Genomic DNA, 57,671 nt, shown 5'->3' on the forward strand with positions numbered 1-57,671 from the left:
CATACATGGCAGCTTTATCGATACAGTGCTTTTTGTCTAAATGCTCTCTACCCAGGAATATATTTTCTGCTATATTCATATTTTCCAGAAGATTAAATTCCTGAAACACCATACTGATCCCTAACTGCTGTGCCTGCAAAGGCGTCTTGATGTCTATCTCTTCCAATTGTCCTGCAGCATTGGCGATCATAGTCTTCCCTTCTGTCTTTGTATATACTCCGGTAAGAATCTTCATCAGGGTTGACTTTCCTGCCCCGTTTTCCCCCATCAGAGCATGTACTTCGCCTTCTCTGAGATCCAGCTGTACATTATTAAGTGCCTTGATACCTGCAAATGATTTTGTTATATTTTCCATCTTTACTATTGTTTTTCCCACAGCTTCACCTCATAATTTTTGCGATTATTTTAGATACTGAGCTTCTCTGTCTATGTATTCCTGGATATTGTCTTTTGTCATGTATTCACATTCCAGTTTAATTTCTTTATCTACTGTTTCGCCGTTGATCCACTTTACTGCATTTTTTACGGATTCATATCCCATCTGATATGGATCCTGGGCAACGCCAATCGCCAGCGTTTCGTCTTTGATTCCATTCATAACATCTTCCGTAGCATCAACTCCGGTAAGGATAATATCCTTTAATCCGGAAGCCTTAACAGCGCTTGCTATTCCCAATGCGGAGTTCTCATTTATTCCCGGAAATGCCTGTATATCGGGATGTGCCTGGAGAATAGTTTCTGCTGATTCCAAAGATTTTGTTCGCTCAATGGCACCGTTCTGGGTTGCTACCATCTCAATCTGGGTTTTTGCCTTAATATAGTCGGTAAATCCTTTTTCACGGTCTTTTAATGAAGAAACAGAAGGGTCAACTAACAATGCAATTTTTCCCTTACCACCCAGTTGTTCATCTATATACTGAGCCAGCATTTCACCGATTTTCACATTATCAGAAGCAATAAAGGAAGTTGCTTCCGCCCCGTCTACTGTGATGTCCATCGTAAATATGCCTATGTTTTTATCCAGTGCAGCCTGACAAGCTGGTGCCACTGCTGCAGAATCATATGGGTTTAATAAAATTGCTTTTACACCGCTTTGTACCAGGTTTTCTATCTGTGTTGTCTGTTTTTCTACACTGCTGTCTGCTGACTGTACAACTAGTTCCACACCCAATTCTTTTGCCGCATCTTCCGCACCTTTTTGCATTGCCTTAAAAAATGGATGTACGTTCTGCCCAAATGAAATACCAAGTGCAATATCTGATTTTGCCTTGGACTCAGATTCCTTCACTTCCGTGACTCCTGCGGCAGAGGAAGAAGCGGTACCCGCATCATTTGATCCACAGCCTGCGAAACTAACTGCCAATGCAGCACAGCATAAAACTGATAATATTTTCTTCTTCATATGAATCCTCCTTATATATAATCAGGCTGCCTGCCCGATTTTTTACCTTATTTTATTTTTGCCGTATAATGATGCTTGAATTAATACTATACCTATATTATAATGAAGATGTTTTTATGTTTATGTGAAGCCCTTCCTGGGATTGATCCCAAATGAAATCCCGGGAAGAGCTAAGCCCAGCAATCTTTTATTCATGGTATTATCTATCGTTTTACTATCACTTTATTATAGATTTATCTCACAAACTCTGCTCCGCCTTTAATATTTCTTGGAGCCAAGGCGATCTTACCAAGAATTGCATATTGTGATGCATGTCCTGCTGCCGGAATATTTCCAGGTACACAATGAATCGTGGAATATGCGATTGTTGCAAATTTTACTGCTTCTTTGTATTCCGGAGGAATTCCAATCTCTGCAGAAGTAGTCAATCTGATATTTTGAGGAATTCTTGCCTGAATTTCTTTCATAATCGCCGGATTCCTCACACCTCCGCCGCTTGCATAAAGAGTATTTGTCTTTGCAACAATATCAGCCGGAATGTTATCCGTCATTGATTTTGCTACCGCCGCACCGGTAAAGGCACATGCAGTTGCAATAATATCTTCTTTGGGCAGATATTTGAACTTTTCTATAACACTATCTATGTACTCAGCACTATAGTCCGCAATCCATCCGGATCTTGGTACCGGCCTGTCAAAAAACGGATGCTTCATAAAATGATCCAGTAAATCTGCATTGACATTCCCACGCTCCGCAATCATACCATCTTTATCATATTCCAGGCCAAAAAGCTTTTTGCACATATAATTAGAAATTACATTCCCCGGACCTGTATCAAATCCAAACATTTGGCGTCTGTCCTTACTTGCCAGATGAAGATTTGCAATACCTCCGATATTTAATGTCATGGAAGGATTTTCTTTTTTTCTAAACATAATAAAATCCAGATACGGCATAAGAGGTGCTGCACTGCCGCCCCAGGTATGATCTGCCGGACGAAAATGCGTAACGGTATCAATATCTGTAAGATTTGCAATCACGGAACTTTCACCCATCTGGAAGCCTGCAGGATATGCTTTCGACAGCCACCTGCCCGGCCAGTCTGCTTTCTGTTCTACCGTCATCTCAGCGATTGCTTTGTGATCCGGCTGTTCCTGGTAAATAGTCTGGGTATCCAGTCCAAGAACCTTGATATCTCTGGAGTTAATATTATTTTCTTTCATAAATTGAACCGCTTTTTCTGCAAAGACTGCGCCGCAGATATAATTTAATCGGTTCAGTCCCACCATATCCACTTTGTTTTCAAAGGAAGCTGTAACGATTTCCTTAACCTCTTCGGGCCAGTCGTATGAGCCTCCCGCAATAAATCTCGGTGCCTTTGGAAACCCATCTGCATCCATTTCAGTTTCAGCCAGAACAACGTCAATACCATCAAATGATGAACCACTGTTCATTCCCATAATTAAATCCATTTGTTTACCTCCATTTTTGTTTTATTTATAGTAACCTTACCGGTTTGCTATCGTTTTTTACAGGACCTTCGGATATTCAAATGTCCTTTTAATACAATCTTCATTCCATCTTCTTCTCTTTCGGGATGTTCCACCTGAGTAAATACTCTCTCAGCCGCAATTCTTCCCATCTTCTCAACCTGCTGTTCAACTGTAGTAATATCCATCAGCTGTATCATATCTTCTTCATCCCATGTAATAATGGACCTTTCACTCAGCCAGTTTTCAGAACGAAGTTTCAGTTCCCTGAATATAGCAGTTGTCAGTGATCCGTTTAAAATAAGAATGGCTGTAATATCTTCGTTTTTATTCAGATACTCATCAATTTCTTTCTCTACAGCTTCTTCCTCCCAGTCGAAGGTTTCTATGTACCTTTCATCTAAATCAATTCCTTTATCCCGAAAGGCTTTGCGGTAGCCTTCCACACGATCCCTGACAGTAGTGATCATGGGACGCCCTGCCCCAAAGACACCAATCTTACGATGACCCAAATCCAATAAGTAGGATGTAGCCTCACAAGCCACATCTTTGTTTGCAGTTTCAATCAAATCACGGTTTAAGCCTTCGATTTTCCGGTCAACACAAACAACCGGAATCGGACCATTATACAAAACCCGCTTGTCTTTGGGAATTGCCTTAATATTGTCAAATATGGATGCCAGAATAATGCCGTCTACCTGCTTTGTACGAAGCATTTCCATGTGCTGTAATTCTAATTCCGGTTTCTCATGGGTATTGCAGATCAATGTATTGTAACCATTTTTTCTTGCTACCCGTTCTATGGAATATACCATTTCTCCAAAAAAACTATTTTTAATACTTCCGATTACAATGCCGATAGTCTTCATACTCCGGCCTCTCATACCCTGCGCAATGGCATTAGGCGAATAATTTAATTCCCTGACTGCATTCATTACTTTATCTCTGGTCTTCTCTGAAACAGATCCATAATTGCCGATTACTCTGCCCACAGTTGCAACCGATACACCGGCTAATATCGCCACATCTTTGATTGTCTTTTCCTTATTTTCTCCATTATCCCCCATATGTCCAACCTCACTAATGAATTTTTTTGAGAACGTTCTCTTTAATTACATTATACATCTATTTTCTAATATGTCAATTATATAAATTATTTTCACCAATTATAACAGATTTATGCTTTATATTTTATGCATAATGTATAATAGGTATTTTTCATATTTAACTATTTATGTTATAAAATGTTAACGTTCTCCTTTTTATACACCATCAGTATCATCTTTTATGACAATAAAAAAGCGGTCACAATTCCGATTTCTCGAAACTGCATCGCTTTTTGTTACTGCTATTCAATACACACTTTATTTCTTTGCAGCATACCGTTACCTGATTTCTTGAGGGTATACTATTATCTGATTTCGTCACATCATTTCATTACTACATTCCGTAACTGTATTTCACTCATACATTTCTGGTTATCCGCACTTTACGTATTTTTCCTTTAATTGGTTTTTCCTGTAATGCTTCCAGAACGGCTTTACCTTTTCCATTTAAGATTTCTACATATGTTAAGCTGTCCCTTACATCAATAATTCCTATATCCTCTGCCGTCATTCCCTGAATATTGCAGACTGCTCCCACGACATCCACTGCACGCATTTTAGACTTCTTCCCGCCGCCTACCGATAATCTCGTTATAGATTTATTTAGAGCTGCACCTTTTTTTGGTTTCAGTACCGCCTTTTTCTTTAGATATGCCCAGAATCTTTTCTCATCCTCTGAATTGATTTCCGGCAGCTCTTCTATAGGCAATCTGTCACCGGTATATGCCTCCACCATTTGTTTCATTTTCTGATCAGATTCACTGACCAGACTAATAGCAGTTCCTTCTTTTCCGTTTCTTCCGGTTCTTCCCACCCGATGTACGTAAGTCTCCCTTCCCGTTGGAAAATCATAGTTGATCACATGGGTAATGTTCTCAAAATCAACTCCTCTTGCCGCTACATCAGTAGCAATCAGATAATGAAAACGCCCTTCCCGAAATCCATCGATCATCCTGAGCCTTTCTCTCTGTTCCAGTTCCCCATGAATCATACCACATGGTATCCTATCCCTTCCAAGCTTATGGCAGAGTACATTTACCATCTCCCGGGTTCCACAGAAAATCATGCAGTCCACGGGGTTTTCCTTAATCAGTATCCGAAGCAGTGCCTGGTATTTTTCTTCCTGATCCACTTCATATACGGTCTGCCGGATGCCTGCAACGGTTTCCGTTTCTGATTCCAGTATTATGGATACCGCTTCATTCATATATCCTTCAATTAGCTGCTTTACACCTTCATCTAAAGTTGCTGAAAACAGAAGAATCTGTCTGTCTCCCGGAAGCAGTGAGATAATTTCCTTTACCTCCTCCAAAAATCCCATATCCAACATGAGATCCGCCTCATCAATAACCAGATATTTAATCTGATTCAGCTTTAATGTTTCTCTGCGAACGTGATCCATAACGCGCCCGGGTGTTCCCGCTACAATGTGAGATTTCTGTTTTAAAGTCTGTATCTGTTTGTCAATGGGAAATCCTCCAAAGACTGCCGGAACCTTCAGACGTTTTTTCCTGCCGATATGAAAGATCTCCATCCCCACCTGCACCGCCAGTTCCCTGGTTGGTTCCAAGACTAAAGCCTGGGGTGAATTTTCCTCCCAGATTACTTTCTCACATAAGGGTATTGCAAATGCTGCCGTTTTCCCGGTTCCTGTCTGTGATTTCGCTACAATATCTCTTCCCCTCAAAGCTGTAGGAATGACTTCTTTTTGTATTTCCGTTGGTTTCAGGTAGCCTAGTCCTGTCAAAGCCTCCAGGATTTCTCCGGATAAATTATATTCTTTAAATAGATTGTTTTCTGTTTTCATAGTTTGGATTTATTCCTATTCTTTCTGTTATCTGTTTTCTGTTTTTATTGTAACATCTTTTACATGAAAAATATATGCAAAACGTTTAATTTGTCACTGCCAGATCAGCAATCCCTCTACGTTATTCTTGACACCCCCAAATACCAATGATATACTTGCCCTAAAAAGAATCAGGGGGGCGGATGACTTATGCTTAATCCTATCGTTATTACTGCATAGCAAAGGCTGATGCAGTGTAGAAAATTACATAAAGTATTATTTAATAGCCTTTGCTATTCCTATTTCATTATTAAATAAATTAGGAGTGCATAATGAGCTATATAAAAGCTACACATATTTTACCACCGGAATTAGTGGAACAAATCCAGGAATATATAGACGGTGAATATATTTATATTCCAAGAATGTCAGGCAATAAAAAAGCCTGGGGTGAAAGAACATATATCCGGGAAGAATTGGAATCAAGAAACCGGCAAATTTATCAGGATTTTCTATCCGGAATTAATAAAGATGATCTGGCGAAGAAATATTTTCTTTCATTGAAAAGTATCCAGAGAATCATCCGGCAGTGCCTGAAAAATGATTCACAAAATAACTGATAGCAGTTCGTAACATGGCGATGGGATATTTTACCCATCGCCATCATATTTGTTTAGCTCAACCTGTCTGCACAGATTATATAATGCAGATATACTCCGCACACCGATTAGCCGATATAAGCCCTATCTTGTCCCAATATCTTATTGTAGTCGGGGTTATCCCCGTAGCCTTACTTATATCATCAATGGAAAACATCCGTGATGCATCATCATTCTTTTTCTGTAAAAATCTCTGTTTAATCTGGGTACAGATGACATTATCCTTTTGAAGCACTGTCAACGCCTTATTTATGAGTCACTGCCCGCTTAGTATCCGATGGGAGCCAGTCGAATACTAAGCGGGCAGTGAGCTGCGAAATGCATCAGGATTTCGGAGCGAATGCCCGCGTGCCGCCAAAAAGTGCTCCGGGAAGGTTAGAAAATACCAGTTCTGCGGTAAGCCTTCCAAACCAATGTCCTGGTCCGCCCCCTTCTCTTTCCGTACACTACCTACATCTACAAAGCGTCATTCCTCAGCTAAACCCAAATACAAGATGAAATTGTTAGCTGTAGTACCAGGTTCTAACACAAATATAAGGTTTGCTCCATAAATCAAGTACTTTCCGCCATAAATCTTCCTTTATTGCTTTCATGTTGTATAATATAGGTATGAAGATTGAACTGACAGGAGGAATTTATGCAAAGTATTAAAATAGAAAACGCGAATGAAGGTAATTTAAAAAATGTTTCCTTAGAAATACCCAAGAACCAGCTTGTGGTATTTACAGGAGTTTCCGGTTCCGGGAAATCAACAATACTCATTGATGTTCTTTTTAATGAATGTCAGAGGCAATACCTGGAGGCTATGTCTCTTCAAGGTATTCATAAACCTAAGGTGGACCGCATACGGGGAGTTTCTCCCGCCATTGTAATTTCCCAGACAGACGCTAACAAAAATCCCCGTTCAACAGTAGGAACCATTTCCGATATTTACACCGACCTGCGAATGGTATATGAAAAACTTGGGGGCAGGGCCTGTCCCTATTGCGGGAAAATAATTAAGGCATCCGACTGCAAAGAAGAAACCGAAAAAGCAGGGAATGATTTTTTTGTTTATATGTATTGCTGCGAATGCGGCAAACGCATGGATAAGATTACCCGCACGAATTTTTCTTTCAATACCAAAGAGGGAGCCTGTCCCACTTGTGAAGGTCTGGGAAAAATCCATACGATACTAAAAGAACAGGCAGTGAATGAAGAACTGTCCCTGGAAGAAGGCGCGGTAAATTACTGGGAGAAAAAATACGGGGAATATCAGACCGCTGTATTATACGCTGCATTTAAACATTACGGCATCCCAGTTCCTGTAAACACCCCTGTACAGCATTTTAGTGAGCTGCAAAAATCTATTTTGTATGATGGCATTGAAAGCGAAAGAATGAAAAGTACTTTTCCTAATCTGGCTCCTCCTAAAACTGTGGCACTGGGTAAATTTGAAGGTGTCTTGCCTATATTATGGCGCAGGTTTACCGAAAAAAACGGAGATATGAAACAGTTTACTCCATATTTTGAGACCATAGAATGCCCCGACTGCAAAGGCGAGCGGCTCGCTGAATCAGGCAGAACCGTTACCGTAAACGGTACACGCCTGCCACAGCTTTCAAACTTTTCTTTAGAGGAACTGAATCAATGGATTCTGGAACTTAGTGCCTCACTTACAAAACAGCATGAAAATTACGTTAAAGCGTATCTTCTGGATATCCGGACTAAGCTTAACCGATTTATCAACGTGGGACTTGGCTATCTCTCTCTTGACCGCCAGACCGTGACTCTGTCAGGGGGCGAATTACAGAGGTTGAGGCTAGCGGCAATTCTGGATTCGGATTTGTCAGGTGTGATCTATATTTTAGATGAGCCAACGGTAGGTCTGCACCCAAAAGATACCGCAGGACTGATAAAAATACTTAAAAAATTACGTGATCTGGACAATACTGTACTTGTAATTGAGCATGATGTGGATACCATGGCAAGTGCAGATTATATCGTAGATATTGGTCCCGGCTCCGGAAAATATGGCGGTAAGGTTATAGCCGCCGGATCATTTGACAAAATAAAAAGCCGGGAAACTTCACTAACCGGCAGTTATCTGCAAAATCCACCGCCTGGTAAAACAACTTTTAGAAAAGCTGACAGAGATATCGTCCATATCGGAAATGCGGATAAATTTAATTTAAAAAAGATCAATGTAGATATTCCAGCGGGATGCCTGACTGCTATAACAGGTCCTTCCGGTTCCGGAAAATCAACTTTAATATTTGAAGTGCTTGCCAAAGGGAATCATCATGGACAGAACAATTATGTTTCTGGACTTGAACAATTTGATAAACTGGTTGAAATTGACCAGACGGCAGTCACAAAGATGAAGCGTTCCAACGTTGCAACATATTCCGAGGTTTATTCCGAAATCAGAACTGTATTTTCCAAGACTGATACAGCAAAAAAAGCAGGATTTACCGCAAAGCATTTCTCTTTCAACACACCTGGCGGCAGATGTGAGAATTGCCAGGGACTGGGATATGTAGACAGCAACATGCTGTTTTTTTCCAATGTTGAAGTTGTCTGCCCTGTCTGCAATGGAAATCAGTTCCATTATGATGTGCTGCAAGTAAAGTATGAAGGACTTTCCATTAAAGATGTACTGAATCTCTCTGTGGAAGAAGCCTCCCATTTCTTTGCAGGGCATCCCAAAATCAGAAAGATCCTGAGTCTTCTTATGGATGTGGGACTTGGATATCTGGAACTTGGACAAACTCTGACCACCTTATCCGGCGGGGAAGGACAACGTCTTAAGCTTGCGAAAGAACTGATCGGAAGCAGCTCTGGAAAGCGGAATCTTTATTTGCTGGATGAACCTACAACCGGTTTGCATCCTAAAGATGTGGAACATTTTCTTGTTCTTCTGAATCGTATGGTGGATGCCGGGAATACTGTGGTAGTCATTGAACATAATACTCAGATTATCAGAAACAGCGATTGGGTCATAGACCTAGGACCGGAGGGCGGTATAAAGGGCGGCCAGATTATCTTTGCGGGAACACCAATAGAAATGAAGGAGACAAGCAATAGTGTAACGGCAAAATATTTGTAATATAGCCCTGCATAGATCTCAGGAGTGCATTTACGGGATCTGTGCAGAGCTTTAGAGCGAACAATTTCTTGAATTTGGGTTTTGCTGATTAAGGGACGCTTTGCGGCATATTTCCCCCGAATTCAGGTTACGTAGCCCGCTACGCGCCCTTCATCCGGGACAAATCTCCCACAAACTGTGACGCACAGCTGCCAGAAAGCAATTTCAAAACACGCTCTAGGGTTATATTTTTTCCTCAAGATATTCCTCAAATGTGAGATCATGCTTTTTGATATAAGCCGCTGCTTCTTTTCCTACATAACGATAATGCCAGGATTCATAATCGATCCCGGTAATATCTGTTTTTCCTTTCGGGTATCGAAGAATAAAGCCGTATTGATCACAATTCTCCTGAAGCCATTGTGTTTCAGGCGTATTCTCCTGGCTGTCGTCCAACAGCTGGTTGCTAAGTGCCACGATATCCACCGCCAAACCTGTTTCATGCTCGCTGTAACCTGCCGGCATTACGGTTCTGGTAGCCTGCTCATAGGCTTCCTCATCAGGCATACCTTTATCCGTCAGCTTTCTTATATCTGCATCCAGGATTTCCTGTTGGCGCTCAGAACTGCGGTAGGCAGAAGCAATGCAGAACCTGAGCCCTTCTTTCGTACCATCAGCCAGCATGTCCTGCAGATCCTGAATTATCATTTCCGCTACAACTTTATCACTGTTTTCCAATGTCTTCATCTTGACATTGTAGTCCTCGCTCAAAGGATGTTCTTTGTTTACCAGAACGAGGAGATCTGACTGTTCACGGTTTATCTGATCTGCTTTCTTTTTATCCTGTTTCTGGCTTTCAGCTGACAAATTGTCCTGCTTCTTATTTTGCTTTGTGACATTCTGTTTTTCTTGTTTATCTGCTGTCTGTTCCTGACTCTCCTGCAACTGAGTCTCCTGTAACTGACTCAACTGTAACTGACTCAACTGTAACTGACTCAATTGCAGCTGACTCAATTGCAGCTGACTCTCCTTCAGCTGATCTGTCATTCTTGAGCCAGACGTACTCACCCCTGACTTCTTTACACTTACAGATGTCAGAATCTGAGCCGTATCTTTTTCCGGAATGCGGTCGATTTTTTTACAGCCGCCAACTCCGGTCATAACAGCCAGGGACAGGACAGATACCCCTAATATTTTTTTTATCTTCCGTTTTCCCGGTAAATGGTTGAACGGCTTGTTCTTTTGTTCTCTCATAATAAATCTTATCTCCTGTCAGTTCTAACAGGCTTTTATGCCTCTTAGAAGATACCTCTATTCGTAGCTGCACAATTCAATCAGGTTACCATCGGGATCTCTGAGATAAAGTGATTTCATTTCTCCTAAAACACCATGGCGCAACACTATTCCTAACTCAATATCCAGCCCCTGCTCCAGCAGCCTATCCTTGCACACCTCAATTGGATCACACAGTTCAAAACATAAATCCGCACTTCCGGTTGCCACATTCTGCGCCTTGGGTTCCAATTCAAACCCTTTCCTATGTACATTGATCTTAAAATCGCCGGAAAATAGTTCCCAGCGTCCATTTGCTTCCCGGCAGTCAAATCCAAGTGCCCTGTAAAATGCAGTACAGGCATTAGTATCTGCGGTAGTAATAACGATATGGTCAATTTTTTTTATCATATTTATACCATTGCATATTGCAGGCCTGCCTGCAATACTGCCACAATAAAACAAGTTGAAAGCATCACACCGTGGCATCCTTTCTATTTCATATTTTTCTTTCAACCTTTATCTCCTGTTGTTCTGAATGTAAAAATTATCACATCCAAATTCATTGTACCAATACTACAAGTGATTTCATGTATTTTGCTTCCAATATTATTAATACTTCTATTTCATATAATACAGATAGATAGCTCCAGGTTTTACGGATTACATTTTTGCTTATTAATAGTATACCGCATTTATTTTTATCAAACAACAAGAAAATAAAATCAGTACCCCCGTACTCCCAATATATGCAAAAATCTTATCTCTTCGTAGATATAACTATCCAAGGGTCTTAAGTATGCATCAAATGTGTGTGCAGCCACATAAATATTCTGATCTGTTACTTTTACAATTACAGGGCTGTGGTAAAAGAACCCGCCGGAAGTTCCCAGCTGCAAGATATCTCCGGGTACTGCATCCTCTGCCTTAACCTCCGCTGCATACGGTCCTACCCCTTTATTCTTGGTAAGGAAATTATACAGGTATTGCACCCCTGTCCAGGAAGCAGTACGGTTAGTGCTGCTGTAATAATACCATCCATAAACTTTTGTTGGATTCATAACCTGGCTTCCTGCATAGATACATTGGGACGCAAAGTTTGTACAATCACCACCCAGATTCTCGAAATCAAGGTATGCCGGGTTTCGCCCAAATGCCCATTTTTTTGCATAATCTAATACTTTATTTCTTTGATATTCCAACTGTCTCATCTTTGACTCCATTTATATCGCAAGCAGACTTGCCATATCGGCCGGCTTTTTTATATTTTATGCCCGCTGCTTTAAATGGTGACTTCGATTTATATATGACCATTTATTTGACTTGGCGGCGGGCTTTTTTCATGTTGAACGGTCCTTGGTTTGGCAGGCCGTAAAAATCCGTATCAAAAAGCACATGCTTTCTGATACGGACTTTACTATTTACACTGGAATTTAGATTTGATAACCCTTAGCACCAGATAGTTTTCCATAAACTTTCTGATTATTAACTAATCGGTAGCTTCTTACTTTGAAATAATATTTTTTATTCTTTTTCAGCCCTTTCTTCGTATAAGAAACAGTCTTTCCTTTTGAAATGGTTTTAATTTTCTTATATCCACTTCCTTTTTTATTGGACATCCATACTTCATAGCCGCTTACCTTGCTCTGTTTTTTCCATGTAATGGTTACTTTTAATGATTTACCTGTCAATTTTGTAATTACAGCTGTATTTGGCTTAGTTGCTGTCTTCAGAACTGCTCCGTTCGCATATACTTTTTTACCGGCTATCATTTTATATGCCTGTACTTTGAATTTATAAATGTATCCCGGAGATAATTTTGAACCGGTTTTACCTTTCAGGCGGCTTACTTTATAAGTGTTTTTGGTTCCTTTTACGTCAGCTATTGATACATATTTTTTCTTGCTGCTGTCATAGCGCAGGATAGCATAACCGTCTGCTTTCGATGATTTGTTCCACTTCAATTCGATACTGTTTGTCGTGCGGGTCTTTACTTTCAGAGACGTTACCTTTGCAGGTTTCACAGTAACGGTACACTGTGCCGATTGACTGCTTCCGTCCTGTGCCGTTACTTTTATCACAGCTTTTCCTGCTGATTTCGCAGTTACTTTTCCTGTGTTTCCATCTACTGCTGCAATGGCGGAATCACTGGAAGTATAAGCAACCTTTTTGTTTGACGCATTATCCGGATAGATAGCTGTGGACAGCTGAACTGTTTTCCCGATATCCAGCGTTTTCGCACTGAAATTTAAGGTGACTTTACTTACTGCAACTGCTTTTTCATTTACGTTTACGGAAAAAGATGCTGTCATTCCCTGGAAAGACACGGTGACTGCCTGGGTTCCTGCCTTCGTTTTATCGTATCCGCTTACGGTATAACCCGTAATCTTACTGGTTGTGCCATCTGCATAGGAAGCACTCACCTCAAGCCCGGTTAAATCCAGATCTTCTCCTGCTGTATAAGTGGATTTTACCGGATTTTTAGTAATGGTAAGCGCCTTTATTTCTTTCTGGGTAAATCCAATGGTAACGGGGCCTTCCAATCCGGTGTCTACCAGCGTGTCGTAATGCCGGTTATATTTCCTTGGTGTCACAGTAATCTGAATATCATTTTTACCTGTCTTTAATAAATTAGAGATATCCAGCGTATATGGAGTATAAAGCACATTTCCGGCTTCTTTGCCATTGACTGTTACTTTTGCCGCAGTATATACATTTCCAAGATCCAGTACTGCTTTCTGTCCATTTAGATCACCATTTAATGTATAAGTTGCCTGATATACACCGTCAGCGGAAACTTTCTGCAGTTCACCGCCCTGAAATTCCTGGTCGTTCCATTTTCCAAGAACCTCTCCAGTATAAGTCACCGTTCTGGTATTTCCACTATCCCCACCAATATTATCAGCTGTTACCGTAAGTTTTTCTACGGAAACTTCCTCTGTTTTATCCGCTGGGGCAACATCTAAGGTGTCCGGAGCTCCTTTGCTGATAACAGTTTCTTCAAATCCTGCGCCTGCCGGTTCACACAGCAGTGCAATTGCCATACTTCTTGTAGATGACAGCGTATCGGTGCCTGCTTTCATCGTCATTGTTATGGTGTGATCCCCATTAGCCCGGGCTTCATATATTTTTCCATTATTCAGATCCATCCAGTAATAATTCTGATAATCGCCATTGATCTGAAGAGTAACTTCATTCTGGCTTTCAGCAATATTTCTGATATATACCAGTTCTCCGCCATCTTCTAAGGTACGTCTGTTGAATCTGAGGCTGGTATTCTCAGCATAGGATACCTTAGGAGCGGATACATTTGCAAGAACAGATGCCAGTTCCTCCACAGAATTTGCCAGAACACCCGTCTGGTTCTCCAGCAAGGCTGCCGCGGCATCCGCTACCTTCTGGTCCTCTGTCTCATAATTGCCATCAGCATATCCCGGCTGCGCATTTGGAAGAGTTCCATAGAAAATAATATTTGCTCCCGCTTCTGCCATCTGTGCCAGTTTCATCATGGTATCAACAGGCAGTTTCGATGTCTCCACTATGATTGCATCGTAAGTCATGTTGCCGCCATTTACCTGAATCTTTCCATCTGAATACTGTGTATCTGCTGTAACGATGCTGTCATCATTAATAGCATCCCAGGTATATCCGTTGTAGTTCATTGCCTTTACCGCATCCGTCTCTGATAAACTGCCGTTAAATGGCATATACAGGGCGACGTCTTTGCTGGCTTTTCCCTGCTGCATCAGATAATTGGCACGGGATGCATAAGCATTCATCTCGGTAAAATAAGGTGACAGAGTATTACTCTGGGTAACGTTGATTCCGGTAGTCGGCATTGGTGACCACCCCTCTTCTCCGTACTGTTCAGAGCCGGCACCATAGCGGTAATTAAAACCATGATAGAAAAAGTTATTCACGCCGCTGGTTGCCATGATGTCGTATCCTGCTTTTACCTGTTCCAGGGTATTCTTAAATGGTGTGCATCCAAGTGTATACTGCTCACAGGTAACCAGATTTCTGCCGTACAGATGTGCACCGGAGGCTACTCTGATCAGAGAGAATTCATTTGCCTGCTCTGCTTCCGGTATATCCACATATTTAGCAGCACCTATGGTGTCAATTGGCGGATTGTATGCTTCCTGACGGTATAATAGCCCATAGCTGTTTGCGGAAGATTCAAAAGCGGCAAGGCCTTCCTGGAATTTTTGATTTACCAGTGTATTATAGTCATATGTAATCCTGCTTTTTACATTAGCATCCAGGGAATACGTTAAAAAGCTGTCTTTTGTCCCAAGACCCATATAAAATGGAGCCGCACTGTACTGTTTATACACCGTTGGCAGATACTTTGTAAAATCGTAACCCAGACCATTTGCTATGCTGTCTTTTGCAAGCGCATACAGATCTTTCGTATAATACATATCAGAATAAAATTCGTAGCTGTCATTGAATACGGCTCTGATATTCTGATGGCCCTGAAGGATCTGATTTAAATTTGCTTCCCCCAGCCAATCATTGATATAGTCCGTAACTTTAGCGCTGTCCATATGGTCAACCACAAACCAGTCATTAGCACAGTCGATGGCCTTTCCGCCGGACGGAAGGTAATACAGCGCAATCACTTCATAATCTTTTTCCTTATCTATTTTGTCCAGAATATCCTGGCTGAGTACCACTTGTCCGTCCTGAATCATTTCATCCCGGGCATCTATAAAGTAGCTGTTGTCCATATTCAGTTCCAGCTGATTACTATAGGTTTTGGTAATAATATCCCCATTCGCATCTTTGGTTTGGAATTCATTATAGGCAGGTGTGGGACCCATAAAGGAAGATCCGGGAACAAACTCCATACCCTGATTTCCGGTCAGTTCACCAATCAGCACACCCTGAAGTTCTACCATACTTTCATCCAAAGTTCCCTTTGGATTATTCTCAGTATAGAACAGACTTTGTTCCAACTCCGGCAGGGTAATTGCTTCTGCGGCTTTATTTTCCGATAGTGTTTCTTCTCCCGCAAGACTATTTCCGCTGATTGTAACCCTTCCAAGCGCCATGTTCCCCATAGAATCTGCAAGTGTTACATTCTGGCTATTGGCATTCCATCCGGAACCCATATTAAGATCAACCACTATACCTATTTCTTCTGCCATTGTTATTGCCTTGTCAAGCAATTCGTAAAACTCAGGTGTATAGATGGACTTTATCCGGTCCTCATCACCGTTTACTGCTTCGATTTTGCCAAAGGGATTGATTTCAACATAACCGAATCCATTTGCAGCCAGATAGTCTATCTCTGTCTGGAGCTCCGTTTCATCCACGGCACCTCCCGGCCACCACCAGCGGACTCCCGGTCTGTAATCCATTCCCGGCTGCATAAATTCCTCACTGCTGATTGCACTTGCAGCAGCAGCCTGAACATTTAGTACTTCTACTCCCGGTACCGACCACAATCCTGCGGTCATGGATACCGCCAGTAAAGCGGCTATTACTTTTTTTCTTTTTCTCATCTTAGGCCCTCCTGATTCTTCTTTTGTTTCCCCATTTTAACACTTTCCATTTTTCTTTTATTGTATATATCTCTCTTAATCGTTGTATTTTTATGACTTTTTGCTCTTTACTCTTCCATATTCCATAAATTTGTTGTACAATAATACTCATATAAGGAAAATATGATCTTAAAAGTTTATGATGAATCGTCATTTCAACCAAAAAGAAAGGTTTCGTCGTAAATATTATGGAAAATCCTGTTTTAGACATCATGCAAGCTATTGAAGTGAAATTAATGGAATTTAACCCATTGGAAATTGTGTGCCGGGATATGTACCGGATGGAACACGGGTTAGATCATTGCTCTCCATCGGAGCAAAGACGCCGCGCGGAAAAATATCGTGAGTTTTTCTCTGCTGCTTCCAGACCGGCTGATGAAATATCCCATGTACTAACGGAGGACATGTTTCATATGGAATCCAATATTGTGGTAATAAAGCACTGCCGGTTCCTTCCCCCCCGTCCTCACATCCATTCCTTCTTTGAATTATTTTATATTGCCAGGGGAGAATGTATCCACACCTGCCGCTCACATGATTACCATTTAAAGAAAGGAGATTTTTGTTTTTGGGAATTTAATTCACCTCACGAGATACGTTCCTACTCTGATGATTTTATCGGAATCAATATTTTGATCCGACAGAATTCATTTGACTCTATTTTTTTTGAACTGTTATCGGAACAGAGTATTTTATCTAATTATTTTAAGAGTATTCTGTATGGAAATACCGATCATCCGATGATTATTTTCAGAACCGGTGAGAATATTATGATCCGGTATTATATGTATCTGATCTACGATGAGTTCCTTGAGAAGAAACAGTACCATCAGAATATGATCAGCAATTATCTGAATACCGTTTTAATTAATCTTCTCCGGCATCATATCTCTGATGTTATTACTTCACAGAAACCATCCTGTGACCAGCGGCTGCTGGGCATTCTGGAATACATACAGAAGAATTATAATACGGTTACTTTTTCTGATGTATGCCGGCATTTTAATTATTCTTCTTCTTATCTGAGCCGTTTAATCAAAAAATCATTTGGGCTGTCATTCTCTCAGATCATTCAGCATAAGCGTATGGAGAAAGCGCGCTGGCTCTTAAAAGAAACGGATATGACAGTCTCTGAAATAGCTGCGGAAATTAACTGCTCTGATGCCAGCCATTTTTGCCGCATCTTCGCAAGAGAATATCATATGCCGCCTGTGAAATTCAGGGAAATGCAGTCTGAACCGCTGCCGTAATCCAATCACGGGATATAGGAAAGGTTCTTGCTCTGAAAATATAATATGGGGAAAACAAAAGGGGCTGTCCTGAAAACGTAACTCCTGACAGTTCCATAACAAACATTACAATAAAGCCTACCGATTCTGGTGGGCTTTATTGTAATGTTTGTTATGGAACTGTCAGGAGTTACGTTTTCAGGACAGCCCCTTATAAAAAATCAGAAATTAAACATTTATCTTTACACCCCCCTTTTTCTTGACATGGGAGCATCCTGTATATCTTCTACGTTTTCTGGTTGATATAGTAATAGATTCCATGGGCACATTATTTATTACACTATCATCTCTTTTTAAAGTGCTGCCTTTATCAGGTCAGCCTTATCTACCATTTCCCAAGGGAATAATATATCTTCACGTCCAAAATGACCATAAGCTGCTGTAGCTTTATAGAACGGCTGGCGTAAATTCAACATATCAATAATTCCTGCCGGTCTAAGGTCAAAATTATTTCTAATTACATCAACAAGTTCTTCTTCCGAAACCCTTCCTGTCCCAAAAGAATCCACCCGAATTGATATTGGATTCGCAACACCTATTGCATAAGCCAACTGTATTTCACATTTATCTGCTGCACCAGATGCAACAATATTTTTTGCAATATATCTCGCTGCATACGCAGCAGACCTATCTACTTTCGTACAATCTTTTCCCGAAAAAGCTCCGCCACCATGTCTTGCATATCCACCATATGTATCAACAATTATTTTGCGACCTGTCAAGCCACTATCTCCATGTGGGCCACCAATAACAAATCGTCCAGTGGGATTAACAAGAATCTTTGTTTTCTCATCTAGCATTTCTCTAAACTCACTTATAACATACTTTTTTAGATCACTGCTCAACTGGCTCTGTGTAATTTCCGGACTATGTTGCGTGGAAATTACAATTGTATCAACTCTTTTTGCAAATCCAGCAGAATCATACTCCATAGTAACCTGGGTTTTTCCATCCGGTCTAAGATATGATAATGTGCCATCTTTTCTAACCTGCGATAATTTATATGCCAGTTTATGCGCTAGTGCTATAGGATATGGCATATATCCCTTAGTTTCATTTGTAGCATAGCCAAACATCATCCCTTGGTCACCAGCACCTAACGACTCGATCAGTTGCTTGTTTGATTCTTCTTTTTCTTCTAACGACAAATCTACTCCCAATGCTATATCCTTAGATTGTTCATCAATAGAAGTAATTATCCCACAAGTTTCTGCATCAAATCCAAACTTTCCTCTGGTATATCCAATTTCTTTTACTGTATTTCGCACTATTTTTTGAATGTCTATATCCGCATTGGTAGTGATTTCACCCATAACTAAAATCAACCCAGTAGTTATACTTGTCTCACATGCGACACGACTTAAAGGATCCTGTCGTATATGCTCATCTAAAATTGCATCCGATATTTGATCGCATATCTTATCAGGATGTCCTTCCGTAACTGATTCCGATGTAAATAACTTTTTATCCATATTTCTTCCTCCTAGTATATTGTGGTAGTGTCAAATATGACACTCCTTTATCTAATAAAAACCTTATATATTTAAAAGGTTTCATTATTTTTTTTAGGTAACGCGCACATATGTTTCCTGAACTAAAAAGTTTATGTATTTTGAAAGTAATAAAAATATATTTAGTGGTATTGTAGTAACAACCAAAACAGGAATTCCAGTTAAAATAGTCATGGTACGCAACCGCAACAAAAAAAGCGAATGTCTGTATCTGATCAACACCAACTGTAGCTTTAGCGAAACAGAATTCGTGTGTATTCATAGAAATCGCTGGTCAATTTGCGTAAAAGCAATGTAGCCGATTGGATCAATTCTCAAGTCACATTTATGCGGGCTTTATTGGGATATATCTGGGAGTGAGAAAGTTGAGTAATTAATAATTTTATTTACTATCTTTATTGATGAATTATTTATATCTGTATTCATAGTATTTATTAAAATATCTGGATTTAAAGGCTCTTCATAATCATCTGATATTCCAGTAAATTTATTTATTCGGCCTTCAGTGGCTTTCTTGTAAAGTCCCTTCGGATCTCTGGCAATACAAGTTTCTATGTCAGCCTTTATGTAAATTTCTAAAAAGCTATCCTTTCCAATTCTTTCTCTTGCAAATTCTCTCATTTTTTGAAAGGGAGATATTAACGAAACGAGAGTAATTACACCAGCATCCTTAAATAAAAAAGCTGTTTCTACAACTCTTCGAATATTTTCATTTCTATCGCGCTCAGAAAAACTTAGATCTGAACATAAATTCTGTCTGATATTATCCCCATCCAATCTATATGACAGTCGTCCAAGCAAGTTCAACTGTTTTTCAACTTCAATAGCTATAGTTGATTTACCAGCTCCTGAAATACCTGTAAACCAAACTACTAAACCCTTTTGATGTAAAAGTTTACATCTCTCCTCATAGCTAACCTTTCCCTGACTCCACGTTAAATTATTATTAATCATAACTATTTCCTTTACATCCCCATCTATATTGTACTCTTGACTCTATCTTTCCAAAAATAAGACTATCTATAGTTATTCCAATCGCAATTATTATTAGCATGATAGCAATTACTTGACTCATATCAAATACTTCTCTACCCATCATAAGAAGTTGTCCTAAACCGATAGATGCAGATAACATTTCACCTGCCATTAATGCTCTCCAGGCAAAAGACCAGCCTTGTTTCATACCTGAAATTATATTTGGAAATGCAGCCGGTAAAATTATACTTTTATATAAGGTAAAGTCTCTTGCACCCATAGTCCTTGCAACCTTGACATATATAGGATTAATATTTTTAATTCCTGATATCACTGCTATTGCAATCGAAAAAGTAGAGCCTATAATTACTACGAAGATAATGGCGCTTTCATTCAGACCATACCAAAGTATTGCAAAAGGAATCCAGCATACATTAGGTAGCGTTTGTAAACCTAATAATAATGGACCTAAATTATTCTCAAGGTATTTGAGCCTTACAACAATCAATCCTAATATTAACCCAATAACTAATGATATAAAATATCCAATCAAAACCCTTCTTAGGCTAATAAGTATGGCAATACCAAGTGTATTATTATCATTAAATAATCTTATTATTGTCAAAAACACACTGCTAGGAGACGAAAAAGTATATGACTTCCATAGGTGAAGATATTCAACACCTATTCTATACATTACTTCCCAAAACACCACTAATACAAGGTAAAATAAAAACTTTTTTATTGTCTTTCTTATTAGATAGCTCTTCTTCGTTACCATTATAATTCCCTCTTTATTGCATTAATAATTTCTGATTGCCTTGAATCGATAATTCTTGGTCTTTCCATCTTTATATAAAATTCTTTTTTTATACCAGACGGTATCGGACTCATAACAATTATTCTATCCGCCAGCAGAACAGCCTCTTCTATACTGTGCGTAATAAAAACAATAGTCTTTTTTGTATCATTCCATATTTTTAATAATTCATAATGCAATATATCTCTTGTCTGAATATCAAGTGCTGCAAAAGGCTCGTCCATTAACAGTATTTCAGATTCTAAAGATAATGCCCGTGCTAATGCAACTCTTTGCTTCATACCACCAGACAACTGATGGATATAATAATTTTGAAATTCAATTAGATGTACCATCTCCAAATAGTAAATAGCTTTTTTTCTTCGCTCCGATTTAGGTATACCTACAAATTTCATCCCAAGTTCTATATTATCAATTACCTTTAGCCAGGGAAAAAGTGCAGTATCTTGAAAAATAACCGCACGATCTGGACCTGGATAATTTATTTCTTTTAAATTACATTCAACTTTACCTTTTGTCACCTTGTCTAACCCTGCAATTATATTTACTAAAGTTGATTTTCCACATCCGGATAGGCCAACTACGCAAATAAATTCCCCAGATCTTACTTCTAGGTTAATATCACGAAGAACTTCAATAACTCCGCTTTCACTTTTATAAGTTTTATTAACGTTTTTAAGTGATAAATTCAATTAGAACACCTCGCATTTAAGAAGAACCACTACTTTATCTCACTCTGACCACTTTGTTTTAGGACATCATTTAAAATATTAGTATTCAAAAGCATTTCAATATCGGGTTCTTTTTCGATAAAGCCCACTTCTTTTGCTATTTTAATAAAATCAGAAATAGATACCTTTTCAGGATCATTTGTAATAACAAGCCGCTCAAATGAAACATCAAGTATATCATCCGGTATAGAATTATTTGTCAGTTTTTTGATTTGATCATTCAAAATCTTTTTTACTGTATCATTATTCTCATTTATGTATTCAGTTAATTGCACATGAGTTTCGATAAACATTTTTACAAGATCTGGGTGCTTCTCGATAAATTCTGTCCGCGCTATAACAAGGGCAGATGAATATCTACCCTTGTTATATACTTTATCATAATCAAGTATAACATTTGCATCTATCTCATTAATCAACCTGCTTCCCCAAGGTTCTGGAACCAAAGCTGCATCAATGTCTCCCTTATCAAGTAACATCTTAATATCGGGATTTTCTACCTGAATTATTTGTACACTTCCACCCTTTGTCGTATCTTTTAATCCATTTTCATTTAATATATGTCTCAAAACTAAATCTTGGGTATTGCCGAACTGAGGTGAAGCAATCTTTTTTCCATCCAATTCCTTAATATCTTTTATATGTAAGTCTTTCCTCGACACTAGTATTGCGCCAGCATCAGTTGCACCAGCTATAATCTGAAACTCTCCGCCAGATTTAACATACCCATTGATAGCAGGTATAGGGCCAATATACCCTATATCCACTTCCCCCGCAAATAAAGCTTCCATCTCCGCCGGACCAGCATTAAATGTCTTCCATTCAATTTGAATTTTTTCCCCAAATGCATCTTGAAATTGTCCTTCAGCCATCCCAACTAAAGCTTGGGAATGGGTTAAATTTGGAAAGCAGGCAATCCTTACTTTTAATTGTCTATCGTCAGAATTAGAACAACTTTCAAGGGTAAAGCCAAATACTATGAATAATATGAGAATTAAAATCCTTTTCTTCTCAAACAAATACATACCACCTAATCCTTCCCGTTATCACTACTAATGACACTGCTCTTAATAAGATAATCTTCAATTATATTAAGAGCATATTCACCTTCGCAATCTTCACTAATCTGCAAATCATATTCTATATCTGTAGTAATATTATTACCAATCCACAAAACTTTGATTTTCTTTGGATCTACAATTGTTTTTATTTCTTTCAAATCATCATTTGACATTTCGACTACAGTTACAATCAAAATATTTCCAGCATCTAACATTATATTGCTGATTTCTGCCAACCTTCTAAGATGTTCTTCCTTGTAATATATGCTAAGTAAATAAACTATTCTTCCTTGATTGAATAATTTTTTCTCCAAAATACTTGAAATATACTTTTTACCTCCATTACTCAAACCTGTAATCATAATAAGCGTGGGGTTTTGTTGATATTTTAACGCTCTTTCTGCTTCGCTTATTGCACTGTTCTCCCACTTATTATTCCCAGTAATAGTCTTCTCACTAATCCAATTCTGTTTATCTTCTGATATTCCATAGATTGTCCCGCCACCTGAAATTTCATAATGATCAATAATTACGAATCTGCTCAAATAAAAATTATAAGATAACAAGTCAAATGCGATGGGTTTTTCAAGTTCTAACAAACATTCTGCAACATCATTTGTTCCAATAAAATCTGAATTGCTACTTTGAAGTGTCGAAGCATCCAGAATGCTAATGATTTTTACAATCCTTATCCTTACCTTAGATGTTCCAAGTTTTAATATATATGTTTTACCCATTACCATAGCTAATTTACTTAACCAGAATAACTTAACTTTAATGAGAGTTGCTATCTGTGGCTTAAGCTGATCAGATACCGTAGCAATTTCACCTCGTTTAACATAAATTTGTTCGGTCAGTGTAAATCCTGTTGAGTATCCCGCACATACACTAATTTTTGTATCTTCATTAAAAGCTTCAATAGACTTGATTCTACCCTTCTTACCAGAAGGGAAAAATACTACTTCATCACCAACATTAAGCGTCCCGGTTTCAACTGTTCCGCCAATAATTCTTCTAGTATCACCACCTGCTGTAAATTTATATACACCTTGTACAGGCATCCTAAAAGGTTTATTCGCAGGCAGCTTTTCTACTTGAAATTTCTCAAGGACTTCAAGCACCGTGTCCCCTTCATACCATGTCATGTTTTTTGACTTTTGTACAATATTCTCGCCCTTATACCCACTTATTGGGATATACATAGAAGTTTCTAATCCAATCTTACTTAAAAAAACTTTGAAATTTTCAGTTATTTCATTAAATATCTGTTCACTATAACCAATTAAATCCATCTTATTAACTAATATACATAATTGTTTAATGCCAAGCATACTTAAGAGATATCCATGCCTTTTTGAGTTTTCCTGGATGCCTTCATAGGCATCGATCACCAATAACGCTGCTTCAGCTCTCGCTGCTCCTGTAACCATGTTTTTTAGAAATTCAATATGTCCTGGAGCGTCTATAATAATATAATTTCTTTTTTTGTTCTAAAAAAACACCTCGCCGAATCAATAGTGATACCCTGCTCCTGCTCATCTTTAAGAGCGTCAAGTAAAAAGGCATATTCAAAAGGCTTTGAATTCCTTTTACATTTCTCGCGAATTTGCTCTAGTTTACCTATTGGCAACGAATTTGTATCGGTTAGCAATCTACCAATAACAGTACTTTTGCCATGATCAACATGACCAACAACCACAATATTCATATCTTCAGTATATATTTGTTCTATGTCCATTTTCAGTCACCTGACCCCCTATACTAAAGTTCCTTAGTAAATCTCACATATATCCTAGTCTTCTTAGAGTCTCAAGCCCACCACCATCTTCCTTGTCCTGTTCTCTCCCTGAACGTTCCGCTATATTAGAAAATTTCCCGGTCTTTAATTCTTCAATTATTTCATCTAAATTTCTTGCATCGGAACTTACCGGAGAAGTACATGGATAACAGCCTAATGAACGATATCTCTTTTTTTCGCCTTGGTTAAAATACAGAGAAACTACTGGTATGTTTTCTTTTTTTATATATTCCCAAATATCTAATTCCGTCCAGTCAAGAAGCGGATGTATCCTAACATGTGTTCCTGGTTCAAAATCAGTTTTATACTGACTCCAAAATTCGGGAGGCTGACTTTCTATTTCCCAATCACTATTTTTGTCTCTCGGCGAAAAATATCTTTCTTTCGAACGGCTGCCTTCCTCATCTGACCTGACGCCAACGATAACTCCGGTATATGGATCAGTATTTTGATCTAATATGTATTTACCATCTTTATGATCCATCCTATATCTTGGCCACATTCCACTTAATGTGTTTACTAAGGCTTCTGTCTTTAAATTTTTGCAGCATTGTATACGTGTAACGCTTCCATCAGGATATGTGTTTTTTGCCGCAATAGCTTCTTTATTTTCTCCATAAATCATATCTAATTTCCATTCTTTGGCCAGATCATCTCTATACCTGATCATTTCTGGAATTTTATAATGTGTATCAATATGAACCAGGGGAAATGGAACATGTCCAAAAAAAGCTTTTCTTGATAGCCATAGAAGAACTGTGCTATCTTTCCCGATAGACCATAACATACAAAGATTTTTAAACTCACTATATGCTTCCCTTATAATATGAATACTTTTGCTTTCTAATTTATCTAAATGGTCCAAAAATATTACGCTCCAATCCATTTTATTATCGTCTATATAAAATGCCTGTCAAACAGCCAATGCCACCTCCCGCTTTCAAATATTCAGAAATATCACATTCAACCACTTCACAGCCGTTAGTTTGAAAGCACTCTTTTAATTTATGAGCTCCTGTGGGCATTAAAATCTTTTTATTTCCTAAATTTACAAAGTTCATACCACGGCTATTATTAATTTCTTCTTCGTTTGTTAATCTAACCACTTTATATCCATGATCCAATAATATATTTTCCAAATTTTCCGGTGCTTTATTATCATTTAAAACGATCACATCCTCAGTCAGAAAATTCATCACCCCCAGCAGATGCTGAACGCCTTTCTTTAGCTGGATCTTAATCGTTTTTACCCCAAGGTCTGACAAAAAATTTTCAATCTGTCTCCCTCCCTTATCATTGGTACGGAATCCCGTTCCTAAGATGACTGTCTCTGAATTCAACCACAATGCATCAGCACCTTCAAAAACACCATCACCTTTGATTGACATAACTATGGGTATACCAATTTCAGATAATGTCCGGGCAACAAGTCGCTCTTCTCCAGCTCTTTGCTGTGAAGCAGGCCTGCATAAAATAACACCCTCGGGCGTTGCCCAAAGCAGGTCACGTAAAAATAGTAGATTGGGATAAGGATTGTCTCTTTTACAAATCAGGGTATGAACCTTAACCTCATTGCTTTCATATACCTTCTTTAGCTGATAAGCTTGTTCTACCAGCCGCTCTCCATCCAACACTTCCAGCATTAAATTGGACGCGGGACAAATATTTAAATACGTATCTTTATGAGGTATGGTAAGTAATACTTCCTTTAAGGCGGCTGTTTCAGACACACTATATGTTGGATACCAGAATTTACCTTCCTGGATTTCTTCACTATTACTCTTCTGTCTATCTAACCAGCCTTTACCACCATGTGTTGAATGATAATTATCTGATTGAGAACTATGACCATTCTTGCTGATTCTTTTCATAACCCATCCTTATCGAAATGTCAGTAATATATTTCTCTTGAATAATCGGTCTTAACAATTCTATCCTGGCCTTCCATCTAAAATGCTGCGGCATTGTTGTCGCCATTACAAATGGTAAATTGAAATTAATCAATTTGATAAATAATGCAGGATCAATATTAAGCCAGTTGGCTAACTTAAAACAAATATTATTTCTATGATCAGATGGTTGTATTATCTTTTCAAAAGCTATCTGCAAATAATCCACTTGATTATGATCAAAATAATCAAGAATTGATTTGTGTGCTGAATACCATTGAAAACCACATACTTTTTCAAGTGGTTCATGAATATGATTTTCCCAACCATCCGGAAGGTCGAATTTCCACCAATACTCTCCGAAAACAGGAAATTTATCCGTATAACCGCTGATCGCCATTTTCTTATTTACTTTATGTGAAAAGAAACCATGATACTGCCACCCATCCATTAGACCATTTATTGAAGCCGCTGGATTTCTGGTTAAATAGATATACCTTATCTGCGCATTGATAAAAAGGTTCTTAAAGAAATCAAACCGATAAGCATTACTTGGAGTCTTAATTACAATAGGTTTGGTTTCCAAATCCTTGACTTGCGCATGTTTCCAAGGATAAATCAATATAAATGGCGGCTCTTCCAATAAATACTCAGCAGGCGGAGAATACTCTTTTTTTGCTTCTGGCCAATATTTTCCAATCAGATTTTTGTCTATATCATAGTAATAAGGATTTATCTTTTTATAAGTACTCTGGATTTTTTTCAGGAGAATTAGGTAAAACATCTGTAAATTGTAACTCAGGCTATTTGAAAAATCATATTGATCACAATAAGCTTCAAATGTCTTTCTTATCTCATCTTTAACTTTCTCAATATCAAAATCACAATCCGGCCACTGTATAATAAGCCGCCACATAATTGAAGAAACAAAATAACCGTAATCCTCGGCGCTTAACTTTAATTCCTGGAACCCCAGAATATTTCCCAGATCCCACCATAGATGATCTTGAAGAATATCCAGATTGCATTGCCAATTACCAAGCGTATGTTCCGCTGTCAATACATCAGAGTTTCTTTCCGTATCAGGATAAGATAAACCTGATAACTTCAAAAAGGGGGCTATTTCAGCTCTAAAGTGAAGAAATAGAGGTGACTGCCTTAATACTTCAGTAAAATAACTTGATCCCCCCCTGGAACTAGATTCGATAAATATTACATTTTTCACTTCCTTAAAAAAAGGAATACTATTCTTCTTGTAATCTAATTCAGATAACTTTGCTCTTATTTTAGATAATTGATTTTTACTCATCTTTAATTCCCTTTTTGTTAAAGTTATTCCTGATGAAACTCTTAAGTTTCAGCCATTTGACGATAAATCTTCTCTTAATAAACAGAATATAATTTTTATCTTTAAAAGAAGCAGCCAGTTCAATTTGAATCCGCTTTAATAAATCTGATATCTTGAAACCGAATACAGAAAATTTGGAGATTTTTGAAATACTATTAGTTGATAAGTATTTTTCATATCCAAATTCCGGTAACATTGAACCTGAAATATGTTCAATCAACTCAATCTCTTTCTTTGACAAAAAATCGGGAAATTTCATGTAATTATCTTTAATAATTGGCTTTGAAGTATTCTCCCAGGAGGCCGAAAGATTACTACCTTTTTGGGCTGTATTGGTTTTATAATAAGTTAGCATTTGCTCTTCAAAAGAAATTCCTAAAAAATCAGTAATTTTCTGGATAGTATCATGTGGCTTTGCGATTAAATCTTCATACTTTACCCTAAGTATTTGATCCTCAGGCAATTTCTTTTCGGCCGCCAAACCCAATTCTTGCTGCTCATTCCAAAGCTTTGAAACAAAATATGGATGATTTGGATTAAACACTGACTTCTTTGATGAAACAGCCACATCCCTGACATCTCTTATCAGCCAAAGAAATTTGGGCTCTTTTACATGCTTACAAATTTCATCAATGTACTCGATCATGAAAGTACTTTTGCAGCCCCATCTTTTTTTACCAGAATAGTTAAGGTATTCATCATATATAGTTTCATAAATACCATATAGGCTTCTGGATCTGGATTTTTCAGCTATAGAATCTGATTTAACCTTTATTTCCCAGGGATGAATATGATTATTTACTAATAAACATACATCTCTTGATAACTTTTTGAAAATTATTTCATTTAAATCGTGATAACTACCATATAATTTACCAAAATAATTAAAAATATGTGGTGGATGCGGAACACATATTTCTGAATGGGTATTAAGAATTAACCTCAATAAGTTAGATCCAGATCTTTCAGTTCCAATAATAAAAATAGGATTATCAATCATAACATTCCTCCAACTAGAATGGTTTTCTTACCGAGAATATCATCCATCTCCATAGATCCTGGATCTCTCCTGATGGTAATATCTTATAGGGATGATACTTCTTTATTTCTTTTGGTGCGTTTAAGAACAGTTCTTTAATTTCCTCTCTGTGGAGATAAGTAGTCTCATATGTATTAATCCAAACATCAATTGATTCCCAGAGATTATACTCTGTGGTTTTCATATCGACAAAACCAGCTGCTTTCAACATCGATTTAAAATCATTTTCTTGAAACATATTAAAAATCAGTGGTTGTTTCTTCTTAAATACCCTGTACATCCACGGACCATCTTCAGCAGAAAATGGAATTATCTGGCCAACAATAAACTGGCCACCGGGTTTTAACACGCGATAGATTTCTGAAACCGGCTTTTGCGGATTTTGCAATAAATGCAATACCTCACGCGTTACCACCAAATCATAACTCTGATCAGAGAATGGCATATTATATACCGTTCCCTGGTAAACTTCGTCCAATCTTTGCTTTGAAAGCTCAACCATCTCGGGCGTCAAATCCAAACCAGTGATACTTTTTACTTTTCCTTTAAAAGAAGCTCCAACGACACCACTGCCACAGCAGACATCTAGAACCTTTGCATCTCTCTCAACTTCAAGATGTTCGACATGCTTTTGCAAAAGTTCTTCGTTTGTCAGCCAGACCGCTGAATCATGCCAATTCTTTGATCTAATGCCAAATTGCTGCTGATATATCTCATCAGAAACTTCTGTGTTACTGTTCAATTGATAACGCGAATTTTCTGCCGCCCTTCTAGCCGCAATCCTTGCGTTCTTAGCACTCATCGCACGATTAATAATCTGCTTAGCCAACAATATATTATCACTAAACAGTGTCATCATATCCTTATAAATATGACTAATCAACGGCTCCTCAATTTCTTTATTGGTCAATTTTGTCTTTGTTTGACCTTCGAAGCGCGGATTAACCATTTTTAGTGATATAACCCCTATTACTCCTTCAAAAATATCGAAAGCAGATAATTTCTGTTCTACATTATCTAAGATTAATTTTTCTTTAATCCCATAATTATTCAAACAATCGATTAATGCTTTCTTCAATGCCAAAACATGTGTTCCACCATAAACTGTATTAATACCATTCACATAGCTCTTCATATTTTCAGAATACATTACTGTCCACTGCAACGCTGCTTCCATTTCCAGTTCATTTTTCTCATATTTAATATGAATAATTTCCGGGTGTACTTTCGCCACCGTTCCAGATAAATGGTTGACAAAACCGACTATGCCGGTATTGTAGCAGAAAACATCATTTTGATTTGTTCTTTCGTCGGTAATTCTGATTCTTATCCCCGAATAAATGAAAGCCAGCTCTTGGATCTTTTTCTTAAGAACTTCATAAGAAATATTTGCCGTTTTACTAAACACCTCTCCATCCGGAGAGAAGGAGATTTTAGTGCCTTGCTTATTTGTTGGTCCAAGCATTTTCAATTCATTGACTTTCTTTCCTCTTGAATATTCCTGAATGTAGTGTTTATTATCACGATAGACTTCAAGGACAAACTTCTGTGATAATGCATTTACACAAGAAACTCCAACCCCATGCAGGCCTGCCGACCGATAATAAGCTTTACCATCGAATTTTCCACCCGAGTGAAGTGTTGTCAGAATAACTTCACACGCCGGTAAGCCAATTGAGGGATAATGATCAACCGGTATGCCGCGTCCATTATCTTCTATTGAACACACACCATTCTTGTCAATAATAATATCGATCGTATTACAAAATCCGCCTATAGCTTCGTCAATAGAATTATCAATCACTTCATATACCAATTGATGCAAACCTTCACTCTCAATTGAGCCTATGTACATTGCAGGATTTTTTCTAATCGGTTCTAAACCAGATAATATATGAATACTGCTAGCATTGTATTCTTCGCTGCTATTCTTATTCAATAAATTATACATCCTTGTTCACCGTCTCCATTATTTTTTCTAATATTTTTTTGCTTTTCTCCAAATATGCTAACTTGAATTCAGCTAATGTTTCAAACCAACTTGCAACATCATGAAACCCTTCACTATGAGCAATATAGGCAAAACTCTGATACATATCATTTGCCTCTTTTTCAAGTGAAACCGATATGGCCTGGAAATTATTCTTCGTTTCACCTATCGGTATATCATTAAAAGGTTCGCTTACCGTCCGGATATAGTCCAGACTTCCATGTGAATTATTCACACCATACTCAGCCAAATTCTCAAGAAAATCAACCGCATGATCATGTCCTTCAATTTTAGCGATTATTGAGTAGAATAGATATGCGTGTGATTTACTGCTTTCATTTTCAAAAGCCTCCAATAAATTACGAAATGTTTGTGAGTTTTTCAATTCATTCATTGTTTATTTCTCCAACTCTATTTCTGAATTGTTTTCGATTTAAATATCTTTTTAGCACCAGAATCCATTAGTAAAGTGCCTTTTTCCACCATTTCCTTTTTCCCATATTTATCCAGCGTGTAATTTTCAGCTCCCGGTGCCAGAAATGGACCTGCCGAAGAAAATTCCTTCCGCCAATCTTGACCGGCATAGTCAATATTTTCTTTTGAACCATTATCCGGATTTGGATCATAATAATTAAAATACTCGGGAAAGTGTTTAAAATCCATGACCGGCCCAGGGCAATAAGAATCATAAACTCTCTTATATGTTTCTCTTAATTTTTTTTCATTCAATTGTGTAATATTTATAAATTCATCTTGATGAAGCGCTTGTTCTGTCGAAAGCCAGTGCAAATGGTCAACCTCACTCTTGAGCAAACCCTTCTTAAGATTTTCATTGTAATAGGGTGTTCCCGGTAATAGTGCTAAATATTTGACTCTAGTCACATTTCGGTACTTTTCCGCAAATTCAGCCATATGGTCAAGTGACTCTTCCGTCTCACCCGGCAGGCCGACAATGAGAAGGGCGCCAAACCTTATTCCTGATTCTTCGGTTAACTCCAATGCTTTTAACGTAATATTTTCCGAGTTACCTTTTCTACATAACTGAAGAGCTGATACATCCAGGGATTCAACACCATATAAGATAATATCGCATCCGCTTTCTTTCATCGCTTTCAATCTTTCTGCATCGACATCAGCACAACGAGTCAAACAAGCCCACCTGATATCATACTTTTTAATAATATTGCAGATCTCAATTGTCTGATCTTTTATTGCCGTAAATGTCAAGTCTGAAAACATAATAAATTCAATCTTATATTTTTCCTTTAGCCATTTCATATCTTCATCAAATTTTTCCAGGGACTTCGTCGCGACAATAGGTGTTGTCCGGTAACAGAAGGAACAATCCATCTTACACCCACGACTGTAGGAAGCGATTATCTGTGGCTGAAGACCCATTGTTGATTTATACTGCGGCCATAATTCAAGACGCATTCTTGGCAGGCAATCTAAGTTTAACATCTGACCACGAGGCTTGTTGGTTATCACTTGATTCTTACCATTTCTATACCATATTCCTTTGATATTACTCAGGCTATCCTTAATATTCAAATCATTTTTTGTAAGATAATCCATTAATTCAAGAAAGGTAAGCTCACCTTCAGAAATAACAGCTACATCTAATTTTGTATATTCAAAGAAAGTCTTTGTGGCCGATGTTACTAGAGACCCTCCACAGATGACCGGCATTGCAGGATTTGTTTCTTTAACTTTATTAATCAAGTCTTTCACGAACGGAAAATTATCCTCAAAAGTCGAAATGCCCAAAACATCTGTACCTTTCATAATCTCATCATGGCAAGTTTGCAGCGGATCTTTCTCATAACGAACATCTATGATTCTTACCGGGTAACCTGCATTAAACAAAACTGTACTAATATAGGTTAATCCTTCGTAAGGTGTTGTCAAAAAGAATTCCCAGCCTCTTGGCATCGTAAAAGGCGATGGACCAACGATCAAAGAAATTCTTGGCTTAGAGCTATCTGTCGGGCAAGGATTTTTATCCTGCTGAGACATTAATTGCATTAACTTCTTATCAACCTCATCACTGGCGACGTGATAGAGATCGTCTGATAAAGCATGTGTCTTTTCCATTTCATACCTCCTCGTATTGTTTTTTTGTTCCTCTTGTGATACCAAAAAGCATATCGTCAGTAATGTCATCCTTTAGAAATTTAACTTTATGAATATTCTTAAAGTTTTCACTGCCATTCTGATATGCTTCTTTTATTTGATTGATATTATGCTGACCAATAGCACCATGATAAATCCATTGATTGACTGATTCTTTTGAAATATAATCATAATTGACAACATCTTTAAAATTATACTTCTGCAAAACATCTGGAATCGTATTTGGCATAAAGAAATTCTTTCTTGCTGGATTTCTGAGCTTCTGAATATTAAAAGCTTCTTTTTTGTCTTCGTCAGAATATGCCACCAAATGACACAATACAGTTCTTCCTCCCGGCTTTAAAACGCGATATATTTCCGGGATAACTTTATCTAAATCCATAAACTGTAAGCCTTGCCGGCAAACAATGACGTCAAAAGTATTATCATAAAACGGCATCTCTTCTGCTGACGAAATCACTAATTCATTATAAAGAATCTTTCCTTTGTCAATCATTGGCTGGCTTATGTCAATCCCGATCAACTTATTAACTTTTCCGGAAAATACTTCTGCTATTTTTCCAGTTCCGGTAGCAACATCAAGAACCGCGGATTCCTTTGTTGGCTCAGCTAAATCAAACATCTTCTCAATCAACAATTTATCCTTAACCCAGTTTGAAGATGTATTATACTTTGCCGCTCTCTGATTAAAATGTAAACCAATATCCATATCATCTCCTCTTATCTTGTAAAATTTTCATCATCTTCTTTGTAGCGTCTTCTTCAATCTCTGAGTTTTCTACTATCTGGTCATATATTTTCTTTTTTAGCCGGTTGATTGCATCTTCTTGTTTTAGGTAGCCTAGCTTGGTAAGCTGCCCAAACACAAGGTTCCATTTGTCACTGAGCTGAACCATTACCTTAACCATTGGTTCTAATTCTTTGACGGAAAACTCTTTGATTATATATTCAAGAAACCATGAAAAGTTTAAACGGCTGAACGTTATATATTTCATTTTCTCTAAAATTTGATATGAGCCAGCACTATCTTGGATTTTCATTTCCTCAATAATATCATTTGATTGGAGTATTTCTTTTGCAAACTCCCGCATCATTTGGTAAGAACTTTTATTATACTTATTTTCATAGTTCCCACTTATTCCTTTTTTGAGAATATCTTCCCAAACTGAAGCAATATTAACCGTTGGTTCAACAAGTCTTATTGTATAGTGCCAGTTATAAGATTGTTCAACTTCATTGAAAGGTAACTTCTTAATTTCAACAGAGAAATACGGATCAATGACTAAAAAACTTTCACTTTCTTCATCCACGCCGACAATTAAGCAAAAATGCATTACTTTATGTTTTAGGTAATAATATGTCCAATGAGCATTGTACCCATCAAATGTTAAAACTATCGGATTGCCCAGTGCTAATTCTGAGTCGACGATACTTTTAAAATCCAGGAACTCCGGACGTTTGTCAATAATCACATCTAGCCCGTGATATTTTATTAACTCTTCTGGAAATAAATCTGAAGAAAAATCCCAACTCATTCTTTCATAGAAGGATTTTCCTTCTTCTTCATTGAATGGTTCAAATCCAAAAAATAAACATCCTGCAAAATTAAGTTGATAATCTCTTTTATAATAAATAGCTGCATTTATAATCGGTCCCATAAAACAATAGCCCGTTTTTGTTTCGACATTCTTAATATCAATATTAACCATCTAATCACTTCCTCCACTAATAAATACTAATTAATCATAATCTTTTTCAAGTTAATGATATGTTCTCTTATCCCTGGGAAACTATATAAAGGGCTGACACATAGTTCATCAAGAGATAAAACCCCTGCGAGGTATAGATTTAGTGTGTCCCATGGTGTATAGCATTTCCTGCACTCACGGATCTTGTTTCCCGAGTTTAACAATACTCTATAAATTTTATCATTTCCGATCTTTTTGACAGTTAAAAGCTTATCTTCACTTAGTAAACTGCCCAGGGACGTAAACCAGTAATTCGGGCAGGGCGTCACCGTACCGTCATCAAAGGTCCCTATCGTCATCCCGGGAATAAAACACGGCAAGTCCCTATGTCCATTTCTAAGGAAACGGAGGAGATAATCCAGATAGACCTTTGGAGCCATAATCTTCTCATAATGATCATAATTATCGATTAACTCTTCTATTCCCGATAATTGTTCCGGTATTGGATAGAACAAATCTCTATTTGCCCCTCTGACAGGGAATGGGAAAAGCATGACGTGGCTATGATCATATTTTAATAAATAATCTGCAAACTCATGAATCCTTGATGTGTTTTTATCGGTTAATACACAATTAATTTCCAGCGGGATTCCATGGTCGGCAATATTGTCAATACTGTGCAGGATTTTTTCTAGCGCACTGACTTTTCCAGTCCTATATACGTTTCCTTCAAGGGTATGGTGATCGATTGAAAGCTGTATGCATACATTTCCAATATTTTTGAGTTCCCGTAGTATTTTATCACTCAACAGTAAACCATTAGTCAGGATTTGAACTGCTTTATACTTGTTAGCTTGACACCTGATGTACTCTGTAATTTCATTTATCATGAACAGTTCACCACCACTCACTTTTAAAATGGCAACGTCAAAATTGTCGGTGATCATGTTTGAAACCCCGTCGATATTCTCTTTCAGCTGAATATCTTTTAAGTAATTCATGGCTTTATTCGAATTAGAAGTTTCACTTTTATGTTTTTCCTTTAATTGACTGGTACCGGTCAAACAATAAGCACAATTCATATTACAATTTTCTTCAGCAATCACAAAGTCATTCACTAAATACTTAGGAGTTGGTCTGTCATCCTCAAAACTATTGATGATTGCATCATCTAACTCACTCATCGTATTTACTAAATAATCCGGACATTCTATTTCAAGGATATCCTTATTACCTTCTCCCCAGGTAACTGCTATACTTTTTACCTCAGCCCTTTTAGCACTAAGGATATCGTTCTTCGCATCCCCTATCATCACTGCATTTTCAGGTATAGCTTCAATATTACTTAAGGCCAGAAGCAAACTATCCGGATAAGGTTTGGGGTTGATTACGTCATCAGAACATACAATAACATCAAATAGCTTAAGTAAATCCAGCTTGTCAAGAATTTCAACAGTTCGATCCCTTTCCTTGCCTGTACATATCGCTAAATTAAACCCTTGCCGCTTTAGTTTTACAATAAGCTCTTTGATACCCTTATATACTTTGATTAGTTCGATATTCTTACGGCTTATTTTTCGGTAAGGCTCAATCATATCCAGAGGTAAGGACATTTTCTGAAATATATTACTTATCGAATTCCCGCTATGACTTAAAAATTCTTCAAATGAAGGTTTGCTGTCATCTCCAACAATGATTCGATAACTTTCAAACAGTGCCTGCTTCTGCACCTCAGAAGAGTTTATTACGACTCCATCCAGATCGAAAATAACTACTTTATTCAATTTCTCTGACCTCCTTTTAGGATGTTTTATGGTTAAAAGTATAAATTCTTATGGGTTGATATTCTCTGAATTTTCTTAATTGCTTCAGCGATTTCTTCAATATCCAATTCATCTCCCAGCAAGGTATTATGCGGCAGCCAGATAACCTCTTCAGCGATTTTATCTGCATTCACATGTTGGTCAGATACTCCATCAGTGTGTGCACTGATATGATTTCTGAAGTTATTTTCTTTATAAAAGGCGGCATTGCTAATCACCGGATACGCAATAAAGGATGGAATCCCTTCGGCTATCAGGCAGTCTACAAACTCCTGCCTGCTTATCCCGTTAAAATACTCCGGGTTATAATAAAACATATACATGTAATGAGGATTCAGGTTTGCTTCTATATTCCTGGTCTGGGGAATAATCCCGGGAACATTGGCAAGCAGACGGTCAAGAGCCGCAGCATTTCTCTCCCTTCTGATATTAAAATCTTCCAGCCGCTCTAACTGTGCTATCAGTATAGCCCCTTGAACTTCATTCATTCTATAATTTGAGCCAAGTACAACATGTGCATATACCCTGTCCCCCTGTGGTCTTCCGACGCCATGGATGAGATAAGCCTGATCATACAGTTCTTTGCTGTTGGTTAAGATAGCCCCTCCTTCACCACAAGTGACCAGTTTACCATTCTGAAAACTAAATGTCGCAAAGTCACCAAAAGTACCAATCTTTCGACCTTTCCATTCGGCTCCATGGGCATGGGCTGCGTCTTCAATAACCCTTAAATTGTGCTTTTGTGCAATCCGGCAGATTGAATCCATATCACAGGAATGTCCGGCCATATGCACCGGAATAACCGCCTTTGTTCTTGGTGTTATTGCTTTCTCAAATGCTGCCGGGTCTAAACAAAATGTGCCGGGATCAACATCTGCCATTACCGGTGTGGCATTACAATAAATGACTGCCACAGCAGTTGAAATAAATGTAAATGCCGGGATGATGACTTCATCCCCGGCCCCGATTCCCAGCGCCGAAAGTGCCAGTTCGATAGCATGTGTACCGTTTGTTAACCCCAAACAGTACTTCGCATTATGCATTTGGGCAAATTTCTGTTCAAACTCCTCCACCCTGTTCCCATTCATTCTCCACCATTTTCTACTTCTTAGAACCTCTGTAACCAATTCATATTCCCTGTCATCAGAATATGGCCACCCCGGAAAAGGGTTAGTTTTTACTGGTTTACCCCCGTCTATTGCCAACTGTTCCATCGCTTAACCTCCAATTATTCATTATTTTTATTATCATTAATATAATTCACAATACCCCGTAGACTAAGTTCATAAGAAAAGCCCTTCATACCAGAAATAAACCCGATCGCTTTAGGTGAAAAAATGGATTCACTGTGCCATTTTTCCCGGGAAAATATATTGGACAAGTGCACCTCAATAAAAGGTATATCAATTGCTGTCAAAGCCTCCAAAATTGCATATCCGGATTTTGTATACGCTGCCGGATTAATCATAATCCCATCAAGCGTAAACCTATTTTCCTGAATAAAATCTACGATTTGTCCTTCGTGATTCGATTGGTATAACAAGATATCGACTAATAACTCATCGGCAAGACTTTTGATCTGTTTTTCAATATCTGGCAAAGTTTCTTTTCCATAAAACTGTTGTTCCCTGGTTCCTAAAAGATTAATATTTGGTCCATTTATCAGCGCTATTGCTATTCTTTTAGGGGCAATTTCATTCACATTCACTTTATCTATCCTCCCAGCGCTTCATATCATTATGATTATATCTTTGGTAAACAAGATTTAATGCCCCGATGACACCACTATCGTCACCTAAATCTGCTGCGTTTACCAAGACGTCTCTTTTAAACTGCTCCATATATAAGTCAAGCCCGCTCCGAATTGGCGACAGTAATATCTCACCGGCCCGGGCAACACCGCCACCGATAACAATCAGCGGTATATCCAGTAGCATAACTAAATTTGAAAGCATCCATGATAGATATTGGCCGGCATACTCAAAAATCTGAATTGCTACTTCATCACCATTTTGAGCTAATTCGGCCACTTTATTAAAATCTTTTATTTGATCCGTTTCAAACCCTAACGGACTTACCGAATTGATGTACTTTTTATATAATGCCGGACCGGATACTAAAGCTTGAAGACAACCAGTAGTTCCGCAAGTACAAAGTGGTCCATCCTCTACGACCCGGATATGTCCAATTTCACCAGCCACACCCCGTGAACCAAGATAAAGGTTGTCATTAAGGATCATTCCACATCCGATCCCTGTACCTATTGTAAGATAAGCAAAATCCGAAAATCCCCTTCCCGCCCCCAGAAGATGTTCCCCGAGTGCCGCTGAATTCGCATCATCCTCCATGATGACCGGAATTTGGAATCTTTCTTCAAGATAGCTTCTAAGTGGAAACGAATCCCATAACCGATTATTCGGCCACTTTGTTATCTGCCCGTTTTCTCTGTTAAAAAGAGCGGCCAAAGATATTCCAATTCCCCATAATTGATTCAGGTTTATTCCCCTCATCTCCAAAAAGTGAATTACCGGCAGATATATATTTTCTTCGATCTCGTCTATGGCAGAGTGCGCTCTCTTAAAGCTAAATCTGAATATGGTACCAATCTTCTCTCCCGTGTGCTTCATTAAGGCAATTCTTATATTCGTACCACCAATGTCCATTCCGATAAAATAATTATTCAGCATCATCACAACCTCGGTACATATTTTTCTAAACCAGGGGCCATCTTATCTTCGCTTTTATACAAGGCTTCGATTATATCTACATTTTTCAAGGCATCCCGCTCCGTTACCGCATGCTGCGCTTTCCCCCTTATCACATTTACAAAAAACCTTGCCATATCATAGAAAGCCAAACTCGTACTATTAATTTCACGGTTAACCGGTATCTCAAAATCCTCTGAATTTCTATCCCGTATTCTTAGGCTGTCCTTGTCCCAAAGCCGGTCATTGCTGAATCCAAACAGAGTTTTTAGCTTTATCTCTCCGTGTGTGCCGGTGATCGTAAAATATGTGCAGTCTGCTTTAACCGGCGCTGACCAACTCAACTCAAATTCTATTGACTTATCGGTCGACAGCTTAATGGTCCCTATGGCGGTATCTTCCACATCTATCGGCATTAGGTTTTTCGCCCCGGTGCTAAACCATTCTGCTCCAGCTTTCAATACTTTTTTACATTCAGTTCTGGTCGATAAAGATACCCCAGTTGGTGAAGCATTTCCAAAAAACATCGAACATATGTCAATCACGTGAGAACCTAAGTCAATCAGTACCCCACCCCCTGAATGCAGCTTGTTCGTAAACCATGTGCCGGGCCGTGGCATACCTGATTTTCTCAACCACCCAGCTTTTACGCTAATAATATCTCCTATTTCATTTTGCGATACCATCTCCCTCATTTTACCTATATCATACCTGAAACGGTTTACAAAGCCAGGTACATAAATTCCATGATTATTTTCTGCTGCCTTAACAACGCTTTGTATTTCCGCTGTAGTTATTGCTGCCGGTTTTTCACATAAAACATGGATTCCTCGCTCAAGTGCCCGGATCGAGTACTCCACATGGGTATCATTGGGCGTGGCAATTACTACTGCATCGATACCCGAATTCAAAAACTCATCATAATGATCATAAATACGACGAATATGGTATTTTGTGGATATGCTCTCGGCTTTGTATCCATCTAAATCAAAAAGTGAGCAGATCTTTACTCCTTCTAAACATCGAAACGCTGGAATATGTGCTTTTTCTGCAATCCAGCCACACCCTGCAATGCCTATCCTGACCGTTTGGTTGCTCATACGCTAAAGCTCTCCTTTAGTTAATCCGTGTCCCCTTGTAACGATATCGTATCTAAAACATACTTAAGCCACGCCGAAACATCCTCGCTTGTATAATTTACTTCAAGAGAATGACTGATATAATCATATTTTCCTTTTTCCATCAGCCCGCCTAACTCTCTAAAATTTTTCCCGTAGATAATAACTTCTAAAGGGTTCCTTTTTGAGCATTCTAAGTTTAACATTTGACATTAATGCATATATATCTAAAACCCTTTTTTCAAAATCTTGAAAACATTGTTCAGCGTGTTCCAGATCGTTATCCACATAGATGATCTTAAAATACTGTTTTGACTCATTAGCTAATTGTTTCCTCAACATTCGGATTTCTTCAAAATATGGTGCCGCTTCATCTGGAAAGAAGCGCTGCAGGCTTAAAACAAGGTACCATAGTAAGGTGATTTCATTTTCACCGATTACGCTCGGCGATTTTCTTAATCTACGGATAAGAAAATCATTGGTATCAGATGCAAACTCATCTATAAAATGATACTTACTTGGTTCAAGATAGTTTGATTTCAAAAGCTTATCCTTGTTTACCGTATCATATATTTGTGTACCCTTATAAACACTTAAGATAGTGGTGTAAAAAAATACCGATTCAATACTGTGTCTGCTTAAAAATTCATAGTTTTGTTTCAAAGTATCTCTTGTTGAGTATGGATTTAACATAATAAAACCCGGTGCAATATCAATACCATGGTTTCTGAATAAATCCACAGAACGGTTGTTATCTGCCAGCGTAGCTCTCTTGTTATATAATAATAAGTCTTGATCGTTTGCCGCCTCAATTCCCATGTTAATATTGTATATTCCAGCTTCCTTCATTAATTTTATAAGAGGTATATCACTTTCATCAAAAGTGTCCGCTCTTATAAAACACCAGAAGCTAAATTTAGTATCATAATCGATTAACATTTTACACAGTTCGGCAATTCTTTTTTTACCTAGGGTTCCCGGATCCTCCAAACTACCGTCCGAGAAGGAAAAACTTCTAATTCCATAGGTTTGGTATAAGGAAACGATTTCATGAAAAACATCTTTTACCTCTCTTCCCTGCCATACCTTTGATTTGTTTTCACGCGAGTAATTATTAAAGCTACAAAAAGTACAATCACCGCAACATCCTTTTGATGCGATGAGTCTGGCACTATGTAATCCGTTCTTGATGCTTAATTCCAAATTATCACGCGCAGGCAAGCAACCGTTAAACAAGTCGGTTACATAAGGCTTTTTCGTGTTCGGATCATCACCCCGTGCTATAATAGCATCATGCTTGATTTCTTTTTTTTCAGATAATGCCTGAACAGCTTCAAGTACTGGGATTTGGCCTTCTCCTAAGACAACAAAATCCATACTAGAACAATCATCTAATATATCAGAAGCGCACGCAGTAGCAAAATAACCTCCTGTGAAGATTTTGCACTTGGGATTATGCTTCTTAATCTCCTTTGCTAATTCGTAAATATACAATGCGTTTGTCTCATACATTGGGAATCCGTATACATCATCTTCTAAGGATATGCCCTTTACTGCATTTTTAATATCGATAAAAACACTGATACCATGCAGCGTAACATCGATTTGGTGCTTTCTTAGATAACTTGCAATTATGCCTATTCCCAAATGCTCAAAATCAACTTTCGTATGGCTGACATAAATTAAGGAAACTTTCATTTTCTTTTATCCTCCTATTCGCAAACATTTACAAATATTCATTGATAGACTACTTTTATCAAACATTCATACAGTTTGTATTTCTTAGAGTAATAGGTTGTGCTCTTCATTGGGGTCCTCCTCCAAATCAAAATACTCTATTTTATCGGAATCCAAATCTACAATAATTTTATAGCGGTTTTTGACAATAAATGATTTTTTACTATTTTCACGGAAATCAGCTTTTCCCATCTGCTTCATTTCCTCAGGGTAAAATGTTTCTGAATACCCTAATAAATTAGGCGATTGTCTACCGAAAGCGACATCTCTTAGTGATATCCCATCAAAATGGTGATCCCCCATATTAATATCCAGCAAGTCTACAATGGTTGGAGTAATATCTATGGTTCGTACCTGTGTATCAACCTGGTTATTCTTTGGTAAATCTTTGTCAATCACCAAAAAAACAACCTTCTGCGTTTGATTATACAGAAGCGTGCCATGTCCGAATTCATCCGGATGTTCGCTTTGCGGACCGGCTTTATCATTCGGATATAATCCCTCGAGATCTTCACCGTGATCTGAAAAACATACGATTGTAGTGTTGTCTAAAAGGTTTTTTGTATCGAGAAAACGCATAAAAGATTCTAAATAATGGAGCACATAGTTAACTTCTCTTTCATATATATTGTCGCCGCCATAGTCTTCTGGTGCCTCATAAGGCCAATGTGCATCAAAGAAGTGCAAAAACAGGAAAAACGGTGTATCCACCTGTGCATCATCCCAGTTCTCGATCCATTTCCTGGCGCTTTTTACTACATAAGGCGCTCTCTTGACCGCTGTTCCTCTTAATTTAACATCTACTGTCTGTAACGCATCCCTGCCATCAGATAGCAAAGGGATCTCATCATCAAAATAATCAAATCCCCGATTAAATCCGTACCATTTATTCATCCCCGGACATGATACAACCCCTCCGGTCCGATAATCATTAGCCTTAAGAATTTCAGCAATTGTGCTCACATCTAGGGTTATTTTCTCTTTAAACAAGTGCCGAATACCATGATGAAAAGGATATAACCCTGTCAAAATCGAAGCATGGCTTACAGGCGTTAAGGGCGAAGCGGAAACTGTATTTAAAAAAACAGTTCCTTTTTCCATAAGCCCTTTAAAAAACGGGGATTGGTTATTATACCCGACGTCAGCTCTAAGTGTATCTAAAGATACTAATAATAAATTCTTTTTCATACTTTTTACATCCATTTCTATCTTATTTTTTATCATTTCTATTTTTTTGAGTTCCAAGAAATTGACCCCTGGAGATATCTCCATTTATAAACTCACGGAATATCCGAATGTTATCATCTTTATATTTTGAATAGAAATATTCTGCCGTTTGAAAATGTTGTTCCTTGAAATCACTTCTATAATGGGTCATATGATATATTTTCGCTGTTTCCAAGTATACGAATTCCTTACCTTTCTGATACAAACGATACCCTAAATCAATATCCTCGCACCCCCATAGTCTTCCATAGTTAGGATCAAATCCTGATATTTCCTCCACCCATTGGCGGCATACCGAGGTATTTGAGCCAGTAAATCCGATCCATTTGAAATCTCCCCCAAAGCTTAGAATTTCCTTCGTCGTTTCTTCCATCATTGTGGTTTTGGATTGTGAAACAATTTTATCATGAAACCTAAACTCTATATCGTTTTCAGAAATACAATAGTCTTTCAATGGGTTCTTTTGTTTATTATTCAATTTCAAATCAGGCCAATAGATCCCTTTGGACGGGTCCATAAAGAACTTTAAGTATGGCAAATTTAAAATCTTCCCATGCACAATAGCTTTTTGCTGTTCTTGTTTATCAGCGTGTTCACTTAGCGTATTCCTTTCAAAAAGCACATCATCGTCCATGAAAAGAAGCAGGTCATACTTAGCAGCTTGAAAACCCCTATTCCGGGCCGCTGCTCTTCCAGAATTTTCAATATGTATTACTTTGAGGTCAAAATTGGGACAATAATTTTGCAAAAATTCTTTGGTGCCATCACTTGAACCATCATCAATGATAATTACTTCATAATCATTTATGGGATATGAAACTATTGATATTGATTTAAGACATAGCTTTAAGCGTTGCATTTTATTGTAGGTCGGCATAATTATACTAATTTTCATCCATGTACCTCCTACTCTTTTGTTTTTTTATCATTATTCCTTGTCTACCCAGTTGCTCTCAGCCAACAAACCATAAACCAACCTATCCGCCGCTGTAAAAAGAGTTTATAATTTGGATATAGTCTTGTGTGGAAAAGAGTTGAAATGCTTCTGTAAACTTTATATTACGTTTCATCGACAGTTTTGCTCTCAGACTGTTCAGCGTAACACTCTTATCCTTAATCTGGTAATAAGCTTCCTGTGATTGATAGCATTCGATGGCCGCCAGCTTTTTATCAAAGGTATCGGAAATATTTATATAACAATCGGGATACAATATCGGTGTCCAGATTTCATACATTGCAATATAGGTGTCATCATCGGCGATAGCATCTTTAATGATCAGGTTAGTGCTTATATGATCTTTGTTAAGATCTAGAAAATAAGGTGTAAAAATCAAATCAGGGCTTGTTTCATCGATGATTTTTTTCATTCTTACTTTTGCCAGGGAGCAATGTTCTAAAAGCTCACCGTCGGGGTAAGACAAGGTCAATATCTCATCAAATCCAATTATTTCTGTAGCCTTTGCGAACTCATTCGCTCGAATATGAGATGTTTCACGGCCTTTCCGGCCACTACTCCCATCCGTCATTAAGACCACCGTAGTTTTTGCCCCTTCCTGGTGTAACCGCGATATAGTTCCGCCGCATCCTAAAGTCTCATCATCCGGGTGAGGTGCTATAACTAAAACGCTTTTTATATTTTTAATCGGAAAAGTATACTTTACTTTGTACTTATTAAGAATGATATTCTTTAAATAATCATAATATTGTTCCATTGAAAGACCCACTTCATTTATTTTTTTAATACTAGTATTGTTGTCGGCATGTTTTTATACTTTACCTGTTTTAAAAGCTTTAACCCATATTGCTCAAACTTATCTCTCATATCCTCTGCGGTATAATTAAAACAGCATCCTGAAGTTAACCAATCCAGGTTATGGAGAAGTGTTTGTAACGGCGTTGTTCCACTTTCATCCAAAAAAGTGTCATGTAAGATTATGACCCCTCCACTTCTGATAGCCTGAGAGACTTTTGATATAATAAAATCAATTACCGAAATAGGAAAACAGTGTAATAGGTTCGATAAAATTATCGCATCATATGATTGGTCTATTTTGTCAAACAAGATATCTTTTTCAAAAAACTTTATTCTGTCTTTTAAATCATTTTTTGAAACATTTTCTTCAAAAGGTTCTTTCATAGACGCTATATCGTATACATCGACAGTTACAGATTTTAATATTTTACATATCCCAATAGCATAGGTACCCACGTTACCACCGATATCCAGTATCGTGTCGGGTTTATATCGGCTAAGCTCTCTTGCTATTAAAACAGATGCATATTGTCCGCTGTTATTTAAAACCTTATTAAAGTTTTTCACCGTTTCCAGTTGTAAAGACGAATCATACTGTTTGGAGCTTTTTCCAAACATTGAATCCATTAGCTCTTTCGTATAGTTTCTATTTTCCATTTCCGTGTCCGCTATTTTTATAAAATCCTGCATGACTAACTCATTGTCATGAAATAGCAGCGGTAAATAATCATTGTTTATTATGTAGTTTCCGTTACTTTCTTTAAGTATCCCCAATGCAACCAAAAAGTTGACAAGCAGCGCCAAGGGCTGTTCAAGTACATTCAGCTCTTTTGCAAGATTTCGTAAAGATATTTCCTTATATGTATTCTTAAAAAGATTTAGTCTTACTGCAACAAAAATTACACTGGAAATTTTATATGCGTTAGCAAAAATACTCAACTTCTCTCTGGAATCCACTTTCTCTCTCCTTTCTCTGATGTGGTAAGGAATCTTCAATAAGCTAAGAACATATCGGTTGAAATCCCATCAATATATCGATGTTCAATTTCTCCAAAACCAGCCTCTTTTAACAAAGCCAACAGCTCCTTCACCGTTAATGTATAAATCCCGCCGTGAGTAATCCAGTCTAAAATCCAGGAGGATTTAAAGGCATCATCTTTGTCATAGAACAAATCACATATACATAACCGGGCATCGCTTCTCATCGATTGTTTTAGTCGTCTTAGCAGTTTCAGGGCATGATCTTTTTGATAATAATGGATGGTGTTGATGATGCATATCAGATCATATTTCGTATCGTATACCGAATCATCCTTATTAAATGTCACTTTTGGCTTTTGTGTGAAACGTGGAATTACTGATTGATCCATAATGGATGAGAAACTCATATCGACGGACAGGGTGGCCGAAAACTTCGGAAAAATTCTTTGAAGCACGGTACTGAGCTCACCCATACTTCTGCCGTACTCCAGGCATTCTATTGCCTTTCTACCCGGAAGTGCTCTCCGGATATAAAACGCAATAAGGTTCAAATTGTCTCCATACATGGCGCGGCTATAGATTGTTTTGTCTTCTGAGCTAAACCCCTCTAAGTCAAAATCGCGATTGCCTATTCCGGTTCTCACCGAATTGGCGATTTTTTCAGGAGTGACCCATTGCTTGTATATGTTATTTTCATGTTTGATGATATGACGATATGATTCTAAATCTTTTATCTGACAGGAAAAATCCTTGGTTATGCGCCAAAATCCATTCTTCTCATCCATAATTCCTTCAACACGCATATATTCAAGAAAACATCCCACTACCTCTTTATCAACATGGCAATTTTCCGCCAATTCTATAGCATCGGCTGGGGTAGACAATAATCTTTCATAAATCCCTAAATCAAAAGCAGCCATAAGCGCACAAGCTTTCTTATAGCTGACAAGTACTTGTAGTAATTTATTATTTCCCATTTAGTCCACTTTCTTATTTAATAGGTCTCTTACTATTTTCCCGAGTTCATTTCTGGGTAGACTTTTCCAAAACTCGAATACTGATGGAATTTCGTATTTGTTCAGTAATGGTTTGCAATAAGTTCTTAAATCCCGTTCATTGAGTCCGTCACCAACCAGTATCGCCCTCACGCCTTCCTCTTGGTCGATCTTTTTATATGAGACCACGGCGCATTCCTTCACCCCAGCGTATTGCGACAGTACTGCTTCAACCTTAGCAGGGTTTACTTTTTTGCCGCCAATATTGATGATATTCTTCTTACGGCCTTTAATAAAAATATATCCCTCAGGGTCTTGCACCACAATATCCCCCGTCGCATAAAACCCATCCTCATCCAGTTCTGATTCAGCATCAAGATAACCCGAAAACATACCGTTTAAGCGGACCCATAATTCTCCTTCGTGATTAAAGCCACAGCTTTTCAAATGCTCGTCTTTGACTTTTAATTCCACCCCATACATTGGCCTTCCAATTGAATCTATTGGCTCAGGAGTAAGCCTGGAGATGACCCCTCCGGTTTCGGTACTACCATAATTACTTGATAAGTTGATCCCGAATTTATCGACGAACCTACTGTTGACGTCTTTGGCAATCGGTCCCGCACCAACCAGTGCAACCCGTAAAGACCTCGGCCTTGTCTGCTCCGTTAAATACATATTGGCTAAGGATCTCGCCATGATTGGAACTAATAACATTATCGTAATATCTTTTTCACAAGTAACCCGAAGAGCATTCCGGTATACAAACCTTCGGGGTAAATACAAGGAAGCACCTGAAACTAACGATGCCATGCACCCAGCGCCCAGAGAATAAGAGTGATAAACCGGTGGTAAACTCAATATTCTGTCTTCTGGGTTTATGTCAAACGTATTCCGATAACTTATCCCTTCGGATGTCAGATTATCTAATGATCTTCTGCAAATTTTGGGAATGTCTGTGGAACCGGAGGATAACTGAAAAATGCCCGACCCATTTCCGGAAGGCATTTCAACGTCATAAAGTTTTAGTTGGCTCTTTTTGATATTTGATAAACTGCAATTCGTTATTATATGCTTTGCACCGGTCAGCCTCATAATCTCTTGTAAGTATATTTGATCAATTTCGGGCGGAATCGTGATCACCCAGCACCCGATCGATAACATGCACAGAAAAGCTATCACCCATTCTACCGAGTTTTCCATTTGAATACATACACGCATGCCCGGTTTAAATCCCTGCTCTAAATAATATTTTTTCCCTTTAATTATTATTTCTCCTAATTCCCCATAGGTGATGTTAAAGACTTCATCCATCAATGCAATATGTTTAGGCGACTGGATTGTAAATTGTTTTATATAATCAAAAATTGTCATCATATATTATTACCATAATTTTGGGACTGCAATGTAAACATTTCTGCATATTTACCCCCCAGCTCCATAAGTTCTTCATGGTTACCAGCTTCAGTAATTGTGCCGTTTTCAATCATATATATCTTATCTGACATTTTTGTTGTCGATAATCGATGCGATATCATAATAACGGTCTTTCCTTTTAAAGCATTCAGTATTATGTTATGGAAATTATATTCCGAAGCAGGATCAAGTGCGCTGGAAGGTTCGTCAAGAATTACTACGGAGCTATCTCTATAAAGCGCCCTGCTTATCGCAACCTTTTGTGCTTCACCACCAGATAGTTCCACGCCTGCATTATCAAATTCCTTTGTAATTTGTGTATCCAGTCCATTTTTCTGCATATTGGGTTTATCAAAAAAACCACTTTGTGCAAGTGCACTGATTGCCTTTTCCTGATCCAGATTGTCATGTTCCATAGATACATTTTCACCCAGTGTTGCAGCAAAAAGTTGATAATCTTGAAATACTGTAGTAAAAGCATTCCGGTATGATTTAACATCATAATTCCTGATATCCTGACCGTCATACAGTATGCATCCATCCTGAGCATCGTAAAGGCGTAGCAGCAATTTGATAAGCGTGCTTTTACCGGCACCGTTATTGCCTACTATAGCAATTCTTTCACCGGGATTTATTGTCATGTTGATATCGTTTAATACCGGTTTGTTCGGGTTATAGGAAAAGTTTAAATTTTTAACCTCGATTGCACCGGGTTCTTTATTGTTAGGCATATCTGTCTGATTTTCAGGGCTTGTAATTTTAATATTGTAATCTAGAAATACTTTAATTTTATCAATATATAATGAATGTTCCTGAAACATAATAAGAAACTGGGAAAAGCTTAAAATATGATCTTTCATCCAACTTGCAGAGCGGTACAGTACAAAAATCGTACCAAATAGCAATGTGTTTTTTACAACCGCCAGATAAAAAAGGTAAACAAGATACAAGCCATCGAAAATAAAACTATTACAAAAATAATCCGATAGAATTGAGAAAACTGTAATTTTCTTGCTTTTATTGTCAACAATGCCCTGCATATCTTCGCTAATATCTCTGAAGTCCTTATACATCTTATCTTTTAAATTGCTAAAACGAAATTCCTTTGCATAATCTTTTAGATAAAATAGTCGGCTAATATAATCCCTTTTTCTTTCAAAGAATCTCAACTTTTCCTTCAGATCAAAGTTCAGTCTATTTATGACCAATCCGATTAAAACAGTAGCAATAAATGCTATTAGTACAAATAGAATTCCACTGGGATTTTGAATCAGAACGTAAATGCTCACAACAACTACTGCGGCAAAAGCACCTATAAATTCACTAACCGATTCCAGCACTTCAACATACCGTGAATCTGCTTCGCTTGTTGCCCAAACCAAATCGTTATAGAATTTCGGGTCATCGTAGCATTCGAGGTCAATATTACTAGCCTTTTCATATAATAACTTGTTCACATCTTTTGCTATCTTTTCCGATCCGATCGGCTTTAACCTTTCCTCCAGATAGATATTCCCAATACATTGTATAATGGAAGTAACCGCTACTAGCGCCACCGCAAAAATAACGTTCTTGAAAGGCTTTTGTAACTGAATATAGTTTAGTATAAGCCCAAGGAGCACCATACTTTCGATGAAGAACAATATTTGGGAAAAAACATTCCAAATGATACTGAATATGGAGAAAGCCGGTGTACTTTTGATACATCTCTTCAGAACCCAAAAAATGTTTTTTATGATATAACGATAATTAATTTTTTGCTTATCACTAGACATTAGTACATTACCTCTTCCATATAATTTTCGGCCTGTTTTAAAAATGTTTCAGCATATAGACCCTGTTTATCCATTAGCTGCGAATGGCCACCCTCTTCTAAAATAGACCCGTTCTCCAGATAATAGATATAGTCTGTCATAGTGGCCAAAGACAGCCTGTGAGAAATAATAAAAGCCATCTTTTTCTGTTTTTCATTCTCAGTATTATCGCATACTTGCAAAATGGTTTTGTACATCTGTGATTCTGCAATAGGATCAAGCGCACTTGAAGGCTCATCTAAAATCAGGATCGGAGCATTTTTAGCAAACACCCTGGAAATCGCAACTTTCTGGTATTCTCCAACGGAGAGCGCCGTACCATTTTCATCAAATTCTCTGGTAAGGATTGTATCTTCCTTATTTTCCAGGGTTGATACTTTTTCGTAAATATTGGCTTTATGTAATGCATTGACCGCTCTTTCCCGGTCTTCATTTCCCTCGATTGTCCCCATCAATACATTCTCAAGAACCGACACCGAGAACATCTGAAAGTCCTGAAACGCAGTACCGATAAGTTTTCTATACTCTTTTAGGTTGTATTCTTTAATATTAACGCCATTTAAGAGTATCTCTCCCTCTGTTGGATCATAGAGTCTCATGATCAGCTTGACAAGAGTCGACTTACCCGCACCATTATGACCAACAAGAGAAACCTTCATGCCGGTATGGATTCGCATACTAACATTTTTCAAGCAGAATTGTTCTTCACCGTCATACTTAAAGCTCACATTTTTTAATTCGATAGAATCAATCGGAGCTTCTAATGTGATTCCATCCTGGGCTTCAGGTATTTTTGCCTCAAAGTTCAAAAATTCCTTTATTTTATCAATATAGAGGGAGTTATTGTAAAACTGAACAAGCGATCCAGCAAAAAAACTCAACATAAAAGTAGACAGCGTGATCCCGGTACAGAGAATAATGAAGTCACCAACATTGATAGACTTGTCAACCATAACGAGATAGGCTGCATATAGCCACCCTCCATAAAACGTAATCGGATATAGGATAACTTCTTTTATAGTTCTTAACACAAGTATTTTTTTGATATATTTTTTTATAACCTTTATCATACCCTTGAAAGCATCATCATACATACTTGCAAGAACCGAGAAAATGTTTGATGTCCTGATTTCTTTCGCGTATTTTTGGAGGTATACAGCCCTTTTAGTATAGTCTTTTCGTCTTTTAAAATCCACTGATCTCATATCTTTTTCAAATACGTATTTATTCAAGATTGTATCCATTGGGAAAGAACAAAGAAACTGAAAAACTACAAAAAATACAATTCCCAGATTGACTGAAACCATATAACTAATAACAATAACCGAAGAAATCAGTGAAACGATACATTGACATGATTGATCGAGTACATCCTTTGATTTCTCGAACATTTGCGATGCTGCTTTTGTATAGCTGTTATAAAACTCCGCGTTTTCGTAACAACTAACATCTACGGAATTTGCCTTATCAAAAAGCTTTTTATTAATCGAATAATACAATTTTATATCATTTACACTTAAGTATCTGTTTTTATACCAGGACTGAAAAGCAGTCATAGGCAAAGCAAGCGCAACTACGATCACTATAAAAAGCAGCGTTTGGGGATACGTCCTGTCCGTGGATATATTGAATAAAAACCGAAAAAATACCAACGGATAGAATAATCCAAAGAAGCAATATTCAATTATTTTACTTATAAGTGCAAAAAAAACTCTCGGCTTGGAAAAGTTCCAGATCAAGCCCAATATGTAGAAATTATTCTCTTTAATGTTCATTTTTTCTCTCATTATTCTTTCTTATAGCTTCTCGGGCTTTATAAATTATTCCGTAAATAATAACTTCTAAAGGGCTCCCTTTTGAGCATTCTTATTTTAACATTTGATATTTTCGTATATATTTCTAAAATTCTGTTTTCAAAATCTAGAAAACATTCTTCCGCGTATTTCAGATCGTTATCGACATAGATTATCTTAAAATATTGTTTTGATTCAGTAGCTATTTGCTCTCTCAATATTTTTATTTCTTCAAAGTATGGTGACGCTTCTTCTGGAAAATAGCGCAGCAGACTTGATACAAAATACCATAGTGAGGTGAATTCATATTCCCTGAGTGCACACGGAGATTTTCGAAATGTACGCATAAAAAAATCATTTGCTTCAGCTGCAAACTTATCTACGAAATCATAAACACTTGGTTCCAGATAGGTTGATTTCAGAAGATTATCGCTATTTACTTTATCATATATTTGTGTACCCATATAAGCACTTAAGATAGTCGTATACAAAAATACCGTCTCAATCTTTTGTCCACTTAAGAATTCATAGTTTTGTCTTAAAGTGTCCCTTGTAGAATATGGATTAAACATAATTAAACCTATCGTAACATCCAGGTCATTTTTTCTGAATATTTCCACGGCACGATTGTTTTCAGCCAAAGTAGCTCTTTTTTTGTATAATGCTAAGTCTTTATCGTTTGCAGCATCAACCCCTATGTTAACATTATATATTCCGGCTTCCTTCATTAATTTCATAAGAGGTATATCACTTTCATCAAACGTTTCCGCTCTCAAGAAACACCAGAAATGGAATTTAACATCATAATCAATTAACAATTTACACAATTCAGTAAGTCTTTCTTTGCCTAGAGTGCCTGGGTCCTCTAAACTCCCATCTGAGAATGCAAAACTCCTGATTCCAAAGGTCTCGTATAAGGAGACTATTTCATCAAAGACATCTTTCATCTCTCTTCCTAGCCATACCTTTGATTTATTGATCTTCGTGTAATTATTAAAACTACAAAAAGTACAATCACCGCAACACCCTTTTCCCGCAATGATTCTGGCACTATATAGTCCATTCTTGATACTTAAATTCAAATTATCCCGTGCCGGCAAACAGGCGTAAAATGAGTTAGATACAAACGGCAATTTCTCGCTCAGTTTATCACCTCTCATAAAAATAGCTTCATGCTTTATTTCTTTTTTCTCAGACAATGCCCGAACAGCTTCAAGTACCGGGGTCTCGCCTTCTCCCAAGACAACAAAATCCATACTAGGACAATCATCTAATACATGTGGTGCGCATGCAGTGGCGAAAAAACCGCCTGAGAATATCTTGGAATTAGGGTTATGCTTCTTAATTTCCTCTGCGATTTCGTAAATATACAATGCGTTTGTCTCATACATTGGAAAACCGTACAAATCATCATCTAAGGATATATTCTTTAATGCCTTTTTAACATCGGTAAAGACACTAATACCATGCAGCGTAACATTTATTTGGTACTTTCTTAGATAACTTGCGATCATAGCTATTCCTAAATGCTCAAAATCAGTTTTCATATTACTGACATAAATTAAAGTAACATTCATTTTATATTCCTTTCCAAATACATTTACTATTATTTGCTTTATCTCTTTATTTGAACATTAGTTTCTCAACTTCAGCAGGGCTGATATTTTGTCCCATCGAAACGGCTGTTTCAATAATAAATTTCCGCGCCTCTTCTTTTGATATCTCAGCATCCTCCAGCCAGCCTTGGGGAACCCAACTCGTAACTTTTTCATAAACATTTTGCGGTGAACCATACGACTTACCATTTTTATCAGTCCTTTGTTCCGTTCTGGAAATTGTAATATAGAAACAATGCTGTAAGTCAGTCAAACTTTTATCCAACCTACTACCACCCTTTTTCGGTGTAACCCCAAGTATTTTCCTTAACTCAGTAGTGCTGTATATCGAGTTCTCTTCAAACATATTCCATAGCTTCCATGTCATCTCGCTCACTTGGCCGCTTTCCCATCTCTCTTTCATAGATGTTTCTATGTGATAAGCGGCGTAAAAATTTGCATACATTCTCTCTGAAACAAAGCCTTTATTTCCTCCGATGATTGATCCATATGCAAGCTTTTTCTCTCCCGAAACGCAGTCCTTCCAGTAAGATGGGTCCGTATCGGGATCTCTGGTATACCAAATGCTTTTAGGAGTTTCACCATGCAATGATGGCAGTCCGGGATAAATATTGCTAAAAGGCAGAAACCCCAATTCATTCACTCTTTCAATAAAATCCTGATAATGCTTTAGTAATGCCAATTCCACACTTCCTCTCTCGATATTAATATGTTCAGCACGTAATCACTAACCAAAGTATAAAAATGCTTTACATATAATTGATATGTATTGTCGCCAAAAGGTTGTCTATCAAACCCTCTATATTTGGAGTTCTATAATTTATTTTTTCAATCAAGCTCCTTTTTGCAAAGTTGTATAGATAAATGCACTTGGGCGCAATAATAATGATATCCTCTCCATTTTCTGATACTTCAATAGCAGCAAAGAATCTGTCCTCCGCCCATGTATGGATATAAGCACCCTCTTCAAACTCATCTACAATATTGCCGTCAATGTCTTCATAATATAAAAGCTCCATTGTCGTTGCATCAGCAAATATGAGACGGTTCGGCCAGCCTACCGTGCAAATATAAGGCTTCCCATTATATTTAAAAACGCGGTGAGATGCATAACGAAATCCTTTTGAATACTGGAATGATCCGACAAAATTCAAATTCCCATCGATAATCTTGTATTTATCAATTACTGCCGGAGCAAACAAAGAAACGGTACTCAACGTACAGAAAAAATTGTGTGAGGAAGTATATACCGTATCTTCGTTTGTATCAATCTCAAAATGTGCCGGGCATCCTCCACTTGTAAAAAACTCTTTTTTTTCTTTTGTATTGACATCGTAGGTCATTATTCTTCCCGGTACACATTTAATTTCATACTTCTCCTTCATGAGCCGCATTAATTGCTTTCCTAACTCTTTTTCATCCACATTCAAACTATTATTAGCTTTTAAACGAGTGAGGATAGTCGTTAAAATCATACCAAATTCACGAGAATTTGCTACTTTTCCCTTTTTTACCATCTCATAATTCCCTGATAAAAATTCATTACTGATAAACAGCAGATTATTATACTTCCTGATAGTATGCGGAGGCTCCTCACTTTTACTAATGAAAGAATTAATTTTTTCAACTGAATTCAAAGAGATCGACACACGATAAATATGTACTGTATTGAACCGATCAATCGCAGACATATAAAAGTAGCTTTGATCATCCTCATCCTTATAAAACGTGGAGCTTATTTTATCGATATTATCATTTGGGAATAATTCATCAGCAAAATATACAGTGACTATATCTTTCTCGTAATTAACCTTTAAAAAAGATGCCTCTTCCTGAAAGAATACTAAAAACTCATCTTTTTCATTTGTTTTTACAACATTGTGCGGTGTTAGCAGAACTTTATATTTTTCGCTGTTTTCCTGTTCATTGACAATATTTATATTATGATCATTATATGTCAGGAGATAGGTCAGTTCCTTTCTTTGAAAATCCATAACAATAAATGTAATAAAAATATTTCTGTTATCATTTTTATGTTTCATAAAAAATACTAAAGGTTCTTTGAAATTCTTAATTTCTCTACTCTTAACCAAAAAAGGCTCCACTTTTTTATCAATTTTCAATACCAACATAGACAGCTCCCCCAACTAAATTTTTATTTATTGCTCACAAAAGCAGCATCAATCTCAAATAACAAATCATCTCTGCAAATATCGGCAATTATTGGAATGAGAGGTAACTGTGACAATCCTGTTTCATTAACGTATTTTTCATGTTGATGAATATAATCAGCCTTTTTTATGAATAAAGTTCCTTCACATAATTCATCAAAGGTTACATCTTCATTTTGGATTAAATCCCTGATTACTTTATAGGTCTCATCGATTTGTCCACATATATCGCCGATAAATACACTTTCACCTTTTTCGTTAATTGAGGCTGTACCTGATAAGTATACTGCCTTGCGCTTTTCATTTTCTACTACCATTGAGCGTGAGAAAGCTGAACCATACCGATAAGCAGATTTTTGTTTTTTCCCGGTCTCATTACGAATGATATAGTTCGAATCCGAACTTGGTTTTATTGCATAAACATCCATAACTCCGGATGCCAAAAATGGGTTGTTACAGCCGATACCGGTACTGGCAGGGAGATAAATCTGTTCAAGTATACCTGTTTCTATTTCACTTTGAATTAACCCAAACTCTTTAAATTTGTAATTTCTCACTCTGTTAAAGTCGTCGTATTGGGCCAATATATCTGCTAAATATATCCAGGTCCGAACAACATCTGTAAAACTAAACCCATTTTCCTCCAATACCCGTTTGGCTCGATCAAACATTAGCATCGTTTGGCTATAGCTATCCAAACGATTATCTTTAACATGAATACTATGTAACATTAAACTTTGGTAATCTTTATTTTTCAAAAAGATTCCACATACTTCTTCTTCATCACTCACGTATCTCATTTCATCTGTGTCATCAATCATAATTCCATGAATACTTATTCCGGCGATACCCTCGCCCCAGTATGGAGTTCCCTCGACATAAGTGAAAGGGCTATTGCTGCTCACCTGTAAATTCTCATATATATTTTTACGTATCTGCAAGACGACTTCATGAAGTGCAAGACTTCCAAATACTCGTTCATGAAAGATAAAAACCTTGTGTTCCTCAATAAAAAATGCTATTTCTGTATACATCTCTTTACAGATACTTTTATAATCACGCCTCTTGGTTTCAGCATTTACTCTCAATACAATATATACTTGTTTTTGATCAGCAGAAGTTATACTGATACTATAGTTAGGATACTCTTTGATTTCAGGTTTAATCATTTCGGCCCTCCCAAATTTTATTCTATTCTACTTAATCCAATCTCCATGCAAAGCTCTTCTATCAGATGTAAATAATCAGCATATATTGTTTGAATCCTGCACTTCCATTCTTCTAAAAGCGATGTACAGTCTTGGATAGTCATACTTTTATCTTTTATTTCCACACACAACATTTTTAAAAAATTAATATCCAGCCTCACAATCTCAGCCTTTAATTCTTTTAGTTCCGAATAAAACACTTCTTTTTGATAGACCTCCGCAATTTTAATGTAATAAAATTTTTCAGAGATGGGCTGCACAAATTCCCGCCAAATGTTTATGATCTTATAATATATAGATACATCCGAATCTTGAAATTCATATCTAAATTCATTATCAGCTAACAGCCCGCGGTCTTCTAAATAGGAGTATAATTTAGTTCCCGGGATAGCAATAACCGGACCATCGATTGATAGCAACTCCTGATTTTCATCCACATACTTATAACAACCTGTATCTAAAATCAGATTGATATTTTGCAGTAATTCATCAATCGTTGTAAAAGGATCCAGAAGCATTAGCCCTAATGATAACTTAACTTTCGATGCTATTGCAATTTCTATCGCATCAACGTTTTTTTTGACAGTAGTTTTCTTTTCATAGAAATCCAGCTGCCGCTGGACAAAGCTTTCAGCTCCGATAAACAGATTATCCAAACCAACACTTACGAGTTTTTCTATCATCTCCCGGTTAGAAATAATATCATTTGCC

The 57,671-nt window shown here is 37.5% G+C and carries 47 protein-coding genes and 3 pseudogenes (2 of these 50 cut by a window edge); 4 read left to right on the plus strand and 46 right to left on the minus strand.

Annotation, left to right across the window (positions count from 1 at the left end; translation table 11 throughout):
• The 5 genes from RHS_RS05660 to RHS_RS05680 form a co-directional block, all read right to left on the minus strand.
• Positions 1 to 376, minus strand: partial view of a sugar ABC transporter ATP-binding protein gene (locus tag RHS_RS05660; RefSeq protein WP_047832579.1) — the start only. It extends 1,142 nt beyond the left edge of the window; 376 of the gene's 1,518 nt are visible here — the first part of the coding sequence; the start codon lies at positions 374 to 376; the stop codon falls past the left edge of the window.
• A 24-nt stretch (positions 377 to 400) separates the two neighbouring features.
• On the minus strand, positions 401 to 1,402 hold the full coding sequence (locus RHS_RS05665; RefSeq protein ID WP_138002850.1) for a sugar ABC transporter substrate-binding protein: 1,002 nt from the start codon (positions 1,400 to 1,402) through the stop codon (positions 401 to 403).
• Positions 1,403 to 1,635: 233 nt separating this feature from the next.
• Positions 1,636 to 2,874 (minus strand): anhydro-N-acetylmuramic acid kinase, encoded by a 1,239-nt coding sequence (locus tag RHS_RS05670; protein WP_044288891.1) that lies wholly within the window; start codon positions 2,872 to 2,874, stop codon positions 1,636 to 1,638.
• 47 nt (positions 2,875 to 2,921) lie between these two features.
• Complete coding sequence (locus RHS_RS30275; RefSeq protein ID WP_395021468.1) at positions 2,922 to 3,959, minus strand: LacI family DNA-binding transcriptional regulator; 1,038 nt, start codon at positions 3,957 to 3,959, stop codon at positions 2,922 to 2,924.
• 397 nt (positions 3,960 to 4,356) lie between these two features.
• Positions 4,357 to 5,805: a DEAD/DEAH box helicase gene (locus RHS_RS05680; RefSeq protein ID WP_044288890.1), complete on the minus strand. Its 1,449-nt coding sequence runs from the start codon at positions 5,803 to 5,805 to the stop codon at positions 4,357 to 4,359.
• Between the two features lie 311 nt (positions 5,806 to 6,116).
• Here RHS_RS05680 and RHS_RS05685 point away from each other — a divergent pair, with 311 nt between their 5' ends.
• Entirely contained in the window at positions 6,117 to 6,404 is a 288-nt protein-coding gene (locus RHS_RS05685; protein WP_027292514.1) for a CD3324 family protein, read from the plus strand.
• A gap of 76 nt (positions 6,405 to 6,480) precedes the next feature.
• On the opposite strand, the gene RHS_RS30280 is transcribed toward RHS_RS05685, so the two are convergent.
• Positions 6,481 to 6,600, minus strand: a complete 120-nt coding sequence (locus RHS_RS30280; protein ID WP_395021525.1) for a MerR family DNA-binding transcriptional regulator — start codon at positions 6,598 to 6,600, stop codon at positions 6,481 to 6,483.
• Positions 6,601 to 7,080: 480 nt separating this feature from the next.
• On the opposite strand from RHS_RS30280, the gene RHS_RS05695 reads away from it, so the two are divergent.
• Together RHS_RS05695 and RHS_RS30285 are read left to right on the plus strand one after the other, a co-directional pair.
• A complete protein-coding gene (locus RHS_RS05695; RefSeq protein ID WP_047832581.1) occupies positions 7,081 to 9,531 on the plus strand; it encodes an excinuclease ABC subunit UvrA in 2,451 nt (816 codons plus the stop codon).
• A 107-nt stretch (positions 9,532 to 9,638) separates the two neighbouring features.
• Positions 9,639 to 9,698, plus strand: a pseudogene (locus RHS_RS30285) (hypothetical protein); the annotation flags it as partial.
• Here the strand turns inward: RHS_RS30285 and RHS_RS30290 are convergent.
• From RHS_RS30290 to RHS_RS05715, 5 genes and pseudogenes are all read right to left on the minus strand, one after another.
• Positions 9,672 to 9,794: pseudogene (locus RHS_RS30290) on the minus strand (hypothetical protein); the annotation flags it as partial. The pseudogenes RHS_RS30285 and RHS_RS30290 overlap by 27 nt on opposite strands.
• A complete protein-coding gene (locus tag RHS_RS05700) occupies positions 9,754 to 10,764 on the minus strand; it encodes a M15 family metallopeptidase (RefSeq protein WP_395021472.1) in 1,011 nt (336 codons plus the stop codon). The pseudogene RHS_RS30290 and the gene RHS_RS05700, both read right to left, overlap by 41 nt.
• Before the next feature lie 57 nt (positions 10,765 to 10,821).
• The gene (locus RHS_RS05705; RefSeq protein WP_395021474.1) at positions 10,822 to 11,298 is read right to left on the minus strand and encodes a VOC family protein; all 477 of its coding nucleotides are present in this window, start codon (positions 11,296 to 11,298) and stop codon (positions 10,822 to 10,824) included.
• A 209-nt stretch (positions 11,299 to 11,507) separates the two neighbouring features.
• Positions 11,508 to 11,993: an amidase domain-containing protein gene (locus RHS_RS05710; protein ID WP_027292511.1), complete on the minus strand. Its 486-nt coding sequence runs from the start codon at positions 11,991 to 11,993 to the stop codon at positions 11,508 to 11,510.
• Between the two features lie 222 nt (positions 11,994 to 12,215).
• Positions 12,216 to 16,292 carry a glycosyl hydrolase gene (locus RHS_RS05715; RefSeq protein ID WP_047832582.1) on the minus strand — a complete coding sequence of 1,359 codons (4,077 nt, stop codon included), beginning with the start codon at positions 16,290 to 16,292 and terminating at the stop codon, positions 12,216 to 12,218.
• Positions 16,293 to 16,567: 275 nt separating this feature from the next.
• Between RHS_RS05715 and RHS_RS05720 the strand changes: the two genes are divergently transcribed.
• Entirely contained in the window at positions 16,568 to 17,581 is a 1,014-nt protein-coding gene (locus RHS_RS05720) for an AraC family transcriptional regulator (RefSeq protein ID WP_395021527.1), read from the plus strand.
• Positions 17,582 to 17,913: 332 nt separating this feature from the next.
• On the opposite strand, the gene metK is transcribed toward RHS_RS05720, so the two are convergent.
• The 35 genes and pseudogenes from metK to RHS_RS05890 form a co-directional block, all read right to left on the minus strand.
• The gene (gene metK, locus RHS_RS05725) at positions 17,914 to 19,092 is read right to left on the minus strand and encodes a methionine adenosyltransferase (RefSeq protein ID WP_047832584.1); all 1,179 of its coding nucleotides are present in this window, start codon (positions 19,090 to 19,092) and stop codon (positions 17,914 to 17,916) included.
• A gap of 375 nt (positions 19,093 to 19,467) precedes the next feature.
• Positions 19,468 to 20,085, minus strand: a complete 618-nt coding sequence (gene cysC, locus RHS_RS05730; RefSeq protein ID WP_047832585.1) for an adenylyl-sulfate kinase — start codon at positions 20,083 to 20,085, stop codon at positions 19,468 to 19,470.
• The gene (locus RHS_RS05735; RefSeq protein WP_047832586.1) at positions 20,078 to 20,887 is read right to left on the minus strand and encodes an ABC transporter permease; all 810 of its coding nucleotides are present in this window, start codon (positions 20,885 to 20,887) and stop codon (positions 20,078 to 20,080) included. The genes cysC and RHS_RS05735 overlap by 8 nt, the downstream gene beginning before the upstream one ends.
• Positions 20,887 to 21,618: an ABC transporter ATP-binding protein gene (locus RHS_RS05740; protein WP_047832630.1), complete on the minus strand. Its 732-nt coding sequence runs from the start codon at positions 21,616 to 21,618 to the stop codon at positions 20,887 to 20,889. Before RHS_RS05740 ends, RHS_RS05735 begins: the two co-directional genes overlap by 1 nt.
• A 29-nt stretch (positions 21,619 to 21,647) precedes the next feature.
• Positions 21,648 to 22,676 (minus strand): aliphatic sulfonate ABC transporter substrate-binding protein, encoded by a 1,029-nt coding sequence (locus RHS_RS05745; RefSeq protein WP_395021478.1) that lies wholly within the window; start codon positions 22,674 to 22,676, stop codon positions 21,648 to 21,650.
• 11 nt (positions 22,677 to 22,687) lie between these two features.
• Positions 22,688 to 23,920, minus strand: coding sequence for an EF-Tu/IF-2/RF-3 family GTPase (locus RHS_RS05750; protein WP_395021529.1), 1,233 nt, complete (start codon positions 23,918 to 23,920; stop codon positions 22,688 to 22,690).
• Positions 23,900 to 24,456: pseudogene (locus tag RHS_RS30295) on the minus strand (GTP-binding protein); the annotation flags it as partial. The pseudogene RHS_RS30295 and the gene RHS_RS05750, both read right to left, overlap by 21 nt.
• 43 nt (positions 24,457 to 24,499) lie before the next feature.
• A complete protein-coding gene (gene cysD, locus RHS_RS05755) occupies positions 24,500 to 25,381 on the minus strand; it encodes a sulfate adenylyltransferase subunit CysD (protein ID WP_047832588.1) in 882 nt (293 codons plus the stop codon).
• A gap of 25 nt (positions 25,382 to 25,406) precedes the next feature.
• Positions 25,407 to 26,387: an arginine deiminase family protein gene (locus RHS_RS05760; RefSeq protein WP_047832589.1), complete on the minus strand. Its 981-nt coding sequence runs from the start codon at positions 26,385 to 26,387 to the stop codon at positions 25,407 to 25,409.
• A complete protein-coding gene (locus RHS_RS05765; RefSeq protein WP_047832590.1) occupies positions 26,359 to 27,714 on the minus strand; it encodes a hypothetical protein in 1,356 nt (451 codons plus the stop codon). The genes RHS_RS05760 and RHS_RS05765 overlap by 29 nt, the downstream gene beginning before the upstream one ends.
• Entirely contained in the window at positions 27,707 to 28,753 is a 1,047-nt protein-coding gene (locus tag RHS_RS05770; RefSeq protein WP_395021482.1) for a sulfotransferase family protein, read from the minus strand. The genes RHS_RS05765 and RHS_RS05770 overlap by 8 nt, the downstream gene beginning before the upstream one ends.
• 13 nt (positions 28,754 to 28,766) lie before the next feature.
• Positions 28,767 to 30,731, minus strand: coding sequence for a methyltransferase domain-containing protein (locus tag RHS_RS05775; RefSeq protein WP_395021484.1), 1,965 nt, complete (start codon positions 30,729 to 30,731; stop codon positions 28,767 to 28,769).
• 4 nt (positions 30,732 to 30,735) lie between these two features.
• Positions 30,736 to 31,176 carry a hypothetical protein gene (locus RHS_RS05780; RefSeq protein WP_047832592.1) on the minus strand — a complete coding sequence of 147 codons (441 nt, stop codon included), beginning with the start codon at positions 31,174 to 31,176 and terminating at the stop codon, positions 30,736 to 30,738.
• A gap of 17 nt (positions 31,177 to 31,193) precedes the next feature.
• Positions 31,194 to 32,876 (minus strand): B12-binding domain-containing radical SAM protein, encoded by a 1,683-nt coding sequence (locus RHS_RS05785; protein ID WP_047832593.1) that lies wholly within the window; start codon positions 32,874 to 32,876, stop codon positions 31,194 to 31,196.
• 1 nt (position 32,877) lies between these two features.
• Positions 32,878 to 33,624 carry a class I SAM-dependent methyltransferase gene (locus tag RHS_RS05790; RefSeq protein ID WP_047832594.1) on the minus strand — a complete coding sequence of 249 codons (747 nt, stop codon included), beginning with the start codon at positions 33,622 to 33,624 and terminating at the stop codon, positions 32,878 to 32,880.
• A 1-nt stretch (position 33,625) separates the two neighbouring features.
• Complete coding sequence (locus RHS_RS05795; RefSeq protein ID WP_047832595.1) at positions 33,626 to 34,624, minus strand: hypothetical protein; 999 nt, start codon at positions 34,622 to 34,624, stop codon at positions 33,626 to 33,628.
• A 26-nt stretch (positions 34,625 to 34,650) separates the two neighbouring features.
• Positions 34,651 to 36,387: an HAD-IA family hydrolase gene (locus tag RHS_RS30300; protein WP_395021487.1), complete on the minus strand. Its 1,737-nt coding sequence runs from the start codon at positions 36,385 to 36,387 to the stop codon at positions 34,651 to 34,653.
• A 32-nt stretch (positions 36,388 to 36,419) separates the two neighbouring features.
• The gene (locus RHS_RS05805) at positions 36,420 to 37,640 is read right to left on the minus strand and encodes an aminotransferase class I/II-fold pyridoxal phosphate-dependent enzyme (RefSeq protein WP_047832596.1); all 1,221 of its coding nucleotides are present in this window, start codon (positions 37,638 to 37,640) and stop codon (positions 36,420 to 36,422) included.
• 14 nt (positions 37,641 to 37,654) lie between these two features.
• Positions 37,655 to 38,134 carry a type II 3-dehydroquinate dehydratase gene (locus RHS_RS05810; protein ID WP_395021490.1) on the minus strand — a complete coding sequence of 160 codons (480 nt, stop codon included), beginning with the start codon at positions 38,132 to 38,134 and terminating at the stop codon, positions 37,655 to 37,657.
• A gap of 1 nt (position 38,135) precedes the next feature.
• Positions 38,136 to 39,116, minus strand: a complete 981-nt coding sequence (locus tag RHS_RS05815) for an ROK family protein (RefSeq protein ID WP_395021492.1) — start codon at positions 39,114 to 39,116, stop codon at positions 38,136 to 38,138.
• On the minus strand, positions 39,116 to 40,231 hold the full coding sequence (locus tag RHS_RS05820; protein ID WP_047832597.1) for a Gfo/Idh/MocA family protein: 1,116 nt from the start codon (positions 40,229 to 40,231) through the stop codon (positions 39,116 to 39,118). The genes RHS_RS05815 and RHS_RS05820 overlap by 1 nt, the downstream gene beginning before the upstream one ends.
• A gap of 159 nt (positions 40,232 to 40,390) precedes the next feature.
• Positions 40,391 to 41,947, minus strand: coding sequence for a B12-binding domain-containing radical SAM protein (locus RHS_RS05825; protein WP_047832598.1), 1,557 nt, complete (start codon positions 41,945 to 41,947; stop codon positions 40,391 to 40,393).
• Between the two features lie 84 nt (positions 41,948 to 42,031).
• Positions 42,032 to 43,231: a sulfatase gene (locus RHS_RS05830; RefSeq protein ID WP_395021495.1), complete on the minus strand. Its 1,200-nt coding sequence runs from the start codon at positions 43,229 to 43,231 to the stop codon at positions 42,032 to 42,034.
• Positions 43,197 to 44,108 (minus strand): glycosyltransferase family 2 protein, encoded by a 912-nt coding sequence (locus RHS_RS05835; protein WP_047832599.1) that lies wholly within the window; start codon positions 44,106 to 44,108, stop codon positions 43,197 to 43,199. The genes RHS_RS05830 and RHS_RS05835 overlap by 35 nt, the downstream gene beginning before the upstream one ends.
• 82 nt (positions 44,109 to 44,190) lie before the next feature.
• A complete protein-coding gene (locus RHS_RS05840; protein WP_047832600.1) occupies positions 44,191 to 44,925 on the minus strand; it encodes a PIG-L deacetylase family protein in 735 nt (244 codons plus the stop codon).
• Between the two features lie 17 nt (positions 44,926 to 44,942).
• Positions 44,943 to 45,923 carry a methyltransferase gene (locus RHS_RS05845; RefSeq protein ID WP_047832601.1) on the minus strand — a complete coding sequence of 327 codons (981 nt, stop codon included), beginning with the start codon at positions 45,921 to 45,923 and terminating at the stop codon, positions 44,943 to 44,945.
• Between the two features lie 35 nt (positions 45,924 to 45,958).
• The gene (locus RHS_RS05850) at positions 45,959 to 46,924 is read right to left on the minus strand and encodes a methyltransferase domain-containing protein (RefSeq protein ID WP_047832602.1); all 966 of its coding nucleotides are present in this window, start codon (positions 46,922 to 46,924) and stop codon (positions 45,959 to 45,961) included.
• On the minus strand, positions 46,925 to 48,319 hold the full coding sequence (locus RHS_RS05855; RefSeq protein WP_047832603.1) for a class I adenylate-forming enzyme family protein: 1,395 nt from the start codon (positions 48,317 to 48,319) through the stop codon (positions 46,925 to 46,927).
• Positions 48,316 to 49,815 carry an ABC transporter ATP-binding protein gene (locus RHS_RS05860; protein WP_395021499.1) on the minus strand — a complete coding sequence of 500 codons (1,500 nt, stop codon included), beginning with the start codon at positions 49,813 to 49,815 and terminating at the stop codon, positions 48,316 to 48,318. The genes RHS_RS05855 and RHS_RS05860 overlap by 4 nt, the downstream gene beginning before the upstream one ends.
• A 317-nt stretch (positions 49,816 to 50,132) precedes the next feature.
• Complete coding sequence (locus RHS_RS05865; RefSeq protein ID WP_395021501.1) at positions 50,133 to 51,404, minus strand: ABC transporter ATP-binding protein; 1,272 nt, start codon at positions 51,402 to 51,404, stop codon at positions 50,133 to 50,135.
• Positions 51,405 to 51,985: 581 nt separating this feature from the next.
• A complete protein-coding gene (locus RHS_RS05870) occupies positions 51,986 to 53,542 on the minus strand; it encodes a B12-binding domain-containing radical SAM protein (RefSeq protein WP_047832606.1) in 1,557 nt (518 codons plus the stop codon).
• 46 nt (positions 53,543 to 53,588) lie between these two features.
• Positions 53,589 to 54,263 carry a hypothetical protein gene (locus tag RHS_RS05875; RefSeq protein ID WP_047832607.1) on the minus strand — a complete coding sequence of 225 codons (675 nt, stop codon included), beginning with the start codon at positions 54,261 to 54,263 and terminating at the stop codon, positions 53,589 to 53,591.
• A 67-nt stretch (positions 54,264 to 54,330) separates the two neighbouring features.
• A complete protein-coding gene (locus RHS_RS05880; protein WP_047832608.1) occupies positions 54,331 to 55,713 on the minus strand; it encodes a hypothetical protein in 1,383 nt (460 codons plus the stop codon).
• Between the two features lie 23 nt (positions 55,714 to 55,736).
• Positions 55,737 to 56,921 carry a RidA family protein gene (locus RHS_RS05885; protein ID WP_047832609.1) on the minus strand — a complete coding sequence of 395 codons (1,185 nt, stop codon included), beginning with the start codon at positions 56,919 to 56,921 and terminating at the stop codon, positions 55,737 to 55,739.
• A gap of 17 nt (positions 56,922 to 56,938) precedes the next feature.
• A protein-coding gene (locus tag RHS_RS05890) for a B12-binding domain-containing radical SAM protein (RefSeq protein WP_047832610.1) crosses the window boundary here: on the minus strand, positions 56,939 to 57,671 show its end. 842 nt of this gene lie beyond the right edge of the window; the window shows 733 of its 1,575 coding nt (coding positions 843-1,575); its start codon lies beyond the right edge, outside the window; it ends in the stop codon at positions 56,939 to 56,941.

This window comes from Robinsoniella sp. RHS (assembly GCF_001029355.1).
GTDB lineage: Bacteria > Bacillota > Clostridia > Lachnospirales > Lachnospiraceae > Robinsoniella > Robinsoniella peoriensis.

Excerpts from the sequence above, each read along its gene's own strand:
- RHS_RS05785 (WP_047832593.1), bottom strand. The coding sequence starts at position 32,876 with ATGGAAAAGACACATGCTTTATCAGACGATCTCTATCACGTCGCCAGT.
- RHS_RS05790 (WP_047832594.1), bottom strand. The coding sequence starts at position 33,624 with ATGGATATTGGTTTACATTTTAATCAGAGAGCGGCAAAGTATAATACA.
- RHS_RS05715 (WP_047832582.1), bottom strand. The coding sequence starts at position 16,292 with ATGAGAAAAAGAAAAAAAGTAATAGCCGCTTTACTGGCGGTATCCATG.
- RHS_RS05765 (WP_047832590.1), bottom strand. The coding sequence starts at position 27,714 with ATGAGTAAAAATCAATTATCTAAAATAAGAGCAAAGTTATCTGAATTA.
- RHS_RS05780 (WP_047832592.1), bottom strand. The coding sequence starts at position 31,176 with ATGAATGAATTGAAAAACTCACAAACATTTCGTAATTTATTGGAGGCT.
- RHS_RS05835 (WP_047832599.1), bottom strand. The coding sequence starts at position 44,108 with ATGAAAATTAGTATAATTATGCCGACCTACAATAAAATGCAACGCTTA.
- RHS_RS05840 (WP_047832600.1), bottom strand. The coding sequence starts at position 44,925 with ATGGAACAATATTATGATTATTTAAAGAATATCATTCTTAATAAGTAC.
- RHS_RS05760 (WP_047832589.1), bottom strand. The coding sequence starts at position 26,387 with ATGAAAAGAATCAGCAAGAATGGTCATAGTTCTCAATCAGATAATTAT.
- RHS_RS05735 (WP_047832586.1), bottom strand. The coding sequence starts at position 20,887 with ATGGTAACGAAGAAGAGCTATCTAATAAGAAAGACAATAAAAAAGTTT.
- RHS_RS05680 (WP_044288890.1), bottom strand. The coding sequence starts at position 5,805 with ATGAAAACAGAAAACAATCTATTTAAAGAATATAATTTATCCGGAGAA.
- RHS_RS05885 (WP_047832609.1), bottom strand. The coding sequence starts at position 56,921 with ATGATTAAACCTGAAATCAAAGAGTATCCTAACTATAGTATCAGTATA.
- RHS_RS05770 (WP_395021482.1), bottom strand. The coding sequence starts at position 28,753 with ATGATTGATAATCCTATTTTTATTATTGGAACTGAAAGATCTGGATCT.
- RHS_RS05750 (WP_395021529.1), bottom strand. The coding sequence starts at position 23,920 with ATGTATATCCCAATAAGTGGGTATAAGGGCGAGAATATTGTACAAAAG.
- RHS_RS30275 (WP_395021468.1), bottom strand. The coding sequence starts at position 3,959 with ATGGGGGATAATGGAGAAAATAAGGAAAAGACAATCAAAGATGTGGCG.
- cysC (WP_047832585.1), bottom strand. The coding sequence starts at position 20,085 with ATGATTAATAATAATTTAACGTGGAGTCAGGGAAAGGTTAGCTATGAG.
- RHS_RS05695 (WP_047832581.1), top strand. The coding sequence starts at position 7,081 with ATGCAAAGTATTAAAATAGAAAACGCGAATGAAGGTAATTTAAAAAAT.
- RHS_RS05855 (WP_047832603.1), bottom strand. The coding sequence starts at position 48,319 with ATGATGACAATTTTTGATTATATAAAACAATTTACAATCCAGTCGCCT.
- RHS_RS05670 (WP_044288891.1), bottom strand. The coding sequence starts at position 2,874 with ATGGATTTAATTATGGGAATGAACAGTGGTTCATCATTTGATGGTATT.
- RHS_RS05685 (WP_027292514.1), top strand. The coding sequence starts at position 6,117 with ATGAGCTATATAAAAGCTACACATATTTTACCACCGGAATTAGTGGAA.
- metK (WP_047832584.1), bottom strand. The coding sequence starts at position 19,092 with ATGGATAAAAAGTTATTTACATCGGAATCAGTTACGGAAGGACATCCT.
- RHS_RS05665 (WP_138002850.1), bottom strand. The coding sequence starts at position 1,402 with ATGAAGAAGAAAATATTATCAGTTTTATGCTGTGCTGCATTGGCAGTT.
- RHS_RS05805 (WP_047832596.1), bottom strand. The coding sequence starts at position 37,640 with ATGGAACAGTTGGCAATAGACGGGGGTAAACCAGTAAAAACTAACCCT.
- RHS_RS05880 (WP_047832608.1), bottom strand. The coding sequence starts at position 55,713 with ATGTTGGTATTGAAAATTGATAAAAAAGTGGAGCCTTTTTTGGTTAAG.
- RHS_RS05815 (WP_395021492.1), bottom strand. The coding sequence starts at position 39,116 with ATGATGCTGAATAATTATTTTATCGGAATGGACATTGGTGGTACGAAT.
- RHS_RS05700 (WP_395021472.1), bottom strand. The coding sequence starts at position 10,764 with ATGAGAGAACAAAAGAACAAGCCGTTCAACCATTTACCGGGAAAACGG.
- RHS_RS05720 (WP_395021527.1), top strand. The coding sequence starts at position 16,568 with ATGGAATTTAACCCATTGGAAATTGTGTGCCGGGATATGTACCGGATG.
- RHS_RS05850 (WP_047832602.1), bottom strand. The coding sequence starts at position 46,924 with ATGGGAAATAATAAATTACTACAAGTACTTGTCAGCTATAAGAAAGCT.
- RHS_RS05795 (WP_047832595.1), bottom strand. The coding sequence starts at position 34,624 with ATGGTTAATATTGATATTAAGAATGTCGAAACAAAAACGGGCTATTGT.
- RHS_RS30280 (WP_395021525.1), bottom strand. The coding sequence starts at position 6,600 with ATGTTTTCCATTGATGATATAAGTAAGGCTACGGGGATAACCCCGACT.
- RHS_RS05710 (WP_027292511.1), bottom strand. The coding sequence starts at position 11,993 with ATGAGACAGTTGGAATATCAAAGAAATAAAGTATTAGATTATGCAAAA.
- RHS_RS05825 (WP_047832598.1), bottom strand. The coding sequence starts at position 41,947 with ATGAAAGTTTCCTTAATTTATGTCAGCCATACGAAAGTTGATTTTGAG.
- RHS_RS05820 (WP_047832597.1), bottom strand. The coding sequence starts at position 40,231 with ATGAGCAACCAAACGGTCAGGATAGGCATTGCAGGGTGTGGCTGGATT.
- RHS_RS05870 (WP_047832606.1), bottom strand. The coding sequence starts at position 53,542 with ATGAATGTTACTTTAATTTATGTCAGTAATATGAAAACTGATTTTGAG.